The organism is Pseudomonas sp. PA-7-1E (assembly GCF_021605325.1).
Classification (GTDB): domain Bacteria; phylum Pseudomonadota; class Gammaproteobacteria; order Pseudomonadales; family Pseudomonadaceae; genus Aquipseudomonas; species Aquipseudomonas fluorescens_BV.
The window spans coordinates 115,344-170,592 of sequence record NZ_WKFA01000007.1 but is presented as its reverse complement, the minus strand read 5'-3'; the positions used below and the strand labels follow the sequence as shown (position 1 = coordinate 170,592).

General features: G+C 57.2%; 52 protein-coding genes and 4 pseudogenes (1 of these 56 running past the window's edge). 27 read left to right on the top strand and 29 right to left on the bottom strand.

Going from position 1 to position 55,249, the window contains the following annotated elements; genetic code table 11:
- Positions 1-127: 127 nt before the first annotated feature.
- From GIW79_RS07370 to nhaA, 4 genes and pseudogenes are all read left to right on the top strand, one after another.
- Positions 128-343 (top strand): annotated as a pseudogene (locus tag GIW79_RS07370) (CrcB family protein); the annotation flags it as partial.
- A gap of 10 nt (positions 344-353) precedes the next feature.
- Positions 354-707 (top strand): DUF190 domain-containing protein, encoded by a 354-nt coding sequence (locus GIW79_RS07365; RefSeq protein WP_131670595.1) that lies wholly within the window; start codon positions 354-356, stop codon positions 705-707.
- A 2-nt stretch (positions 708-709) separates the two neighbouring features.
- Positions 710-1,240: an inorganic diphosphatase gene (gene ppa, locus GIW79_RS07360; protein WP_131670594.1), complete on the top strand. Its 531-nt coding sequence runs from the start codon at positions 710-712 to the stop codon at positions 1,238-1,240.
- Positions 1,241-1,550: 310 nt separating this feature from the next.
- A complete protein-coding gene (gene nhaA, locus GIW79_RS07355) occupies positions 1,551-2,753 on the top strand; it encodes a Na+/H+ antiporter NhaA (RefSeq protein WP_106115699.1) in 1,203 nt (400 codons plus the stop codon).
- Between the two features lie 112 nt (positions 2,754-2,865).
- Here nhaA and GIW79_RS07350 read toward each other — a convergent pair.
- The 3 genes and pseudogenes from GIW79_RS07350 to GIW79_RS07340 form a co-directional block, all read right to left on the bottom strand.
- A pseudogene (locus GIW79_RS07350) lies at positions 2,866-3,399 on the bottom strand (NUDIX hydrolase).
- A 92-nt stretch (positions 3,400-3,491) separates the two neighbouring features.
- Positions 3,492-4,343, bottom strand: a complete 852-nt coding sequence (locus GIW79_RS07345) for a universal stress protein (RefSeq protein WP_131670593.1) — start codon at positions 4,341-4,343, stop codon at positions 3,492-3,494.
- An 11-nt stretch (positions 4,344-4,354) separates the two neighbouring features.
- Positions 4,355-5,842 (bottom strand): SulP family inorganic anion transporter, encoded by a 1,488-nt coding sequence (locus GIW79_RS07340; protein ID WP_131670592.1) that lies wholly within the window; start codon positions 5,840-5,842, stop codon positions 4,355-4,357.
- A gap of 591 nt (positions 5,843-6,433) precedes the next feature.
- On the opposite strand from GIW79_RS07340, the gene chrA reads away from it, so the two are divergent.
- Positions 6,434-7,654, top strand: coding sequence for a chromate efflux transporter (gene chrA, locus GIW79_RS07335; protein WP_372242223.1), 1,221 nt, complete (start codon positions 6,434-6,436; stop codon positions 7,652-7,654).
- A 323-nt stretch (positions 7,655-7,977) separates the two neighbouring features.
- Here chrA and GIW79_RS29770 read toward each other — a convergent pair whose 3' ends face one another.
- Both GIW79_RS29770 and GIW79_RS29765 read right to left on the bottom strand, forming a co-directional pair.
- Positions 7,978-8,706, bottom strand: a complete 729-nt coding sequence (locus tag GIW79_RS29770; RefSeq protein WP_442968582.1) for a methyl-accepting chemotaxis protein — start codon at positions 8,704-8,706, stop codon at positions 7,978-7,980.
- A gap of 129 nt (positions 8,707-8,835) precedes the next feature.
- Positions 8,836-9,606: pseudogene (locus tag GIW79_RS29765) on the bottom strand (MCP four helix bundle domain-containing protein); the annotation flags it as partial.
- An 808-nt stretch (positions 9,607-10,414) separates the two neighbouring features.
- Here GIW79_RS29765 and GIW79_RS07325 point away from each other — a divergent pair.
- Complete coding sequence (locus tag GIW79_RS07325; protein ID WP_131670590.1) at positions 10,415-10,966, top strand: arsinothricin resistance N-acetyltransferase ArsN1 family B; 552 nt, start codon at positions 10,415-10,417, stop codon at positions 10,964-10,966.
- 26 nt (positions 10,967-10,992) lie between these two features.
- Here the strand turns inward: GIW79_RS07325 and GIW79_RS07320 are convergent, their stop codons facing one another.
- The 7 genes from GIW79_RS07320 to GIW79_RS07290 are packed head-to-tail and all read right to left on the bottom strand — an operon-like array spanning position 10,993 to position 15,878.
- Positions 10,993-12,066 carry an ArsO family NAD(P)H-dependent flavin-containing monooxygenase gene (locus GIW79_RS07320; protein ID WP_131670589.1) on the bottom strand — a complete coding sequence of 358 codons (1,074 nt, stop codon included), beginning with the start codon at positions 12,064-12,066 and terminating at the stop codon, positions 10,993-10,995.
- 37 nt (positions 12,067-12,103) lie between these two features.
- The gene (gene arsC / locus GIW79_RS07315) at positions 12,104-12,526 is read right to left on the bottom strand and encodes an arsenate reductase (glutaredoxin) (RefSeq protein WP_131670588.1); all 423 of its coding nucleotides are present in this window, start codon (positions 12,524-12,526) and stop codon (positions 12,104-12,106) included.
- A gap of 20 nt (positions 12,527-12,546) precedes the next feature.
- On the bottom strand, positions 12,547-13,260 hold the full coding sequence (gene arsH, locus GIW79_RS07310) for an arsenical resistance protein ArsH (protein WP_131670587.1): 714 nt from the start codon (positions 13,258-13,260) through the stop codon (positions 12,547-12,549).
- 47 nt (positions 13,261-13,307) lie between these two features.
- Positions 13,308-13,778 (bottom strand): arsenate reductase ArsC, encoded by a 471-nt coding sequence (locus tag GIW79_RS07305; RefSeq protein WP_131670586.1) that lies wholly within the window; start codon positions 13,776-13,778, stop codon positions 13,308-13,310.
- A 16-nt stretch (positions 13,779-13,794) separates the two neighbouring features.
- A complete protein-coding gene (locus tag GIW79_RS07300) occupies positions 13,795-15,078 on the bottom strand; it encodes an arsenic transporter (RefSeq protein WP_131670585.1) in 1,284 nt (427 codons plus the stop codon).
- A gap of 24 nt (positions 15,079-15,102) precedes the next feature.
- Positions 15,103-15,447, bottom strand: a complete 345-nt coding sequence (locus tag GIW79_RS07295) for a metalloregulator ArsR/SmtB family transcription factor (protein ID WP_007247283.1) — start codon at positions 15,445-15,447, stop codon at positions 15,103-15,105.
- A gap of 8 nt (positions 15,448-15,455) precedes the next feature.
- A complete protein-coding gene (locus tag GIW79_RS07290) occupies positions 15,456-15,878 on the bottom strand; it encodes an arsenate reductase ArsC (RefSeq protein WP_131670584.1) in 423 nt (140 codons plus the stop codon).
- Between the two features lie 140 nt (positions 15,879-16,018).
- On the opposite strand from GIW79_RS07290, the gene arsN2 reads away from it, so the two are divergent.
- The 5 genes from arsN2 to GIW79_RS07265 all read left to right on the top strand — a co-directional run bounded on the left by arsN2 (position 16,019) and on the right by GIW79_RS07265 (position 19,829).
- Positions 16,019-16,471: an arsenic resistance N-acetyltransferase ArsN2 gene (arsN2, locus tag GIW79_RS07285; RefSeq protein ID WP_131670583.1), complete on the top strand. Its 453-nt coding sequence runs from the start codon at positions 16,019-16,021 to the stop codon at positions 16,469-16,471.
- A 72-nt stretch (positions 16,472-16,543) separates the two neighbouring features.
- Positions 16,544-16,912: a hypothetical protein gene (locus tag GIW79_RS07280; protein ID WP_131670582.1), complete on the top strand. Its 369-nt coding sequence runs from the start codon at positions 16,544-16,546 to the stop codon at positions 16,910-16,912.
- 61 nt (positions 16,913-16,973) lie between these two features.
- Complete coding sequence (locus GIW79_RS07275) at positions 16,974-18,146, top strand: DUF3800 domain-containing protein (RefSeq protein ID WP_131670581.1); 1,173 nt, start codon at positions 16,974-16,976, stop codon at positions 18,144-18,146.
- 75 nt (positions 18,147-18,221) lie between these two features.
- On the top strand, positions 18,222-18,653 hold the full coding sequence (locus GIW79_RS07270) for a hypothetical protein (protein WP_227496826.1): 432 nt from the start codon (positions 18,222-18,224) through the stop codon (positions 18,651-18,653).
- A gap of 423 nt (positions 18,654-19,076) precedes the next feature.
- Positions 19,077-19,829, top strand: coding sequence for a hypothetical protein (locus GIW79_RS07265; protein ID WP_153338151.1), 753 nt, complete (start codon positions 19,077-19,079; stop codon positions 19,827-19,829).
- A 270-nt stretch (positions 19,830-20,099) separates the two neighbouring features.
- On the opposite strand, the gene GIW79_RS07260 is transcribed toward GIW79_RS07265, so the two are convergent.
- Positions 20,100-20,921: a hypothetical protein gene (locus GIW79_RS07260; protein WP_070414817.1), complete on the bottom strand. Its 822-nt coding sequence runs from the start codon at positions 20,919-20,921 to the stop codon at positions 20,100-20,102.
- A 774-nt stretch (positions 20,922-21,695) separates the two neighbouring features.
- Here GIW79_RS07260 and GIW79_RS07255 point away from each other — a divergent pair.
- The 3 genes from GIW79_RS07255 to GIW79_RS07245 all read left to right on the top strand — a co-directional run bounded on the left by GIW79_RS07255 (position 21,696) and on the right by GIW79_RS07245 (position 24,032).
- On the top strand, positions 21,696-21,950 hold the full coding sequence (locus GIW79_RS07255; protein WP_011167585.1) for a hypothetical protein: 255 nt from the start codon (positions 21,696-21,698) through the stop codon (positions 21,948-21,950).
- A 326-nt stretch (positions 21,951-22,276) separates the two neighbouring features.
- A complete protein-coding gene (locus GIW79_RS07250; protein ID WP_095023256.1) occupies positions 22,277-22,921 on the top strand; it encodes a Cap15 family CBASS effector in 645 nt (214 codons plus the stop codon).
- Entirely contained in the window at positions 22,905-24,032 is a 1,128-nt protein-coding gene (locus tag GIW79_RS07245; RefSeq protein WP_095023257.1) for a hypothetical protein, read from the top strand. The genes GIW79_RS07250 and GIW79_RS07245 overlap by 17 nt, the downstream gene beginning before the upstream one ends.
- Positions 24,033-24,185: 153 nt before the next feature.
- On the opposite strand, the pseudogene GIW79_RS07240 reads toward GIW79_RS07245, so the two are convergent.
- Positions 24,186-24,698: pseudogene (locus GIW79_RS07240) on the bottom strand (cation:proton antiporter domain-containing protein); the annotation flags it as partial.
- Positions 24,699-24,801: 103 nt separating this feature from the next.
- Between GIW79_RS07240 and GIW79_RS07235 the strand changes: the two are divergent.
- Positions 24,802-25,635, top strand: coding sequence for an EamA family transporter (locus GIW79_RS07235; protein WP_054899037.1), 834 nt, complete (start codon positions 24,802-24,804; stop codon positions 25,633-25,635).
- 29 nt (positions 25,636-25,664) lie between these two features.
- The gene (locus tag GIW79_RS07230; protein ID WP_034128911.1) at positions 25,665-26,051 is read left to right on the top strand and encodes an MAPEG family protein; all 387 of its coding nucleotides are present in this window, start codon (positions 25,665-25,667) and stop codon (positions 26,049-26,051) included.
- Positions 26,052-26,175: 124 nt separating this feature from the next.
- Here GIW79_RS07230 and mltA read toward each other — a convergent pair whose 3' ends face one another.
- Positions 26,176-27,369 (bottom strand): murein transglycosylase A, encoded by a 1,194-nt coding sequence (mltA, locus tag GIW79_RS07225; RefSeq protein WP_236452418.1) that lies wholly within the window; start codon positions 27,367-27,369, stop codon positions 26,176-26,178.
- A 128-nt stretch (positions 27,370-27,497) separates the two neighbouring features.
- Between mltA and GIW79_RS07220 the strand changes: the two genes are divergently transcribed.
- Positions 27,498-27,947, top strand: a complete 450-nt coding sequence (locus tag GIW79_RS07220) for a c-type cytochrome (RefSeq protein WP_034128909.1) — start codon at positions 27,498-27,500, stop codon at positions 27,945-27,947.
- 6 nt (positions 27,948-27,953) lie between these two features.
- Here GIW79_RS07220 and GIW79_RS07215 read toward each other — a convergent pair whose 3' ends face one another.
- The 5 genes from GIW79_RS07215 to GIW79_RS07195 all read right to left on the bottom strand — a co-directional run bounded on the left by GIW79_RS07215 (position 27,954) and on the right by GIW79_RS07195 (position 32,915).
- Positions 27,954-28,349 (bottom strand): DUF1090 domain-containing protein, encoded by a 396-nt coding sequence (locus GIW79_RS07215; RefSeq protein WP_197900342.1) that lies wholly within the window; start codon positions 28,347-28,349, stop codon positions 27,954-27,956.
- Between the two features lie 37 nt (positions 28,350-28,386).
- The gene (gene ligB / locus GIW79_RS07210) at positions 28,387-30,051 is read right to left on the bottom strand and encodes an NAD-dependent DNA ligase LigB (RefSeq protein ID WP_057976502.1); all 1,665 of its coding nucleotides are present in this window, start codon (positions 30,049-30,051) and stop codon (positions 28,387-28,389) included.
- Between the two features lie 95 nt (positions 30,052-30,146).
- Complete coding sequence (locus GIW79_RS07205; RefSeq protein ID WP_057976504.1) at positions 30,147-30,497, bottom strand: DUF1090 family protein; 351 nt, start codon at positions 30,495-30,497, stop codon at positions 30,147-30,149.
- A 212-nt stretch (positions 30,498-30,709) separates the two neighbouring features.
- Complete coding sequence (metK, locus tag GIW79_RS07200) at positions 30,710-31,900, bottom strand: methionine adenosyltransferase (RefSeq protein WP_003194964.1); 1,191 nt, start codon at positions 31,898-31,900, stop codon at positions 30,710-30,712.
- Between the two features lie 19 nt (positions 31,901-31,919).
- Positions 31,920-32,915, bottom strand: coding sequence for an ArsR/SmtB family transcription factor (locus tag GIW79_RS07195; protein WP_054899040.1), 996 nt, complete (start codon positions 32,913-32,915; stop codon positions 31,920-31,922).
- A 259-nt stretch (positions 32,916-33,174) separates the two neighbouring features.
- Here GIW79_RS07195 and tkt point away from each other — a divergent pair, with 259 nt between their 5' ends.
- From tkt to fba, 6 genes are all read left to right on the top strand, one after another.
- Positions 33,175-35,172 carry a transketolase gene (tkt, locus tag GIW79_RS07190; protein WP_034128906.1) on the top strand — a complete coding sequence of 666 codons (1,998 nt, stop codon included), beginning with the start codon at positions 33,175-33,177 and terminating at the stop codon, positions 35,170-35,172.
- 138 nt (positions 35,173-35,310) lie between these two features.
- The gene (epd, locus tag GIW79_RS07185) at positions 35,311-36,366 is read left to right on the top strand and encodes an erythrose-4-phosphate dehydrogenase (RefSeq protein WP_003194958.1); all 1,056 of its coding nucleotides are present in this window, start codon (positions 35,311-35,313) and stop codon (positions 36,364-36,366) included.
- A gap of 17 nt (positions 36,367-36,383) precedes the next feature.
- Positions 36,384-37,547: a phosphoglycerate kinase gene (locus GIW79_RS07180; protein ID WP_054898179.1), complete on the top strand. Its 1,164-nt coding sequence runs from the start codon at positions 36,384-36,386 to the stop codon at positions 37,545-37,547.
- A 31-nt stretch (positions 37,548-37,578) separates the two neighbouring features.
- Positions 37,579-37,806 carry a hypothetical protein gene (locus GIW79_RS07175; RefSeq protein ID WP_003194953.1) on the top strand — a complete coding sequence of 76 codons (228 nt, stop codon included), beginning with the start codon at positions 37,579-37,581 and terminating at the stop codon, positions 37,804-37,806.
- A 60-nt stretch (positions 37,807-37,866) separates the two neighbouring features.
- The gene (locus tag GIW79_RS07170) at positions 37,867-38,199 is read left to right on the top strand and encodes an MliC family protein (protein ID WP_054898180.1); all 333 of its coding nucleotides are present in this window, start codon (positions 37,867-37,869) and stop codon (positions 38,197-38,199) included.
- A 275-nt stretch (positions 38,200-38,474) separates the two neighbouring features.
- The gene (gene fba, locus GIW79_RS07165) at positions 38,475-39,539 is read left to right on the top strand and encodes a class II fructose-bisphosphate aldolase (protein WP_003177554.1); all 1,065 of its coding nucleotides are present in this window, start codon (positions 38,475-38,477) and stop codon (positions 39,537-39,539) included.
- Between the two features lie 312 nt (positions 39,540-39,851).
- Here fba and GIW79_RS07160 read toward each other — a convergent pair whose 3' ends face one another.
- Positions 39,852-40,517 carry a polysaccharide lyase family 7 protein gene (locus tag GIW79_RS07160; RefSeq protein ID WP_003194947.1) on the bottom strand — a complete coding sequence of 222 codons (666 nt, stop codon included), beginning with the start codon at positions 40,515-40,517 and terminating at the stop codon, positions 39,852-39,854.
- A gap of 312 nt (positions 40,518-40,829) precedes the next feature.
- Here GIW79_RS07160 and GIW79_RS07155 point away from each other — a divergent pair, with 312 nt between their 5' ends.
- The 3 genes from GIW79_RS07155 to GIW79_RS07145 are packed head-to-tail and all read left to right on the top strand — an operon-like array spanning position 40,830 to position 43,792.
- Entirely contained in the window at positions 40,830-42,935 is a 2,106-nt protein-coding gene (locus tag GIW79_RS07155; RefSeq protein WP_054898181.1) for a putative bifunctional diguanylate cyclase/phosphodiesterase, read from the top strand.
- 42 nt (positions 42,936-42,977) lie between these two features.
- Positions 42,978-43,478 carry a M48 metallopeptidase family protein gene (locus GIW79_RS07150; protein ID WP_034128904.1) on the top strand — a complete coding sequence of 167 codons (501 nt, stop codon included), beginning with the start codon at positions 42,978-42,980 and terminating at the stop codon, positions 43,476-43,478.
- 17 nt (positions 43,479-43,495) lie between these two features.
- Entirely contained in the window at positions 43,496-43,792 is a 297-nt protein-coding gene (locus GIW79_RS07145; protein ID WP_014720272.1) for a winged helix-turn-helix domain-containing protein, read from the top strand.
- An 88-nt stretch (positions 43,793-43,880) separates the two neighbouring features.
- Here the strand turns inward: GIW79_RS07145 and GIW79_RS07140 are convergent, their stop codons facing one another.
- Complete coding sequence (locus tag GIW79_RS07140) at positions 43,881-44,333, bottom strand: GNAT family N-acetyltransferase (protein WP_054898182.1); 453 nt, start codon at positions 44,331-44,333, stop codon at positions 43,881-43,883.
- 197 nt (positions 44,334-44,530) lie between these two features.
- Between GIW79_RS07140 and GIW79_RS07135 the strand changes: the two genes are divergently transcribed.
- Positions 44,531-45,268 carry a substrate-binding periplasmic protein gene (locus GIW79_RS07135; RefSeq protein WP_057976512.1) on the top strand — a complete coding sequence of 246 codons (738 nt, stop codon included), beginning with the start codon at positions 44,531-44,533 and terminating at the stop codon, positions 45,266-45,268.
- Between the two features lie 106 nt (positions 45,269-45,374).
- Here the strand turns inward: GIW79_RS07135 and yccS are convergent, their stop codons facing one another.
- The 7 genes from yccS to GIW79_RS07100 form a co-directional block, all read right to left on the bottom strand.
- On the bottom strand, positions 45,375-47,558 hold the full coding sequence (gene yccS / locus GIW79_RS07130; RefSeq protein WP_034128901.1) for a YccS family putative transporter: 2,184 nt from the start codon (positions 47,556-47,558) through the stop codon (positions 45,375-45,377).
- Between the two features lie 207 nt (positions 47,559-47,765).
- A complete protein-coding gene (locus GIW79_RS07125; RefSeq protein ID WP_236452416.1) occupies positions 47,766-48,944 on the bottom strand; it encodes an NAD(P)/FAD-dependent oxidoreductase in 1,179 nt (392 codons plus the stop codon).
- A gap of 145 nt (positions 48,945-49,089) precedes the next feature.
- Positions 49,090-50,427, bottom strand: coding sequence for an ATP-dependent RNA helicase DbpA (gene dbpA / locus GIW79_RS07120; protein ID WP_229999345.1), 1,338 nt, complete (start codon positions 50,425-50,427; stop codon positions 49,090-49,092).
- 197 nt (positions 50,428-50,624) lie between these two features.
- Positions 50,625-52,052, bottom strand: coding sequence for a multidrug transporter subunit MdtD (gene mdtD / locus GIW79_RS07115; RefSeq protein ID WP_034128900.1), 1,428 nt, complete (start codon positions 52,050-52,052; stop codon positions 50,625-50,627).
- Positions 52,053-52,088: 36 nt separating this feature from the next.
- Positions 52,089-52,979, bottom strand: a complete 891-nt coding sequence (locus GIW79_RS07110) for an alpha/beta fold hydrolase (RefSeq protein WP_054898184.1) — start codon at positions 52,977-52,979, stop codon at positions 52,089-52,091.
- Between the two features lie 264 nt (positions 52,980-53,243).
- Positions 53,244-54,560: a TldD/PmbA family protein gene (locus tag GIW79_RS07105; protein ID WP_200583497.1), complete on the bottom strand. Its 1,317-nt coding sequence runs from the start codon at positions 54,558-54,560 to the stop codon at positions 53,244-53,246.
- Positions 54,560-55,249 carry the 3' portion of a TldD/PmbA family protein gene (locus GIW79_RS07100; protein WP_236452414.1) on the bottom strand. It continues 753 nt past the right edge of the window, so 690 of the gene's 1,443 nt are visible here — the last part of the coding sequence; its start codon lies off the right edge, out of view — the gene reads right to left on this strand; the stop codon is at positions 54,560-54,562. Before GIW79_RS07100 ends, GIW79_RS07105 begins: the two co-directional genes overlap by 1 nt.

Here is a 55,249-nt window from a genome sequence, read left to right as displayed (position 1 = left end):
ATAGGAACCGAGTGTTGGCTGCATGAAATACCCGTTTAAAAGGCTAGATCTGGTGCTCACTTAAATTTGAGTGCACACGATGTCTTGGCTTTGCGGGGCTGGGTAGATGACATGGCCGGACGGTTACGCTTCCCCTACCCTTAGTCCAGAGTGGCGTCTCCTGATCATCACGGGCTTCTGTGGTGGGCTTACTACCTTCTCTACATTTTCAGCCGAAACGGTTGCCTTGATTCAGGAGGGCAGACTGGTATGGGCGCTTGGCTCAATTTCGTTGCACGTTGCAGGCTCGTTAGCGATGACCGCTGCCGGGCTTCTGTCCTACCAAATGATTGGTACTCGCTGAGGAGATAGAAATGAAAGGCTATATGGTCGTTTTCTTCACCCAACAAAACCGTCGTTATCAGGGAAAGATGCTAGGCGAATGGATCGTCGACGTGGCTAAAGAAATGGGGTTGCGAGGCGCCACGCTCTGCACCGGAATCGAAGGGTTTGGGCACACAGGAAAACTGCATTCATCGCACTTTTTTGAGCTGGCGGATCAACCCACGGAGATTCGCTTTGCAATCACGGAAGATGAGGCAAAACGATTGTTCAAACGATTGGACTCTGAGGAAATATCGGTGTTTTTCACGAAGACGCCAATCGAGATGGGCACCCTTGGAAAAACACCTTCCAGCTCAACACCCTCCACAACTTCGGAGCTATGAACATGAGCTACGCGGACATCCCAGCTGGCAACGCCATCCCCGATGACTTTTTCACCGTTATCGAGATTCCTGCAAACCACTTGCCGATTAAGTACGAAGTGGACAAGCCGAGCGGACAAATTTTTGTTGACCGCTTCCTCAGCACGCCGATGTTCTACCCGGCCAACTACGGGTTTATCCCGAACACGCTGAGCGACGATGGCGATCCGCTGGACGTCCTGGTGGTTTGCCTATATCCCGTCTCACCTGGAGTTGTCATCCGCAGTCGCCCGGTTGGTGTGATCTACATGACGGATGAAGCTGGTGCGGATGCCAAGGTGATCGCAGTGCCTCATGAAAAACTTAGTTCAATGTACACCGACGTGAAAGAGTGCTCAGACCTCCCTGCGTTACTCCTCGCACAGATCCAGCACTTCTTCGAAAACTACAAAGCATTGGAGCCGGGTAAGTGGGTGAAGATGGGGCGTTGGGGGAGCGCGGATGAGGCGCGGGAAGAGATTCGCAAGTCGGTAGCGGCGTATATCCCCAAATAGGCTTACTCCAGATTCAAATGCCACTGTCGTAGGATCGCGCTGAGGTGCGTGCATTTATGCTGGGCCTCAGTTGCTTCAATCATCAAATATCCGAGGAGCCACACGCCTGTAAAGAAGGATCGATGCTCGCTCGCCTAGTGAGGCTATGTGCTTGGAGCGCGCTCCTACGTTTCATGAGCGAGCCCGTGCCTGGGAACACACTGAAGGCTGATTAAGGCTCGGTGTAAATCGTTACAGGCTATGTGCCCTGCCGCGCTGGTAAACCTCGGATGTTAAAATAATCGCTTTGGATCAAAGCGCAAGGACACTGATGACTCATAGTAGAGCTCCCGCAGAAACCCCTAGAGCAGCCGCGATTCTGGCTCGCTTCCTATCGTCGGAATCCGCTGGCGGTCTTGTACTGATGGGCGCAGCACTCGCGGCCCTAATCGTGGCGAACTCGCCTCTCTCGCAAGGTTATTTTGCCGCCTTGCACAGTGTCTGGTTGGGCATGTCTGTGGAGCATTGGGTCAATGATGGCCTCATGGCCATCTTCTTCCTGATGGTCGGCCTAGAGATCAAAAGAGAGGTTCTGGCAGGTGGGCTTTCTACTTGGGGCCAGCGCGCCCTGCCGGGGTTTGGTGCTTTAGGTGGCATGGTTGTGCCTGCGCTGATCTACATCGCAATCAACTGGGGTAATTCTGAGACTTTGAAGGGGTGGGCTATCCCAGCCGCTACCGACATCGCATTCGCCTTGGGCGTCTTGTCGTTGCTGGGGAGGCGAGTCCCTACGTCGCTGAAGGTCTTCCTCGCCGCCTTGGCGATCATTGACGACCTGGGTGCTGTAGTCATCATTGCCTTTTTCTACACCTCTGGTCTTTCCATGCCGATGTTGCTGGCATCGCTTGCAACCTTGGCCATTCTGATCGCAATGAATCGATTGGGCGTCAGACGATTGTTCCCGTATCTGCTGGTAGGTGGTGTGCTGTGGTTCTTCGTGCTGCAATCGGGAGTGCACGCCACCCTTGCGGGTGTCGCTGTAGCGCTGTGCGTTCCAATGGGTAAGCCTGAAGAGGAAGCCCGGTCTCCACTGCTGTTCCTAGAAGAAAAGCTGCATATGTGGGTAGCGTTCGCTGTGGTGCCGATTTTTGGCTTCGCCAATGCGGGTGTTTCATTGGCCGGTATTTCGATGGAAAACCTAGTCGATCCGGTTCCGCTGGGTGTTGCGCTCGGCTTGTTGGTGGGCAAGCAGATTGGCATCTTCCTATTGGCTGCTCTGGCCATTCGTATGGGCTTGGCCAAACTGCCGGAAGGCAGCAATTGGGCACAGCTTTACGGCGTTGCGCTCTTGTGTGGCATCGGCTTCACCATGAGCCTGTTCATCGGAAACCTGGCGTTTGCTGGATCAGCTCACCTGATCGATGAGGTAAAAGTCGGCGTGTTGATTGGTTCGACCCTGGCTGCAATCGGTGGAGTCCTGATTTTGCGACGCAGCGCTGCGCCCGCCATTGTCGCCGCCACGGTTTCTAAATAAGCGTAAGCGAGCCGGCCACGGAGTTTCTCCCTGACAGAAATCCTGTGGCCGGAACATCGTCTCGCGAAGCGAGGTCATCGTGCTTTACGCCACAAGTTGCTGAAATATCCCCTCAAAGGCTGATTGGCGGCATCAACTCGGACGCGATTTTTTTCAGCATGAACGTTTCGCGCTGAATGAACTGCCCCATCGATGACTCCTGACGCTGCATCACGGCTTCATTATGCGTTATGGCTTCATGCAGGTTGATCTAGACAGGCCGCATACCATTAGCGATTTCGTGGCTTTCCATTCTTACGGGCGCTAGCTGGGGCGCGACTTCGCATTGATAAAAATGCGAGGTCATGTGCATCAGATCGTACTGTGGCTTCCAATAGGGCCGGTACTCCTCGATGTAACCGTAGTGCTGGAGCACCTGTATTTCACGGGCACCAGTCTCTTCCTCAAGCTCACGCTTCAAGCCTGTGACAATGCTCTCGTCACCATCAAGACCGCCTCCAGGAAAGCTGAAGTCGTTATAGCGCTCGGTGAACAGCAACAGGATCTGTTCATCCCGCATCACGATGCCGCGTGCTGCATGTCGACGGAATACTCTGCCCTGTTTGGATTTCAGCTCGGGGTGAACAATTTCAGTTATGAGTTGCATGTAGTTTCGTTACCGCAAGATCAGTTAGTCATCGTCCAGGGTGGCCACGGCATTTCCGCAATTCTGGAAATACTGTGGCCAGTGGCACTGGCTCAGCGAAGCAGCAATACGGGTAAAGTGGATGTCCGCAGCATCGTCGTGGTCGTGCTGCCTACAAGAAACTGCCTGATGCGTGAGTGCCCGTACGCACCCATGACCAGGAGGTCAATGCCATGCTCTGCCTGATACGCATGCAGTACCGACTCTACTTCGCCTGGGTGGATCTCGGCATGCACTAGCAGGCCAGAAGAGGCAAGTGTGGCTCGTGCTTTCTCCAGCTCGTTTTGATTTTCTTCAGAGTCCGTACCAACCATGACGATATGAATTGGCAGGCCCTCGCATAGCGGGCTTGAAGCAAGCATCTGTACGGTCTTGTGGCCTGCAGCGCTGCCGTCAAATGCCACCATGACCGTTTCAGGTTTTCTGAAATGGCTGGTTGTAATCAGGATGGGGCGGTGGATAGTTCGGACTACCGCTTCAATCTGGCTGCCAAGACTTTGGGCACTGCGCGCGCTGTCCTCACCGACTCTTCCAATCACCAGCAATCGAATGTCGTCTTGGAGATCGCTCAGGCTCTCGACGAGATGGCCGTGGCGCTGCTTCAGATCAGGTGACATGGCGCCAGAGATGACTGTTCGCTCGCGAGCTTTTTCAAGCATGTGCTGCCCATGCTCCAAGGCCAGTTTTGCACGCTGCGCATCCAGCGTGGCCAACTCCTCCAGTAGATGTTCTCTGCTACCGAGACCGATATTGCCGCTGAGGTCAGTGGATGCAGGATATTTCTCCTTATCCAGCACATGAAGCAAGGTCAGGGGAGCGCTGAGTCGTTGCGAGGCCCATGCTGCGTAATCGCAGACCGCCAGTGAGGATTGTGAGTTATCAATGCACGCCATTACGTGGGTCATTGTTGTTCTCCTTAGTGGCTCATGAGCTTGTCGATGGCACCGGGTTTGTCATGAACGCCGAAGCGGTCAACGATTGTTGCGCTGGCATCATTGAGACCTAGCACTTCAACCTCAGCCCCTTCACGTCGGAACTTGATCACGACCTTATCTAGGGCTGCGACGGCGGTGATATCCCAGAAATGCGCCTGTGTGAGATCGATGGTGACTTTGTTGAGAGCTTCCTTGAAGTCAAAAACTTCAGTGAACTTGTCCGCAGAGCTAAAGAACACCTGGCCCACGACGTGGTAAGTCCGATGCGATTCCGTCTCTTCCAGAGTGCTCTTGATATCCAGGTAGTGCCCAACCTTATTGGCAAAAAACAGCGAAGCTAGCAGCACACCTACCAGTACGCCGTAGGCCAGGTTGTGAGTAGCCACGACGACCACGACGGTCGCCACCATGACAAGGTTGGTCGACAGCGGATGCTCTTTCAGATTACGCAAAGAATCCCAGCTAAAGGTGCCGATGGACACCATGATCATCACAGCCACGAGTGCCGCCATAGGGATTTTGGAGAGCCATTCGCCAAGAAATACCACCATCAGCAGCAGGAAAACGCCGGCACACAATGTCGAGAGACGGGTGCGGCCACCAGATTTCACGTTGATGATCGACTGGCCGATCATGGCGCAACCTGCCATGCCGCCAAGCATGCCGGCAGCGATGTTGGCCACACCCTGGCCTTTGCACTCGCGGTTTTTGTTGCTGGTGGTATCGGTAAGGTCGTCGACGATGGTCGCGGTCATCATTGACTCGAGTAGACCCACTACGGCCAAGGCAGCCGAGTACGGGAAAATGATGCGCAGGGTTTCAAAGTTCAGCGGCACTTCGGGCCAAAGGAAAATCGGCAACGTATCCGGCAGTTGGCCCATGTCACCGACGGTGCGGATATCCAAACCGAGGTAAATGACGACGGCAGTCAGCGTCAGGATGCACACCAACGGTGACGGAATCAGCTTGCCGATCTTCGGTACGTATGGGAACAGGTAGATGATCCCGAGGCCCGCTGCCGTCATGGCGTAGACGCGCCAGGTGACATTCGTAAGTTCCGGCAACTGCGCCATGAAAATCAGGATCGCCAATGCGTTTACGAAACCGGTGACTACCGACCGTGAAACGAACCGCATCAACGAGCCAAGCTTCAGGTAGCCGGCAAGGATTTGAAGTACGCCACATAGAAGGGTCGCGGCCAGCAAATACTGAAGTCCGTGCTCTTTAACCAACGTAACCATGAGCAGTGCCATGGCGCCGGTAGCCGCCGAGATCATTCCGGGGCGCCCACCGACAAAGGCGATGACAGCACAGATACAGAATGAGGCGTAGAGACCGACTTTGGGGTCTACACCGGCGATGATGGAAAAGGCAATTGCTTCAGGGATAAGCGCGAGTGCGACCACTAACCCCGCGAGCACGTCGCCACGGACATTGGAAAACCACGTTTGTCTAAGTTTTTGCAGCATAGAAAATATCCAAGGCAAAGCATCGCGCACGCCAAGGGAACGGCGAGCGAATCGATACAAATTCAAATTTTGAGGATTTTTTGCTGTGTGCTTAAGGTGTAAAACCAGGCGTACAGCAGTGCGCACCCGCGAGCGAGGCTAGCGGAAGCAGGATGTTGCGAGGGGGCGTAGCGCTAAGGCGGCGTAGGCTGCCAGTAGATCGTTTGGAGTACAGTCATGCGAGTGTTCCTGTAGCTCAAGGGTATGCAGAGCAGGCAGTATACAGTAAATCCACCCTTGATCGCGACCCAGTGTCAAGCTCCACGAACATTTAATGCTAAAAGAGAGGTAGCTGAAGAGTTGGTTTTTGAGCAACGTCTAATTTGCAAGTATGGCTCTGTTACGGGTGGCAACGGTGAAAGCGGTAAGCATCTCGCGAGACCCGCTTAGAGCTCGAACTGGTTTTCGCTGAGTTGGTACATCATTATGAAACCAAGTTCTGATCCACTCGCAGGGCTAGCCGCGTATGCCTAAGGAAGGCCATCGGTTAGCCTATATACCGTTGGCTCCAAAGTATTTGGTTTTGTGCAGCAGTCATTTTGGGAGGGATGGATATTGGCAGCCGAAGATAGTGTAAAGGCCGTCACGACTGACTCCCCTTGGGCGGTTTTTCTGGTGTTTCTGCGCCTAGGGCTCACCTCCTTCGGAGGCCCGATTGCACATCTAGCTTACTTTCGCGAAGAATTTGTCGCTCGACGCCAATGGCTGAGCGAGCGTAGTTATGGGGATTTGATTGCTCTGTGCCAGTTCTTACCGGGGCCCGCCAGTAGCCAGGTTGGAATAGGTTTAGGACTATCTCGTGCCGGGGTTCCTGGAGCAGTAGCTGCGTGGGCAGGCTTCACATTGCCTTCGGCAACAATCCTGGTTTTATTCGCTCAGGGCATGTCCTCGTGGGGACGGGCTCTTCCGAGCGGTCTTTTACATGGTCTTAAAATTGTTGCAGTGGCTGTCGTTGCTCAAGCCGTCTGGGGAATGGGCCGTAGTCTTTGCACTGATGCCCCTCGAATAGCCGTCGCCGTGTTTGCTGCTTATGCTGCACTGCTTTGGCCGCATGCTTGGGGGCAGATTGGCGTGATTTTCTTCGGTGCCGTCATAGGATTGATGCTCTTCAAAACCCATCAGAGCCAAACTACGGAGTCTTTGCCGATATCGGTGAGCAGGAAAGTCGGTGCGGTGTTATTGCTGCTGTTCTTCGGCCTGTTAGCTGGCTTGCCATTACTGGTTCAAGTGTGGCCCTCTCAAGCGTTAGCTGTGGTAAACGTCTTTTTCCGTACTGGGTCATTAGTTTTCGGAGGTGGGCACGTTGTGCTGCCGTTGCTTCAGTCAGCTACCGTACCGAACGGATGGGTAGCCAATGACACGTTTCTTGCCGGATATGGTTTAGCACAGGCCGTACCAGGCCCGCTTTTTACATTCGCAGCATTTCTTGGCGCGTCCATGAATGCCCAACCTTCTGGTTGGCTCGGGGCTACCGCGTGCGTCGTTGCAATTTTTGCTCCTTCGTTCTTGCTCGTAATCGGCGTGTTGCCATTTTGGGAGCAACTGCGGAAAAGCTTACGCACCCAAGCCGCACTTTCAGGCGTAAACGCAGCAGTTGTAGGTCTTCTCCTGGCAGCCTTGTATAATCCAGTCTGGACGAGCGCCATATTGACTCCTACAGACTTTGGCTTGGCGCTGATAGCGCTTGTGGCTTTGATGTTCTGGAAGGTTCCTCCATGGTTGGTCGTCCTGGTGGGAGGTCTTCTCGGATGGTTACTCAGCATAGAGTTTTGAGGTCGGTTAAACAGATATGTGCTTGCCTCGAATTTTGGGTAGTCGCTGTGCCCACAATTTTTGCGACCGCGCTCAAGCAGACGTTGACTGCAACACACTGTTAAGCTCAGCGTGAGTGACTCCAGCGATCCTCCAACTCAGCCTGCTCATCAATCCCAGATACGTTCTACTTCTACAGGATGGCAATCCCACGGCGGATATCAAAGAGTCGAGCTACCGGTGCTCCGCAGGCCCGGAGCACCTAAACCCCACTTGAAAGTTGCGAACTACCTGATAAAAATTGATAGTTTATGCACGTAACGCTCCAGTAAAGAGGGCTATAACTACATTTGAAACTGCTTTACCAGCCTGTTCAACTCGACCGCTAGTTTTGTGAGTTCGGACGTTGCAATAGCTGTCTGACTTGAGCCCTCTGCCGCTTGATTTGAAAGATCACGGATACTCACCAGGCTGCGATCTACCTCCCTTGCAACCTGAGCCTGCTCCTCCGATGCGGTCGCAATCAAAACGTTGCGCTCAGTAATATTGTCGATAGATTCGGTAATCTCCACCAACGCGGAACCAGCGCCTTGAGCAGTGTCCAGTGTTTTCTGGGCTTGGGTGTTTGTGTGAGTCATTGCAGACACAGCAGACCCAGTGCCTTTTTGAATTGAGCTGATCATCTGCTCAATTTCACTGGTTGATTGCTGAGTACGATGAGCTAAAGCTCGGACTTCATCAGCGACTACTGCGAAGCCTCGACCCGCCTCACCCGCACGAGCGGCTTCGATAGCCGCATTCAACGCAAGAAGATTGGTTTGTTCGGCGATAGCGCGTATCACATCCAAAACCTTGCTGATGTCGGTGGCCATTACGGCGAGCCCTTGTACCTCTTGGGATGCGTCTTCAACATTTGCGACCATCAGGCTGATGGCCTGCACGGTTTCATCGACGCGTGCACGACCAGCCAACGCGGCGGAGTTGGATCGATTGGCTGCTTCAGAGGCTTGCGAGGCATTTCTAGCTACCTCTTCTACCGCTGCACTCATCTCAGTGACGGCAGTGGCTGCCATTTCAACTTCGTTATTTTGACGCAGCATGCCTTTATTTGCGTCTTCGGTGACAGCATGCATTTCTTCAGACGTCGAAGCCAACTGGTTGGAGGAATCAGATATCAAAGAAAGGGTATTTCGTAGACCATGCTGCATTACACTTAAAGCTCGCATAAGTCTAGCCACCTCATCGTGTCCTTGAGCTTCGATAACTCCGGTGAGATCGTTTTTAGCAATGCGCTCGGCAATAGCTAGTAATTGGCTGATCGGGCTGGTAATACTCCGGGTGTACATCAAGGCCAGTGCAATAGCTGCCAAGGTACTTATCAATATAAATGCCCCAACGATTAACTTAGCTTGCTCATAAGTTTGACTCGCCTCCTCCCCGGCTCGTTTAGCTTTGTTATTATTAACGTCTATCATTTCTTCGATATGGCCTTCAACAGCATCAGCAGATTGTTTCATCGACTCGCTGGAAAGCTTGACTGCCTCATCTAAACTTCCTGAGGAAATTAGAGATAAGTATTGATCTTGAACAGTTTGATAGCTGGCAAGGCTTTTTGAAAGCTCATCAATTTTCTGCTTGCCTATCGGGGTTACGATTAGAGGTTGCAAATTCGTCAGCGAATTCTGGATATTAACTCTAGCCTTATTTAATTCCTCTAGAGCTTGAGTTTTGCGACTTGCGGGCTCTACAGGGTTGCGCAACCGTGCGTTGCTACCTCTGATGCTTACAAACTCCCTGTCAATTATCCCAAGTATGGATATGCTGGGAACAACATTCGTTTCAACGAAACTTTCAGAATCCTTCAAACTTGACGTCTGCTTAAGGGCGATGATCCCAAGTGCAATAATCATAAGGCAAAAGAAACCAAAGCATAGAGCCGAGCGCGGAGCAAGGTTGAGTTTGCGCAGTATCATAATTAGAGCCTCGTGTGAATTATCAGCAATGTCGTCAATCGCCACGCGAGCTTGAGCACCGTTCGTCGGGCAATTCAATGTAGCTCGAGAAGGCTGGCCTTCTATTTTAGATATTATGTTTCTGAATGTGAGCATTGAGGATTTATGCGGAGGCGTCGACCGAAATAGGATTTAGGGCATGCTTCATTTGAACATATAGAAATTTTAAATTAGCGCTTACCAAGTAATAACCTAGTAAATCATTTATAGGGTATTCGCATTGCATATGAGTGCTTTCGCCATCACCCAGTGAGGTATTTTCACTTGCTTCACTATATTCAGAGCGGCGAGTGTTAATTCGATCAATGTAGACCAGGCAAGCTCCGCCCAATCTCCATAAGCCACCATTCACAGATCAAATGAGGCGACACTTCGAATTTCATACACGACGACTTTGGCGTCATTACCAGCGATTCGTAGATTGCCCAGATGATGGAGCGTTGGAGCAAACCCAGTAAACAATATGATGGTATCGAAAAGCGTCTCGTAGTTCGATGTGCACTCTCCGGTTGGGGATGGGTTTGAGGGGAAATTATTGAGTTGATTCACTAGGCTGATACGTTGATCTCGTTGATTGCTGGGCAAGCGGCTCTAAAGGCTACTAAGAAGAAATGCAAGTATGTGGACGTAGTTCCGACCAAATCGTTGCAGACGCCCCATCTGCCCTACTTAGGCGAATGGCAGCGCCCGTAACATTTCTCTATCTCGAGCATGTCCAAGGCTGATCTAAAAAGGGTAATGTTCAGCTTTCGAATCAGGGACGACATACATGGCTTTGAAAATCCGTACGGCGGCGGTAGCAGATGCTGTAGCCATACAGCGCATTTACGCCCCCATCGTTTCTAAAACAGCGATCTCCTTCGAAGAGATTCCGCCAAGCGCTGAGGAAATCGCTCAGCGAATAGCTACAACGCTTCAGACATATCCCTACCTTGTGGCCGAAGACGGTGGGGAGATCAAGGGCTACGCCTATGCCAGCCAGCACCGCGCACGTCCGGCCTACAGGTGGGCGGTGGACGTGACGGTATACATAGCTGAATCGGCTCGCCGACAGCGCGTTGGCCGTAAGCTTTATGAGACTTTGCTTCCTATACTTGAAAAACAGAGATTTCGCGCAGCTTACGCTGGAATTGCTCAGCCCAATGAAGGCAGTGTGGGTCTGCACGAGTCGCTGGGATTCGTCCATATCGGTACATATCCGGAGGTTGGCTTCAAGCTTGGGAAATGGCACGACGTCGGCTACTGGCGGCTCGGACTGTGCCAGGCAACTCCGCCACTGGAGCCTATTCTCTTCCCCCAGCTGGAAGTCGCATTACAGTAGGCTCACTCGATTTGCGTTGCGAGCCACTAGGATTCGCTTATGAGATAGCTTTGCACTTGCTTGACTACATCTCGAGCGGTGCGGGTTACTCCGATCAATGTCGCAGAGGCGAGCCCCGTCCAATCGCCGTAACCCACCAGCCACAGATTGGGTGAAGCAACACTCCGGTTTTCGTTCACAGCCACTTTGCCATCCTGGCCTACAATGCCCAAGCTGTTTAGGTGGTCGAGCGCTGGGGAAAACCCAGTGCACCAGATGACGACATCCGCCGTTGTTTCGCCTCCTGATGACCAGACAACGCCTGTTGAAGTGAAGTGCGTGAATGGCCGTACTGCGCTCAATACACCGCGTTCACGAGCGTCCTTCACCGATGGCACCATTACGATGTCGCCCAGCCCCCCAGCGGGTTGTTCAGGCTCCACACCTTCCTGTTGCGCCTTCAATCGAGCAGTAGCTCGTTCGAACAGGACGCGCCCATCAACCTCATCAGGTAGAAACTTTGGAGCCTCTTGAGTCACCCAGGTTGCCTGAGCCACTTTAGATACCTCGGCGTAAATCTGGGCTCCCGAGTTGCCGCCACCCACGACAAGGACGGTTTTCCCCTCAAACTCATCCGGCCCAACGTAATGAGCGGAATGAAGCTGCTGCCCTACGAACAACTCCTGTCCGGGATAGCTTGGGGTAAATGGGCGGCTCCAGGTGCCTGTTGCACTGATAACTGCTTTGGCATCCCAGTATCTATCCCCGGAGACAACCCGTAATCCTTCTTCGATTTTCTCGACACGGGTCACCCTGGTGGATCGGATGATGGGGAAGTCATATCGACGCTCGTACAGAGTCAGATAGTCGATAACATCATCACGTTGAGGCGTTTCTTCTGATACGGCAGGCATCGGCCAGCCCGCAATCGAGCTCCACGCCGATGGAGAGAAGAGTCGCAGCGAGTCCCAGCCATGCCGCCAGGCTCCTCCTGGTGCCGACTCCGCATCGAGCAGCACGTAAGACAAGCCTGACCGCTTCAAAAAATAGGCGACTGTGAGCGCTGATTGACCACCGCCAATGACCACAACATCAAGTTTCGAATTCTGACTCACCAGCATCCTCCAGGCTCAATCGCGGCACCTCACCGTCGTCGTATCAGACTCTGCGACCGTGCTCATCAATGACCACTTGGCCGTCCTCTTTGGCGAAACTCCCATGCTGCTCTTGCGGTAACAAATCGAGCACAGCTTCTGACGGACGACACAAACGCGTCCCCAAAGGCGTCACGACGATGGGGCGATTGATCAGGATAGGGTGAGCCATCATGGCATCGATGAGCTGTTCGTCCGTCAGCGAAGCTTCACCCAATCCCAGCTCTTCGTACGGAGTTCCTTTGATACGCAAAAGAGCCCGCACCCCGATACCCATATCCCCGATGAGCCTTGCAAGTGTGGTGCGATCAGGCGGGGTCTTCAGGTACTCGATAACCGTCGGTTCTTCCCCGCTGTTACGGATCAACTCCAAGGTGTTGCGAGAGGTGCCGCATTCTGGGTTGTGGTAGATCGTGATCTGGCTCATATCGCTTCCTCGTAATGACGTTAGATGGAGCGCTGGTTGACGCGTTTGGAAAGCTCTTCGGCGGACTCTTTACGCTCGGAGTACCGATCAACCAAATAATCCTGGCGATCCCGCAAAAGCAGGGTGAACTTCATCAGCTCTTCCATCACGTCCACGAGACGGTCGTAGTACGAGGACGGCTTCATACGACCTGCCTCGTCGAACTCGGTAAATGCCTTGGCAACCGAAGATTGGTTTGGGATGGTGAACATCCGCATCCATCGGCCCAGTACGCGCAGCTGATTAACCACGTTGAAAGATTGCGAGCCACCGCATACCTGCATCACTGCAAGGGTCTTTCCTTGCGTAGGTCGTACAGCACCTATCGCCAGCGGAACCCAGTCAATTTGGGCTTTGAATACTGCACTCATGGAGCCGTGACGCTCAGGGGAGCACCATACCTGCCCCTCAGACCATTGCATCAGCTCGCGCAGCTCAGCGACCTTGGGATGTGTGTCGGGAGCGTCATCCGGCAGCGGCAGACCCGCTGGGTCAAAGATCTTGGTTTCAGCACCAAACTCATTCAGCAGGCGTGCCGCCTCTTGCGTGACTAATCGGCTAAATGAGCGTTCTCGCGTTGATCCATACAGCAGAAGAATGCGAGGTTTATGGAGCGAAGGCGTGCGAGGCGACAGTTGCTCCAGCGACGGAATGTCGATCAGGTCGGCGTGTACGTTCGGCAATGTGTCTTGCATATAAACTCCTAAGGCGGCGCCTGGTTGGGTGCCGCCTCGGTTGATCTTTAAAGCGAACCGATGCGGTTCAGTTCAGCTTTCAACTGTTCAGCGCTGATGGTCTTCAGTGGCAGCGCAAGAAACGCGCTCACGCGCTCGTGAATTTTGGCGAGTGTGGTTTCAAACGCTGCGGTGATCTCGGCTTGCGAACCGCTAGCGTCAGACGGGTCGGCCAGACCCCAATGCGCCTTCAAAGCTGGCCCAAAGAAGATTGGGCATGCCTCACCCGCTGCCCGGTCACAGACAGTGATCACGATGTCTGGAGGTGAGCCTTCAAAAGCATCCGAAGCCTTGCTGCTCAAGCCCGCCGTGGAGATACCCGCCGCCTCCAGCGTTTGCAATGCCCGTTGATTCACCCGGCCACTGGGAAAGCTTCCTGAGCTGACTGCTTCTACACCCTCGGGCGCCAAGTGGTTGAAAAGCGCCTCGGACAGAATGCTGCGGCAGCTGTTGTGGGTGCACATGAACAAGACTTTCATCAGACGATTCCTTGATTCAGAAACTGAGGCGCAGTGCCAGGGCGGACAATGTGGCGACGAGGATGGGTACGGTCAGCACGATCCCAGTCTTGAAGTAGTAACCCCAACTGATCGTTATGTTTTTCCGGGCGAGCACGTGCAGCCACAACAGAGTTGCCAAGCTCCCAATTGGAGTGATCTTCGGGCCCAAATCGCAGCCGATGATGTTGGCGTAAACCATCGCTTGCTGGACTACACCATCGACTTCAGCGGCATGAATGGATAAGGCACCTACCAGAACGGTGGGCATGTTGTTCATGATCGAAGACAGCAACGCTGTTAGCAGCCCTGTACCAAGGGACGCGCCCCAAACGCCATAACCGGCGAACACGTTCAGGATCTGTGCAATGTGGTCGGTCAGACCGGCGTTCTTCAGACCATAAACAACCAGGTACATACCCAAAGAAAAGATCACTACCTGCCATGGCGCCTCTTTGAGTACCTTGCTTGTATTGATGGCGTGACCACGAGCCGCGATGATGTAAAGAATGAATGCACAGACTGCTGCAATGGCGCTGATTGGCACCCCCAGTGGCTCAATGACAAAGAAGCCGATCAGGAGTAGTGCCAACACCCACCAGCCAGCTACGAAAGTGGCCCGGTCGTGGATTGCCTCGTCCGGATTGTCCAGTTGGTTGAGGTCATACGTCTTTGGTAAATCCTTGCGGAAAAACCATAACAGCATGGCTAATGTCGCCGCCACGCTGACGATGTTTACCGGCACCATGATCGAAGCATATTCGTTGAAGCCGATATCGAAGTAGTCGGCAGAGACGATGTTGACCAGGTTGGAAACCACCAGCGGTAAGCTCGCCGTATCGGCGATAAAACCAGCTGCCATGACGAATGCCAAAGTGGCCGCAGGAGAAAAACGCAACGCCAGCAACATCGCGATCACAATGGGTGTGAGGATCAATGCTGCTCCGTCATTGGCGAACAGGGCCGACACCGCTGCGCCCAGCAGGACGATAAATGCGAACAGCTTGCGGGTGCTCCCGCCTCCCCATCGGGCCACATGCAGCGCAGCCCACTTGAAAAAACCTGCCTCATCAAGCAGCAGACTAATGATGATGACCGCGATGAAAGTCCCAGTGGCATTCCAGACAATGCGCCAAACCTCTGGTATGTCGGCAAGGGTAACGACACCTGCCAGCAACGCCACGATGGCACCGAACATCGCACTCCAGCCCACCCCAAGCCCCTTGGGCTGCCAGATGACAAGGACGATGGTGGCGATAAAGATCAATACGGCAATCAGCATTTCATTAATCCGGTTGGGCGTGAATCAGCTACACACGGCTTGGTTGATCGGACGGTCGTTCATGCCGCAGAGGCGCTTAGCCTCGGTTTCCAGCCATTGCTGATTGGCGTCTACCACTTCCTTCAAAACTGCAGTCACCCACGTGGGCAAATCAGGATTCAGCCGGTAGTACACCCATTGGCCTTGGCGACGATCCAACAGCAAACCGGCAGAGCGCAGCAGCGCCAAATGACGAGAAATCTTTGGCTGACTCAGGTCGAGTGCTGCCGTTAGCTCGCAAACACACAGCTCACCTTCACTCACGACAAGCAGCGAAATTTTTGCTCGGGTGTCATCCGCCAGGCACTTGAATAAGGTGGTGGGGTTCATAGGTTCTGTCACAGATCCTCCAGGTGTTTGGTCTTGACCAAAACGAAGAGCTTGATGCGCTCGTGGATGTCGTGGAGCGTGTGGCGAAATGCGCCAGGATCATCGCTGGTTACTGGGTCAGGAAAATCCCAGGCAATGATTTCACCTGCATTAGGCATTGGTAGGCACTCGCTTGCGGATTTATCACAAAGAGTGATTACGTAATCGAATCGATCAGCTTGAAACTCGCTGAGGGACTTGCTGCGCAGGCCCGTTGCATCGGCTCCAACTGCCTCCAATGCCTGAGTCGTGCGCGGATCAACCTCAGACGGTTCAGACCCTGCGCTGAAGGCCTCGAAGCGCGGGTCGGTGTGCCGCAGCAAAGCCTCTGCAAGCAAGGAGCGGGCTGAGTTGGCAACGCACACGAAAAGCACTTTGATAGCAGGGCTCATTGTGGAACTCGACGCATATGGAAAATCGAATATACGCTTTGGCGAATATTCGGTAAAGCGAATATGATGTCTGCTGTTTCGGCATGTGCTCTAACGTTCCATGCGTGTCGGCATAACGGTGATCAGAGGAGGGAGGGGGTATGATGATCCAGGCAACGGAAATAGCCGGAGGGCAGTCGCAGCGCTTTCGCGATGCACTGAAATCTGCTGACCTTCCAGCAGGCGATATTGATCTTCCAGGCCGAACCTTTTTTGAGTTCACACTGGATAGCGAGACGGTCGCATGGGGAGGATTCGAAACGCATGGTACGGACGGGTTGTTGCGTTCTCTGGTCGTAGTGTCGACATTCAGATCGAAGGGGGTCGGTGTCGCGGTGCTTCGGGTCATTGAAGCGAAAGCCGCCGAGCAGGGAATCGCTCGATTTCATTTGCTGACAACAACTGCTTCAGGCTTTTTTAAGCAGCAGGGCTATGCAGTAAATCAACAAGGCTCTGCGCCACCTCTTATTTCTCAGACGGAGCAGTTCAGGGGGCTTTGCCCTGGCTCGGCTTGCTACATGTGCAAAGCATTATCTGCGAATGCACGAAAGTAGCTGATCACCTTGGTGATGGCTTTTAGCCTCGATGCCAGCTAGATTTAAAGCTTTCTACGATCAAGGAAGGATATGAAAAAGCTCATCGCAGTAATGGGTGTGTGTGTCGCGCTCGGCGGTTGCGCTACGTCCCACTACACCGCAGGACGAGACTTTCCGTCGGCCAGTGTAGCTAGCATCACCAAAGGCAAAACGACGACTACCGAGTTGAAGTCCCTGTTTGGTGAGCCCTACGCCAAGAGCGCAGTCAGCGAGACTGACGAAAAGTGGATCTACACCTACACCAATGGCTCAGCCCATGCTCAAAGCTACGTGGTCACCATGAAGGTGACGACTAGGGGCACCCAGAAAACTCTCGACGTCTTGATCCGAAATGACGTGGTCATCAACTACACGTTCAGCGAAGGCCCCGCTCCAGGCAGTACCACTGCGACGAACTAAGTTCGCCACCTTGCCATTGGGCGACCCACCGCACTCAGTACGTTGTTGATGGAGCAAGCTCATGGACAGAACGTATGCATTCGTGGATGAGTCCGGGAATTCCGACCTTGATACGTCAAAGGGAGGAAGCTCGGGCTTCTTCATCGTGTGCTCCATTCTGGTGGCAGAGAAAGATCTGGAAGCTGCTTATGCCCAAGCTGAAGCACTCCGCATGCGTCATTTTCAAACAGGCGAGATCAAATCTAGCAATCTGAAGCCCAAAGATTCAGATCGCCGTGCCCGAATCCTCAACGAGCTAGCTGAGCTGCCATTCAAGCTCTATTTCACCGTCGTTGATAAGTCTCGAATTCACAAAGACGGCGGCCTCCGTATCAAGACCTCGTTCATAAAATACGTGAACGGGTTGCTCTATGAACGTTTGTTCCGCGCATACCCTGACCTCCAGATGGTCGTAGACGAACATGGTGGCCAGGAATTTCAGGAGAGCCTCAAAAGCTACGTTGCAGAACGATTCGTGGACGATCTATTTGGCGATAAGGATGCCTTCCAGACGATGGCCAGTAAGGACAACGTCTTGGTTCAGGTTGCAGATTTTTTTGCTGGCTCAGTCGCTCAGATCTACGAAGAGAAAGCATCGGAAGAAGCAGTTCTTGCCTACAAAAAGATTCTACGAAGCCTGACCCTTGGAATGCTTGAGTGGCCATCCAAGTACCAGTCTCTTCTGCCGCCGCCGGCGGATGAATCTGGGTATGCAGACTACCAGGTACACCAAGAAGCTCTCCGCCAGGCTGACCTTTTTAGCGAACGGGCTGGTGAGCACCCTAATGAGGATGAGCGCCTGCAGCTGAGCATCTTGCGGTTCCTGAGATTCCAAAGCGAATTCGTCACCAAAGACTACGTGCCAACCGCAGAAATAGTCGGCCACCTAAAAGATAGCGGCTTCGGAGATATCAACGACCAGAGGATCCGCTCCAGCGGCATCGCCAAGCTTCGCGATTCGGACGTGATTATCACAAGCGCGGCCAAAGGCTACAAAATTCCTCAGACACGGGCTGACATCAACGAGTTTCTGGAAAGGGCGTCAGGCATAGTCGTCCCTCTGCTGGAACGTGTCAAAAAGGCTCGAGAGGTGTATCGGCTGAGTAGTCGAGGAGAATATGACATCGTGACTGCAGCCAACCTGACTGAGCTTGCCAAGCTGCTCACTGCGCTCGAGGCGTTTGCAGATGACTGAGCTCAGTCATGGCAACGAACCTCAGCAGGCTGCATTGATCCAGGATGAAATCCTAGAGATCTTGAAAGAGGCCAGGTGCTCGCGCGTAGATTCTATCGCCTGACCGGCAAGCCGCTGGGCGTGACAGGCGAGATCGCAGAGTACGAAGCTGCCACTAGACTCGGCCTGTTACTACATCCTGCAAGGCAGGCAGGTTACGACGCTACAGAGACGCTGGAAGTTGGCGTCGCGAGAATCAAGATCAAGGGGCGCTGTATCCTGAACCCGCAAAAGATTACGGGCCGTATGGGTGCAATTGATCTACGACAACCCTTTGATACTGTGCTCTTGGTACTGCTTGATTCTGAGTTCAACGCATTTGCAATGTACGAAGCAAGTCGTGCCAAGGTAGAGGCAGCGCTGACCGTGCCTGGGTCGAAAGCCAGAAATGAACGTGGTGCGTTGGCTATTAGGCAATTCATGTCGATAGCTACGTTGCGCTGGGCTCGCCATGAGCCTAGCGACTAAGAGTATTAACCGCCGTCTGGACGCAGAATGCTGTGGATATGCCCCGTGTGACGAGCCAGGCTAATGTCCCTAATACGGCACATTAACCACAATTTTTAGGCTTAATGACCCTATTTGGGCACATTAAGCTGAGCGACGGAATGCAGACTACGATGAGAGGAAGGCTTCACATCCCTCACCAGCTGCGACCTGCACCATGACTGCTCAGCTGGCATCTCACCTAACCAAACAACACCAGACCGAAGCCTGATTTCAAGGTGCGCGGTTAGATAGCTTGCATCCAATCCAATGTGCTTCGGGAAACGGGATGCTCTTGATCAATCATCTCCGGTTGCCAGCTACGGATAACTTTGGGAGCCCAGGAGGGCCGGTTACTGACTGCTTTTTTTGCTAGCATCTGGATCTCAAGTTTGGGGGGATCTGATGCAAATGCAAGGTGATTGGGAAGTGTTGCTCAACGGCGACCCGCAGGAGATCAGGCAGCTTTGCACATGGGGGCACAGCATCAATTACTTCAGGCTCTGGGGGGGAGTAGATGACTGGAACGACTGCCCTAACGACGACTTCCGATTTAATTCAAATCTGTTCGAGGGTCAAACTCAGGAAGGAGTCTGGCAGATCACCTATGAGCTTTTGAGTCTTTTCAATGGTGCATCGACGCTGTTGGAGCGCGAACCATACAAGCTGAGTATCTACAAGATCCTGCTTGAGGGGGGCGAGCTCGCTAGGCAAGAAAAAAGGAACATTCCGGGGATGCTTACCAAGCCTGCTGTCTCCAGCCAAGCTTGGGCCGATGATCTCAGGAAGGCTCTTGGCACATCACAGAAAATCAGCCTTATGATGCTGGCCGCTGAGCATGAGGATATTTACCTCTTCCTCAAATTTCTCGACCAAGACAGCAGTTGGATCACCTACTACAAGATACTGGACACTCTTGAGACATGGGAAAGGCGGAAGGGTCTAAAGGCTTTTAGAAGCAAGCGAAAAGAGAAGAAATTCACCTGTTCAGCCAACAATTTCAGTTTGAACGGGTTCGATGCTAGGCACGGCTTTCAAGAAATGATGCAACAGCCCGCGCAGGTATCAATGACGATTGATGAAGGCCATCAGTTCATCACGGGTCTTGTCAAAGACTACCTTCAGCAAGCTCATCCCCAGTTCGTAAAGTTTAGATGACTCAGGAAGCCGGTCTACCGGGCCGGTTTCTTGTTACGACGGGAAGCGTCGATGGTGTCTCCCGTGGACAGGATCGAAGCGCTCACACAGCCCTTCAGCGCATTGGCAGAATCTGCTGCGTGGAACGCTCACGAAAGGTCGATCACTATCTGCTGGCTGTCGGCCAGAAGATAGGTAAATCCGGTAAAGAGGGGCCATTTTTTGTGAGCAGAGATGTGAGTGAGGTTGTTTTGAATGGCCAGCTTTCAGCTGGCCACTTCCTCATTGATTTCAGAACTCGTGCTCAACATCATCGAAGAAGTTTGGGTCTAACTCGTACTCCAGAGAGCCGAATCGCGCAAGCAGGTCTGCTCTCAGCTCGCCTTCAGCTTCCGGTTCGAGATTGATCCAGTAGCTATATACGAGCCCGTCATCCGATTCGTTAGTCGTGATCTCTGCTCCGGACAAAAGCTCGGCGTCATCGACAGATATCCCCAGCTCAATAGCAAGCGCTTGAGCCATGGACATCCGGTTACTACTCCGGGCTTCTTCCACGGTTGCCCAATACTCCTGCTCAGATCTACGGTCGCGGTCAGCATCAGATTCACCGCTGGAGATGACCACACCTTTCTCAGCAAGCAGCCATATACCATCACGGCGTAGCAATTCGACCGTGGCTTTGAGATAGAACGCTGCACCGTGATACATCCTCTCCTGATCTTGCTGCCCCTGGTAGGTCAGGGAAACCTCTAAAGAAAGCTTCCCGGTTGCGTCGCTGTAGTCAGCGGTTTCAACTTCAAGAGCATCAATAGTGAATCCACTCGCATTGGTATCCGCAATCGCGCCGGAGAGCTGATCCTCCAATTCTAGATCCAGGTTGGCGTAGACATCATCCTCATGGATCGCTTGGGAAAAGTCTTTGATCCCAAAAACGGCCAACATCAGACGCGGATCCTTGAGGTTCCGTTGGGCGACGACAGAAAACTCATGGTAATCAGCGAAGCCCGCTTTTTGCACAAGGGTTTCTTGAGCGACAGAAAGCTTCAGGCCCTGATCACGAGCAAGCTGTTTAGCTTGGGATTTAAAGATGTTTAGCGGGGAAAAATCAGACATGGCAATGGTTCCTAAATCTACGACGCTTAGGTGTCCGATTGCCTGTTCACCGGGCAGCGTCTGGTTAGGGACATGCCGATGTAAAACTGAAGGGTGTCACAGATGGGCTATTGCTTCGCGAAACAGGCGCCAGGCGACCATCACCGCCTATTGGGATCATAGGTCAGAGGAAATAGCCCCGCAATACCCCGCCCGAATGTTTTCAATGGACGGTTTTTTAGCGTCACCTACTGGCAGTGGAAAGAGTTCAAGAACAGCAACTGATGGTAAAACCAAACTAGATTTAACGAAGAAATGACGCCACTAGATTGTCACTTTTAAACGCTGAGGGGCACTGTTCGAGAGTGAACAGAGACATGCGAAATGAGTGTGTTTCAAAATATTTCAAGAACGAAACGTCGTAGCCCGCGATTTAGAAGGGCTGGGCATGCATACAGGGGCAAAGTGGATCCAACCACTGATTTGCGCACAAGTTATCCACAGGCTTGTTGCCTTGCAATGTCATTTTGACCCCATTATCTTGTAGGTCATCTCGACAACAACACTACATGTTGTGTTTTTGGCGAGAGGCTGAGGTTTCAGTGAACACAGCGGGTATGCGTGCAAAGTTTGGACGCCGAGCACACATACCCGCCAATCCCTGAGCCAATGCGGACATTGGTGGGACGCGCATTAGAGAAAAACCGACTTTGGATGTCAACCATTCAGCTCGGCTTTCCGCTCAAGGGTTGCTCCTGCCTACTCGATTTTTTCTAGATACAGGAGCACCTAATCGTGCCGAAAAATCCTAAACAAACTTCGTCTCACGTGGCCAGCTTGGCCTCCAAAATCCTGCGTAGTGATAGCTCCTCGGCCATCCAGAAGGAATTGGCAGGGTCGGCCATGGCTCAAGCTTCGACCGGCAAGCAAACCGGTGCCGATATGGAGACTAAAGCCAGTCATGTCCTCGACAGCAACAAGTACAACGCCACCACCAAGACCCTAGCGGCCTCGGTACTCGCCCAATCGAACAAAGAGCGGGGTGAGTAAAAATGGCTCAGTATTTCGTGAACCGTAATGCACAGACCAATGGTGACCACGAGGTGCATACCAGTACGTGCATCTATTTGCCGGCACTCCATAACCGCCTTGATCTTGGCTATCACACCACCTGTGTGACCGCTGTTCGCCAGGCTCGCAACACCTACCAGCAGTCGAACGGTTGCCGGACGTGTTCCTCGGTATGCCATACCCAGTAATTTTTGAAGTCTCATCGGAAGCTCTGGGCGGCTTTGCTGCTGCCCATCTTCTGCAGGTTAATGGGCTTCCGGGACATTAAGTCTATTCAAAGTTGCGTCTGATGAAGGTTGCGTCTAATGATTCACGATCATGAATACAGCCTATTGGGCGGGGTAAATCGAGCTCTGATTGGCCGGTACTTGACACTACTGGCAAGCGCGATTTCCGGCATTGCGGTTTTTTTGCTGCTGTCAGCTGAAGATTTGGCTAAAAAGTATGACCTGCCTGTAAATCTTCCACCGACAGCCCTGTCACTAATTGGCGCAGGTATAGTTTTTGCCCTGCTGTACGCACTATTCAATAAGACAGTTTGGAAATGGCGCTGGGCAGTTAAATATCTAAAAGTTCCTGATCTTTCGGGAGAGTGGCAGTGCACTGGAACAACACTGGACACCGAAGGAAATCCGATTCGTTCTTGGCAAGCCGATGTATATATTTGTCAAACTTGGGACAAGATTAGAGTGCGATTGAAGACACATCAATCAGGCTCCAACAGTATCACTGCGGCATTGGTTCACGATGAAGCTGACGGATACCGCCTTCTTTATAACTACCAGAATGATCCTAACCCCGGCGAACCTGAGCTTCGGGGACATGTTGGCAGCGCAAACCTTTTGTTTGCTAAATCACTAGATTGCGCAAAGGGTGACTATTTTAACGGTTACGGTCGGCCCACCTATGGGCGAATGGAGCTTAGGAGAAAAAATGAACACACCAATTAACGAACGAATCAATCGTCTGCGCTCCAGACGCTCGGGCCTTGATAGATCCGCTGTAATCGCGATGGATGCGAAGGATTTCATCGTGAACCGAAGCCTTACAAAAGAGGCGTGGGAACATAGGGTTAAAGACAAGCCGAATACAACATTTGCTTTAGGCGCTATGCAAGAGGTAGACCCTACCTACACACGCATCAGCATCGAAACCGCAGAACGGGTTAGCAACCAGTTGTCGAAGAGGACAAGCGGCAATCTTGAATTCGAGCTACAGGGTTCAGTACCGCTTAATGTCCATATTCGAGGGGTCAGTGATGTCGACCTTTTAGCGATAGAAGCTGACTTTCATACCTATGATGCGCGTGGGTACATGAGTACATCGGGTCAGTATCGTTCACCGACCTCACGCACCTCAGTTGGCGTGTTGACTGCTCGCAGGGGGGAAATTAGTAAAGCTCTTCGCGATGCGTTTCCCGCAGCGACAATTGACACCTCTGGCTCCAAGGCCATTAAATTGCAAGGAGGGTCGTTAGCGCGTCCAGTTGATGTCGTGCCTTCCCACTGGCATGACACTATTAGTTATCAAGCATCTGGTCAGAAACACGACCGTGCTGTCACCATCCTAGATTCGCATAAAAACACCACGATTGAAAACTGGCCTTTCCTGCACATCAAAAAAATACGAGAACGATGTGAAACCACGAGTGGCGGGCTCCGCAAATCAATAAGATTATGTAAAAACATAAAGGCAGATCTCGAGGCGGAAGGAAAAGCTGTAACGATCTCCAGCTTTGATATTGCCTCAATAATGTACCACGCCAACATGCATAGTCTCTCCGTTGGCGCCTACTATGAATTAGCGATATTAGCTGAGACCCAAAGATATTTGGATTACTTGTGGAACAACAAGGAAGAAGCGAGGCGACTGATAGTGCCAGATGGATCTCGCTTTATATTTAACACGGAAGACAAGTTTAACGGCTTGATGCATCTCTCCGTGGCCATGGACAGTCTCCTTCGGGAGGTCGCTAAAGAGCAAAGCTTCCTGCTGAGCTTATCCGAGAAACCACTCTTGGATGCCAGTAGGGCAGCGGTGACCAACGCGCTAATTTTTTAAAGGCAGTCAGTGGGGAATTGAGGAAGCATGCACGCAACCTTGAGACAACGACGGGTGTCCATAGAAACCAAATATCGTATGGACAGTGCCTATTTAGACGCAGGCCAATGAAAACGGGACGTTCAGGTGTCTGTCCATACGGCCATATGGGGGGAAGAGTGCTTCGCCGACGATGGTGGTTTTCAGCGGTTTGGAGGCATTGGCGGTCCGTAGCACGCCGAGCACCGCAATGGGATCGGTAGGGGATATCAGGGCACCGAACAGCAGGCAGTAAAGGAAACTCACGTGCCAGCCAAACAGGGCGAAGATGTAGTACGCCAGGCTGCCGATGACCACGGTGGCGATCAATACGCCAAAGGTTGCCAGCAGGCCGATGGGCCAGCGGTAGCTGCGCAAGTCGTTCAAGTTGACGTGCAAGGCGCCGGCGAACAGCAGGAACGACAGCATCCAGTTCATCAGCAAATCGCCGAAGTCGATCTGGCCGATCAACTGCTGGATACGTTCTTCCAGGCCTGGGTAGCCGAGCACGCTCAGGCCTTGCAGGATCAGCGAGAACAACAGTGCGGTGACCATCACGCCAATGGTGGGCGGCAGGCCGATGAAGCGGAAGTTCACATAAGTGAGCAGGGTGGTGAGGCAGATGAAGGCGGCGACAAGTTCAAGCATCCGGGGTCCTTGGAGCAGGGAAATATAGGCGCACGGGGTGCGTCGAATCGGTAGTTAGTATAAACAGGTGCTGTTACATGACGTATCAATTAAGGAGGTTCTGGTGGTAGCGACAGCCCTGGTGCTGGTAGCGGCGCTGTTGCATGCGACGTGGAACACCTTGATCAAGTTCAGTGGCGAGCGCCTTTTAGTCATTGCCTGCATGGACAGTGTGGCACTGCTGTTCGTGGTATTCGCGGTGGGCTTCGTGTCCTGGCCGCCGCTGGACATCTGGCCGTGGATCATTGCTTCTGCGTTGTTTGAGTTGCTCTATCGCTATTTGTTGATCCAGGCCTATCGGGTGGGTGACCTGGGCCTGGTGTATCCGTTGATGCGCGGTTTGTCGCCGCTGGTGGTGCTGGTGCTGACCCTGGTGTTTGCCGGCGAAGTATTGAATACCCAGCAGATTCTGGGGATTCTGCTGATTCCGTTCGGCATGGTGTGCCTGCTGTGGCAGGGCGGCGGCGGTGACCGGTTGCCCTGGTCGATGCTACCGGTGGTGGTATTGATTGGTCTGTGCATCGGCTGCTACACCTTTCTGGACGGGCAGGCGCTGCGGCGCTGGTCGCATCCGCTGGATTATCTGGTGTGGCTGACGCTGATCAGCGCCTGGCCGTTTCCGTTGCTGGCGCTGGTGCGCAAGCGTGCGGCCTTCAGCCTGTTCTGGCGCACCCAGTGGCGGTTGGGCTTGAGCGTGGGGCTGTGCGTGTTGTTGAGCTACGCTTTGGTACTTTGGGCCATGCAGTTGGGCTCGATTGCCGAAGCCGCCGCGCTGCGCGAAGTCAGTGTGATTCTGGTGGTGCTGTTCGGCATGCGTTACTTGAAAGAACCTTTTGGCCGTCCACGGCTCATAGCCTGTGGGTTGGTGTTGATTGGCATGTTGGTGATGAAACTCTAACCGTCGGATAAAACTAAAAGGAATCGGTGATGACAGTCGCTTTATGGTGTGTATTGATCGCAATCTTTCTGCCGTACATTTGCACCGGTGTGGCCAAATTCAGCACAGGCAAGTTCGGGCCACGGGATAACCACGACCCGCGTGCCTTCCTCGATAGCCTGGAAGGCGTCGCCAAGCGTGCTCATAGCGCGCAACTCAACAGTTTCGAAGTGACCCCGGCGTTTGCCGCTGCAGTCATCATTGCGCACCTGGCCGGCAACGCCGAACTGGTGACGATCAACGTGCTGGCAGTGCTGTTTATCACCAGCCGCCTGCTGTACATCATTTGCTACCTGGCGGACTGGGCGATCTTGCGTTCGCTGGTGTGGGCCGTGGGTATGGCGTTGATTGCGAGTTTCTTCTTCGTTTCGATGTAAGGGGTGTTGTAGGAACGAGCTTGCTCGCGAAGAACGTCAACGATAACGCGTGCTTCCTGAGTAAGCGCGGCGCCTGTGCGTTTTTCGCGAGCAAGCTCGCTCCTACAAAAAGCGCCAGCGATTGTCAGGTTCCGGCAGGCGCATCCGGCACCTGGGGCAACGCTGCGCCTTTGGGCCACAGCATCCAGATCTGCCCTTGCTGTTTCATATTCCCCGCCAACTCGCCTGCGGCATTGCCTGTGCCCCAGAACAGATCTGCGCGTACTTCTCCGGTGATTGCGCCGCCGGTATCCTGCGCGGCGACAGGGCGTGCCAGTGGCGTGCCGTCTGGTTTGGTGGTCGACAACCACAACAGGCTGCCCAGCGGAATCACCTTGCGATCCACTGCCACACTGTAGCCGGCGGTCAATGGCACGTTCAGCGAACCGCGTGGGCCTTCGTTGCTGTCGGGGCGGGCGCTGAAGAATACGTAGCTGGGGTTGCTCGCCAGCAGTTCTGGAATGCGCTGCGGATGGGCCTTGGCCCAGGCGCTGATGGCGCCCATGGTCACGTCTTCTTTTTTCAGTTCGCCTTGTTCCACCAGCCAACGGCCAATAGGGTGGTATGGGTAGCCGTTCTGGTCGCCGTAACCCACACGCAGTTGACGCCCGCCGGCCAGTTGAATACGCCCCGAGCCCTGGATTTGCAGGAACTGCAGGTCCATCGGGTCGGTCAGCCAGGCGATCGGCTTGGCGGTAGAGCCTTGGCTGTTGAGAGTGCTGGCGTCGTCATACGGCTTGAGCACACGGCCTTCCAGGCGCCCGCGCAGGCGCTTGCCCTTGAGCTCCGGGTAGATGCTGTCGAGGTTGACGACAATCAGGTCGTCCGGCACGCCGTATACCGGCACGTGGGCGGTGGTGGTCTTGGTCAGGCTGCCGGGGTAGACCGGCTCGTAATAACCCGTGATCAAGCCGTTTGGCGTGTTGTTGGCCGAACGCAGGCCGAAGACATCCAGGTGTTCCTTGAGAAAGCTACGAACCGCTACGGCATCGCCCGGTACGCTAGCCGCTGTCGCGCAGGTCGGGCCCCAGATCGGGTCGGCCTTGAGGCGCTGGCAGGCGCTGCGCCAGGATTCAAACCCGGCGAGCAAGTCGCTGTCGGAAACGCTCGGCAGGGCTTCCCACGGTGCGCTCACATAGGTGGCAACGGCGTGAGGTTTTGTTGGCTCCTGGGCAACTTCTTTATCGGTGTCTTTACCGGCATCGCAGCCGGCCAGTAGCGCGAACATTGGCAGAGCCCAAGCCAGGCGGCGGCCCCAGGGTTTGAAGGTGACATTCATGCAAGCAATTCCTGAAACGATTGCCCGCGCTTCACTGCATCCGGGCAACCTTATTATTAATAGGGCTATTGGTCTTTGTGGGCGGTGCGAGGATACTGGCCGCCGTTTCCCGTGACCTTGAAGCCATGATGATGTTAAAAAAACTGACCGTTGTATTGCTGGCCTGCCTGGCTTTGTCTGCCTGTGGCGGTGTTGATCCCAATTCCCCCCTGGGCCAGCGCAAGGCGATCTTCAAGCAGATGCTCAAGACCGGTGAAGACCTGGGCGGCATGCTGCGCGGACGTATCCCATTTGATGGCGCCAAGTTCGCCGAGGGTGCGGTCAAGCTGGATGCGTTGTCCCATGAACCGTGGAAACATTTCCCGAGCGTACGCGAAGAAGACCACACCAGTGCCAAAGATGATGTGTGGCAAAAACAGGCGCAGTTCCAGCAACTGGCCCGCGAACTTGAGGCGGCCACCGGTGAATTGGTGATCGCTAGCCAGGTGCAACCTTATAAAGCCAGTAGCCTTCAACCTGCGGTGCAAAAAGTTGAAGATGCCTGTAGCGCCTGCCATAAACAGTTCCGCGATCATTGATCGGTTTTACTGGTCGAGTTCTTCCACTGCGTCCTGCAGCTCTTTACGCGAGTCGGCCAGTTTCTCCTTACGCTTGTTGATCTTGTCCGGGTCGCCTTTTTTCATGGCTTTGTCGAGGTCGGCCTGACGGCGGCTGACTTCGTGCTTGGCGTCGAGCACCTTGTTTTCACGTTCTTTCTTCAAGCCGGCATCGGTGCAGTGGGCGGTAACTTCGGCCAGGGCTTTTTCCAGGCCAGCCTGTTGCGCGCTGTTGCCGTGGGCCTTGGCTTGTTCGATCTGGCTGCTGATGGCCTGGCGCTTGGCGGCGCAGCCGGTGAGGGGTTGTGCGTCTTCGGCGGCCAACAGCGGCGTGGACGTGAAGCTCGCGAAGGTCAGCAAGGCAAAGGGGGCGAGAAATTTCATATAAGGCTCCAAGTTCGCAATCAGGTGGCGGAGGGGATCAAAACCCATCTATCCCGGCTCCGCGTAATGTTTCAGCCAAGGCTTGTACCTGCGGGTCGCGAAAAAAAGCGCTGAGTTGCGCCGCGCGTCCCGGGCCGATGCCATCTGAGGCCAGCCAGGCTTGAGTGTCTTTGGCGACCAGCGTCTGCCAGTCTCCTTCCAGGTTGTTGCGCGCCGCCGGCGGCACGCCCAAGGCCTTGAGCCATAGTGAAAAAGGGCGTTGCCGGGCGCTTTGAATACTGTCGAGCACCCGCGCACGGGTACGCTCGCCTAAGCCCTCAATGGTAGCAAGCTCGGCCGCATCAAGTGTCAACCAATCGAGAAAGCCTGCGATTAGACCGGCCTGGATCAATACGTTCCAGGTTTCGCGCCCCATGTGGGGCAAGGCCAGGCCGTGTTTACCGCTCAGCCAGGTGAGGCGGGCGAGCAGTTGGTCTTCGCAGCCAGGGTCCAGTTGCCAGCAGCTCAAGGCGTGGAAATCTTGAGCGTTGGGTACCTGCACGTCCACGCGTGTCTCGTTGCGCAGGATCACCTCGTCCAGTCGCGGTATGACCTGGCCCGCCAGGCTGATCGACACGTGATCGCCGGGGCGGATATCCAGGGCTTGCCAGCGTTTCAGGGAGCCGACGCTCACTCGGCTGATCTGCCGATCATCCAGCCGTACGGGCTCCAATTCGAGGATAGGTGTAATACGCCCGGTACGTCCCACCCTGAACTCGACCTTGCGCACCAGGGCCAGTGCCTTGATAGCCGGGTACTTCCAGGCAACCGACCAGTAGGGCGCACTGGCTTGCCAGCGCTCGGCGGGCGCTCGCGCAGCCTGGTGCAGCACCACGCCGTCGCTGGCGAAGGGTAATGGCGCGTTGTACCAATGCGTGCGCCAATGCGCAGCTTCGCTGATGGTGCTGACGGGTTGGCTGTACTGTTGGCTATCGGTGAAGCCCCAGCGCGCCAAGGTGGCAAGGTGTTCGGTGAAGTCCGTCGGGCCGTCTGGCCACGCCCAGACGAACAGGCCGATCCCGGCAGCCTCGGCATCGCTCAACCGACGACGGTTCATCAGGCCAGCCACTTTGCTGCGTGCATTGAGCCCGCCCTTGAGCGATTGCACATGGTGGTTGAGGCGCCAATAGAGTTCGCCTTGCAGCACCACATCAACGGCGTCGGGCAACTGTTGGACAATGCCGGGGATCTTGACGGCGGAGGCTGACCAATCGTGGCCAAGCAGGCCGTCGCCCCGACTGATGAGCTGATGCAAGCGGCCCTGGCGATACACCAGTGTCACCGCAACGCCATCGACCTTGGGTTGGACCCAGACATCCTGTCGAGTGCTGAGCCAGTCACTGACGGCCGGCTCGCTCGGCAGCTTTTGCAGGCCAGTGTGTGCGGCCGGGTGAGGTAAGGTACCGCGCGCACTGGCCAGCGGGTTATCAGGCTTGGGTGTCTGCTCGCGAGTGCATTCTTGCCAATGCGCCAGGCGTCTGCGGGCCTGGTCGTAGAGCTCATCGCTGATCAGGGCTTGGCCCTGTCGATGGTAGCTGTCGTCCCACTGCTGGATTTGCCTGGACAGGGTTTCCAGCTGTGAGTGAACGTCATCGGGGCAGGTTTCGGCCCAGGCCCAGGCGGGTGCGGCGCTTATGAGAACAGCCAGTAATACGTGCATCATGAGCATCCTTGCTCGAAAAGGGGGGCCAGCCTAAGTGATCCGCGCGCCCACAAAAAAGCCCCGACCGAGCGGGGCTTTTTACCGGGTGTTTCTGTTTACTTGAACAGGCCGCCCAAGGCCTTCACAGCATCATTGTTTTCAGCCTTGGCCTGCTGCTTCTGCTGCTTGGCGTCGACTTTTGCCTGGCTGTCGGCGAGTTTGTTGCAAGCTTTGTTGACCTGCTCCAACGCAGTCTCATACGCCCGCACTTTCAGCAGATCGTTCTTGGCATTGGCCGCGTCGATCTTGGCTTGCAGGTCTTTGGGTTGCTGCTGGCAGTCGCCGGCATTGCCGCCACCGAGCTGGGCGCTCAGGGCGCCGCTCAAAGCGTTCAGGTCAGCGGCCTGGGCCGACAGGGTGAACAGGCTGAGCAGAAGGGCGGCAGGGGCGAGCGTGGAAATGCGCATGAAAACCTCAATGTTCGATTGCCTGCGCGCTTATCCATCCCGGGCGGGCGCAGTGCAATATCCAAATAAGGTGAAGGGCCCGAGAGGGCGCGGATTCTAGTGGGCCATCATTTGGCCTGCAAGCCTTGGATCCAAAAAAGCCCGAAGTGGTCCTGCAGGCAACAAAAAGCCCCGCCAGGCAGACCTGGCGGGGCTCTATTTGCCGCGAACGATTACAGGCCGGCGGCGGTACGCAGGTCGTTGGCGCGGTCGGTTTTTTCCCAGGTGAAGGTGCTGAAGGTGTCATCACCTACAGTCTTCTGCGCAGGGGTGCGGCCGAAGTGGCCGTAGGCTGCGGTTTCCTGGTACATCGGGTGCAGCAGGTCGAGCATGGTGGTGATTGCGTAAGGGCGCAGGTCGAAGATCTCACGCACCAGCTTGACGATCTTGTCATCGCTGATCTTGCCGGTGCCGAAGGTGTTCAGCGAGATCGACGTAGGCTGGGCCACGCCAATGGCGTAGGAAACCTGGATTTCGCAGCGCTCGGCCAGGCCGGCAGCCACGATGTTCTTGGCCACATAACGACCGGCGTAAGCCGCAGAGCGGTCAACCTTGGAAGGGTCCTTGCCGGAGAATGCACCACCGCCGTGACGGGCCATGCCGCCGTAGCTGTCGACGATGATCTTGCGGCCGGTCAGGCCGCAGTCGCCCACGGGGCCACCGATGATGAACTGGCCGGTCGGGTTGATGTGGAACTGGGTGTCCTTGGTCAGCAGTTCGGCAGGCAACACATGCTTGACGATCAGTTCCATCACGCCTTCACGCAGGTCGGCGTAGGACACGTCCGGGTTGTGCTGGGTCGACAGTACGACGGCGTCGATGCCCACGACTTTGCCGCCTTCGTAGCGGCAGGTCACCTGGGACTTGGCGTCAGGGCGCAGCCATGGCAGTACGCCGGATTTACGCGCCTCGGCCTGGCGTTGTACCAGCTGGTGCGAGAAGGTGATCGGCGCGGGCATCAGTACGTCGGTTTCGTTGCTGGCGTAGCCGAACATCAGGCCCTGGTCGCCGGCGCCCTGGTCTTCAGGCTTGGCCCGGTCAACGCCCTGGTTGATGTCCGGGGACTGCTTGCCGATGATGTTCATCACACCGCAGGTTGCGCCGTCAAAGCCGACGTCGGAGCTGTTGTAGCCAATGTCGGTGATCACGTCACGCACGATCTGCTCCAGGTCGACCCAGGCAGTGGTGGTAACTTCGCCGGCGATGATCGCCACGCCCGTTTTCACCAGCGTCTCGCACGCCACACGGGCGAACTTGTCTTCAGCGATGATAGCGTCCAGCACCGCGTCAGAAATCTGGTCGGCGATTTTGTCCGGATGCCCTTCAGACACGGACTCGGAGGTGAAAAGGGAGTATTCGCTCATCTCGATGTTTTCCTGATATTTACCGATGGTGAGTGTCGCCAGCCGGTCGCTGAAAATGGCGGACCTGAATCTGGAAACCATTACGTAAACCTACATAGAGGCTTTCCCCGGGAACGAGTCCCGCAGCGGTGGCCCAACGGGCCAGATCGTCCTGTTCAAAACCCAGCCAGAGATCACCGCAGGCCTCCTTGGCCCAATTCTGGTTGTGGCTGCATAAATCCGTAACCAGCAGGCTACCGCCGGGGTGCAGCAACCCGGCCATTTGCTTGAGAGCTTCTGCCGGTGCGGCGAAATGGTGCAAGACCATGTTCAGCACCACGCAATCGGCTCGCAGGCCGGTGTCACTCAGGGCGTCGGCCAGCTGCAGGCGCACATTGCCCAAGGCTTCGCGCTCACAGAGTTGACGCGCCAGTTCAAGCATCGCCGGGCTGTTATCCAGCGCGGTGACCTGCTCGAAGCGACGCGCCAGTTCGGGCAGGAACCCGCCGTCGCCAGGGCCGACTTCCAAGGCCGTGGCCTCTTCACTGAAGCTCAGCTTGTCCAGCAGCGCCAGTACGCTTTCGCGATACTGGGCCAAGCCGGCGATCAGATCCTGCTGGGCGCGAAACTTATCGGCCACCCGTGAGAAAAAATCCTGGCTGGCGGCGGCGCGTTGCCCGTGCACCTGGCCGATACGCGATTGCACATCGCCGGGCAGGCACAAGTTATCCACTTCTTCGAGCAGGGCAGCGTGCAATTTGCCGCCAAGCAGTTCGGTATGGGGCAGTGCACGCCGGTAGAAAATCGCATTGCCTTCGCGACGGGTGGCCACCAGGTCGGCCTGGGCCAGCACCTTCAAATGGTGGCTCATGCCGGACTGGCCGATGGCGAAGATCTGCGCCAGCTCCAGTACTCCGAAAGAATCGTTGGCCAGTGCGCGCAGTACGTTCAAGCGCAACGGATCGCCAGCGGCCTTGCACAAGGCAGCCAGTTCATCGCCGTCGTCAGGACGCAGGGAGGGCACGGGTAGGTTCATAAGGCCAGCAGTCTAGTGACGGGTGTAGATCCTCGCAAGGCCAATATCAAAAAGTTTTGATATTGAACGATAAGTGGCGGTTATAAGCTGTCGCTATAACCTTTAGACGAACCGGTTAAAGGTTTCTGCAAGGGATTGATGCCCAAAGCACAGGAAAAACGCCCTCAAGTGACTATCTGTCATTGCCCGCAGGCGGTGGCTGAGGGAAAATGCCGGTCCTTTTTTCCGTTTCTTTTCAGCAAACTCCAGGAGATCAGCGATGCCCAGCCGTCGTGAGCGTGCCAACGCCATTCGTGCCCTCAGCATGGATGCCGTGCAAAAAGCCAACAGCGGCCATCCCGGTGCCCCGATGGGCATGGCGGATATCGCCGAGGTACTTTGGCGTGACTACCTGAAACACAACCCGAGCAACCCGTCGTTCGCCGACCGTGACCGCTTCGTGCTGTCCAACGGCCACGGCTCGATGCTGATTTATTCGCTGCTGCACCTGACCGGCTACGACGTCACCATCGACGACCTCAAGAGCTTCCGTCAGCTGCACAGCCGCACCCCGGGCCACCCGGAATTCGGCTACACCCCGGGCGTCGAGACCACCACCGGTCCCCTGGGCCAAGGCCTGGCCAATGCGGTTGGTTTCGCCCTGGCGGAAAAAGTCCTGGGCGCGCAGTTCAACCGCCCCGGCCACGACATCGTTGACCACCACACCTACGTATTCCTGGGTGATGGCTGCATGATGGAAGGCATCTCCCACGAAGTCGCTTCCCTGGCCGGTACCCTGGGCCTGGGCAAGCTGATTGCCTTCTACGATGACAACGGCATCTCCATCGACGGTGAAGTCGAAGGCTGGTTCACCGACGACACGCCAAAGCGTTTCGAAGCCTACAACTGGCAGGTGATCCGCAACGTCGACGGCCACGATCCGGAAGAAATCAAGATCGCCATCGACACCGCTCGCAAGAGCGCGCAGCCAACCCTGATCTGCTGCAAGACCACCATCGGTTTCGGCTCGCCGAACAAGCAAGGTAAAGAAGATTGCCACGGCGCCCCGCTGGGTGACGCGGAAATCGCCCTGACCCGCGAAGCACTGAAGTGGAACCACGGCCCGTTCGAAATCCCGGCCGACATCTATGCCGAATGGGATGCCAAGGAAAAAGGCCTGGCGGCTGAATCCGAGTGGGACCAGCGTTTCGCTGCGTACTCCGCCGAATTCCCTGAATTGGCCAACGAGCTGGTACGCCGCCTGGCCGGTGACCTGCCTGCCGACTTCTCGGAAAAGGCCTCGGCCTACATCGCTGAAGTCGCGGCCAAGGGCGAGACTATCGCCAGCCGTAAAGCCAGCCAGAACACCCTGAACGCTTTTGGCCCGCTACTGCCTGAGTTCCTCGGCGGTTCTGCTGACCTGGCCGGTTCCAACCTGACCCTGTGGAAGGGGTGCAAAGGTGTCTCGGCCGAAGACGCCAGCGGCAACTACATGTACTACGGCGTGCGCGAGTTCGGCATGAGCGCCATCATGAACGGCGTGTCCCTGCACGGCGGCCTGGTGCCATACGGCGCGACCTTCCTGATGTTCATGGAATACGCACGTAACGCCGTACGTATGGCGGCACTGATGAAGAAGCGCGTGATCCACGTCTACACCCACGACTCCATCGGCCTGGGCGAAGACGGCCCGACGCACCAGCCGGTCGAGCAACTGACCAGCCTGCGCACCACGCCGAACCTGGATTGCTGGCGCCCAGCCGATGCGGTGGAATCCGCCGTGGCCTGGAAGCACGCCATCGAGCGCAAGGATGGCCCTTCGGCGCTGATCTTCTCGCGTCAGAACCTGCAGCACCAGGTGCGTACCGACGCGCAGATCGCCGACATCAGCCGTGGCGGTTATGTGCTCAAGGACTGCATCGGCGAGCCGGAGCTGATCCTGATCTCCACCGGTTCCGAAGTGGGCCTGACCGTTCAGGCGTACGACAAGCTGACCGAGCAAGGCCGCAACGTTCGCGTTGTGTCCATGCCATGCACCAGCGTGTTCGAAGCCCAGGACGCCGGCTACAAGCAATCGGTGTTGCCGTTGCAGGTCAGTGCGCGTATCGCCATCGAGGCGGCTCACGCCGACTACTGGTACAAGTATGTGGGCCTGGAAGGCCGCGTGATCGGCATGACCACCTACGGTGAGTCGGCGCCGGCGCCAGCGTTGTTCGAAGAGTTCGGTTTCACCCTGGAAAACATCCTGGGTCAGGCTGAAGAGTTGCTGGAAGACTAAGTCAGTCTGCGTTGTCTGTACTGGCGCCATCGCGGGCAAGCCCGCTCCCACATTTGGATCACGGTCCACTGTGGGAGCGGGCTTGCCCGCGATGGCGCCAGTACATTCATCACTGAACTAACCTTGATCGAGAACCCCATGCCCCAACCGCGTCCCTACAAAGTTGCACTCAACGGCTACGGCCGCATTGGTCGTTGCGTCTTGCGTGCTCTGTTCGAGCGAGGGGCGGCGGCCGGGTTTGAAATTGTCGCGATCAATGATTTGGCCGACATGGCCAGCATCGAATACCTGACACGCTTTGACTCCACCCACGGCCGCTTCCCTGGCGAAGTGCGGGTTGAAGGCGATTGTCTGCATATCAATGGCAACTGCGTGCAAGTGTTGCGCAGTGCCACCCCCGAAGGCATCGACTGGAAAGCACTGGGCGTCGACCTGGTGCTGGAATGCTCCGGTGTCTATCACACCCGTGCCGATGGCCAGCGTTTTCTCGACGCCGGCGCACCGCGTGTGCTGTTTTCCCAGCCGATGGCCAGCGAGGCGGATGTCGACGCCACCATCGTCTACGGCATCAACCAGGATTGCCTGACCGGCGATGAGCTGCTGGTGTCCAACGCGTCGTGTACCACCAACTGCAGCGTGCCGTTGTTACGCCTGCTGGACCAGGCGATCGGCCTGGATTACGTGTCGATCACCACGATTCACTCGGCGATGAACGACCAGCCGGTCATCGACGCCTATCACCACGAAGACCTGCGCCGCACGCGTTCGGCGTTTCAGTCAGTGATTCCGGTGTCCACCGGCCTGGCGCGCGGCATCGAGCGACTGCTGCCGGAACTTGCCGGGCGAATCCAGGCCAAAGCCGTACGGGTGCCGACGGTGAATGTGTCTTGCCTGGATATCACCATGCAAACCGTCAGTGACACTGACGCGGCCGAGGTCAACCGAATCCTGCGCGACGCCGCCACCAGCGGCCCGCTCAAAGGTCTGTTGGCCTACACCGAGTTGCCCCACGCCAGTTGCGATTTCAACCATGACCCGCATTCGGCGATTGTCGATGCCAGCCAGACCCGCGTTTCCGGCCCCAGGCTGGTGAACATCCTGGCCTGGTTCGACAACGAATGGGGCTTTGCCAACCGCATGCTGGATGTTGCCGAACACTATCTGCACATCGCTTCTAAACAACCTCAACAGTAATTCAGGAACTGCGACCCATGACCGTGTTGAAGATGACCGACCTCGATCTGCAAGGTAAGCGCGTACTGATCCGCGAAGACCTCAACGTCCCCGTCAAGGACGGTGTTGTCACCAGCGATGCGCGAATCCTGGCCTCGCTGCCGACCATCAAGCTGGCCCTGGAAAAAGGCGCGGCCGTGATGGTCTGCTCCCACCTGGGTCGCCCGACCGAAGGTGAGTTCTCCGCCGAAAACAGCCTCAAGCCGGTCGCCGAGTACCTGAGCAAGGCCCTGGGCCGTGACGTGCCATTGGTCGCAGACTACCTGGGCGGCGTGGACGTGAAAGCCGGCGATATCGTGTTGTTCGAAAACGTGCGCTTCAACAAGGGCGAGAAAAAGAACAGCGACGAACTGGCCCAGCAATACGCCGCCCTGTGCGACGTGTTTGTGATGGACGCGTTCGGCACCGCCCACCGCGCCGAAGGTTCGACCCACGGCGTGGCCAAGTTCGCCAAGGTCGCCGCGGCGGGCCCGTTGTTGGCTGCCGAGCTGGATGCGCTGGGCAAGGCCCTGGGCGCTCCGGCCCAACCGATGGCGGCCATTGTTGCCGGCTCCAAGGTATCCACCAAACTGGACGTGCTCAACAGCCTGAGCCAGATCTGCAACCAACTGATCGTCGGCGGCGGCATTGCCAATACCTTCCTGGCCGCTGCCGGCCACCCGGTGGGCAAGTCCCTGTACGAGCCAGACCTGCTCGACACCGCCCGCGCCATCGCCGCAAAGGTCAGCGTGCCGTTGCCGGTGGACGTGGTGGTTGCCAAGGAATTCGCGGAAAGCGCCGCGGCGACCGTCAAGCTTATCGCTGACGTGGCCGACGACGACATGATCCTGGACATCGGCCCACAAACGGCGGCCAACTTCGCCGAGCTGCTCAAGGCATCCCAGACTATCCTGTGGAATGGCCCGGTGGGCGTATTCGAGTTCGAGCAATTTGGCAACGGCACCAAAGTGCTGGCTAAAGCGATCGCTGAAAGCTCGGCGTTCTCCATCGCTGGCGGTGGCGATACCCTGGCGGCTATCGATAAATATGGTGTGGCTGATCAGATCTCCTACATTTCTACCGGTGGCGGCGCTTTCCTCGAGTTCGTCGAGGGCAAGGTGTTGCCAGCCGTGGAAGTGCTGGAAACCCGAGCCAAAGGTTAAGGCTCGCGTGATCAGGAAAAGGAGCGTTCCCATGATCAAGTCGTTGGCACTGGTGATCGCAGCGGGCCTGTTGGCCGGCTGCGGCAGCACACCCAGCGCGGCGCCGGAGGCGGATAACGCCAAGGCACCGTTGAGAAAAAGCTGTTACCAGGCTGACTGGCAAGCCGAGACCATGCCGGTGATCAACAAGCGCATCGGCAACGAACGGCTGGAGAAATACGACTCCGCGCCCAACGGTCAGGAACAGGGTTGCCCATGACGGGTCTGATCCACTAACCGATAGCAACGGTGGCCCCAGGTCGCCCTGCGAGGATTGGCAATGAAAGGCGTTTTCGCCCTGGCAGCCCTGGCCCTGTTGGCCGGCTGCAGCAGCATGAACCTGTTCGACAAGGCAGAGCCAGCCGACAAATGGACCACCTGGACCTGCGACAGCAAAGCCGAGGTCAACTGGCGCTTTGCCAACCAGGCCCGCTCCGAAGTGGATGTTCGCCTCGGCGGTTCGGACCAGGTTTATCGGCTCAAGCAAGAGGTAGCCGCTTCGGGCGTGCTGTACAGCGACGGCCAGTTGGCGTTTCACACCAAAGGTGAGGAAGGCCTGGTTTACTGGGTAGCGACGGATGATTTGATTGGGCGCGGCTGCAAAGCCAACTGAGAATACGATCTGAAGTCCAATGAGATCAAAATGTGGGAGCTGGCTTGCCTGCGATTGCGGTGGGTCAGCAAAGCCAATATCGACTGGTTCTCCGCCATCGCAGGCAAGCCAGCTCCCACATTGACCTGCTTCACAGTGGCACTAGCGCTAAGCCACACCAGCAATAACGATTCAGCAGCTCAAGCTCAACCCCTTGATCTGCAATAACTTGAATAGCAGCCGCCGCTACGGCAGGCTTGCACGATTAACGACCCTCGACCGGGAGAGACAACACAATGGCACTTATCAGCATGCGTCAAATGCTGGACCACGCAGCCGAGTTCGGCTACGGCGTCCCAGCCTTTAACGTCAACAACCTTGAGCAGATGCGCGCCATCATGGAGGCCGCTGACAAGACCGACTCCCCTGTGATCGTCCAGGCTTCGGCCGGTGCGCGCAAATACGCTGGCGCCCCGTTCCTGCGTCACCTGATCCTCGCCGCCATCGAAGAATTCCCGCACATCCCGGTGTGCATGCACCAGGACCACGGCACCAGCCCTGACGTGTGCCAGCGCTCGATCCAACTGGGCTTCAGCTCGGTGATGATGGACGGTTCCCTCGGCGAAGACGGCAAGACCCCAACCGACTACGAGTACAACGTACGCGTCACCCAACAAACCGTGGCCATGGCGCACGCCTGCGGCGTTTCGGTTGAAGGCGAGCTGGGCTGCCTGGGTTCGCTTGAAACTGGCATGGCCGGCGAAGAAGACGGCATCGGCGCCGAAGGCGTGCTGGACCATAGCCAGATGCTGACCGACCCGGAAGAAGCCGCCGATTTCGTCAAGAAGACCCAGGTCGACGCCCTGGCCATCGCCATCGGCACCAGCCACGGCGCCTACAAGTTCACCAAGCCACCTACCGGCGACGTGTTGGCCATCGACCGCATCAAGGAAATCCACAAGCGCATCCCCAACACCCACCTGGTGATGCACGGTTCTTCCTCGGTACCGCAAGAGTGGCTGGCGATCATCAACCAGTACGGCGGCGACATCAAAGAAACCTACGGCGTACCGGTTGAAGAAATTGTCGAAGGCATCAAGTACGGCGTGCGCAAGGTCAACATCGACACCGACCTGCGCCTGGCATCCACCGGTGCGATGCGTCGCCTGATGGCCACCAACCCGAGCGAGTTCGACCCACGTAAATTCTTCGGCGCCACTGTGACGGCGATGCGTGATGTGTGTATTGCGCGTTATGAAGCCTTTGGTACTGCGGGTAATGCTTCGAAGATCAAGCCGATCTCGTTGGAAGCGATGTACCAGCGGTATTTGAAAGGTGAGTTGAACGCTAAGGTGAACTAAGCCTCAAGTGTTAATAAAAGCCCGCAGCGATGCGGGCTTTTTTATGGACACCATTTAATCAACTTGCAGATGAAGCGCCGAAACCACGGCGTTCTTTGGCTTGTCGCAACGGTGCTGTAGCACCCACACCGGACCTTTAGCCGACGCACGGTCAATGTGGGAGCCGGGCTTGCCCGCGATGGCAGTGTGTCAGGCGCCGAGGATATTGGCTGATACGCCGCCATCGCGGGCAAGCCCGGCTCCCACAGGGTGCAACGGTGTGTTTAAGACTTTGGGTTTATCTGGGAAAAATCCTGTGTCTCACGGGACGATTCACTCGTGATCAATATCCAATTTCGCAAACGTCACCCGCGCACCCTCATTGGTGTCGCCCGTATTGTCCTGCACATACACCCCCGCCTTGAAGTACAACGGCTTGTCGCCCCATGCCGCGCCAATCCGTTCATTCCACTCACTGTCAGCGGCATACACGCTCAGCAGCCCGGCTTTGTTGAGGTTGATCACGTAGGTGAAGCTCTTCTGCAGTGGCACATTGGAGGCGACGATGATCACCTGGCTTTCGGCCTCGTCCGGGCGCATGCGCACTTTGGCGACGATGTTGCCGGTCTGGGTTTTCTCCTTGAATTGGTACTCCAGCTTGATCAGCGGTTTCTGGCTGTCGTAGGCATGGATCTGGCCGATCACGATCTTGCCGGAGGAGGGCACCTGGTTGACGGTGAGGGTGGCGCGCAGGAAGTTGTCGGCCTCGGGGTAGGTCCAGTTACGCAGGCGGCCGTCGGCGTAGGTTTCGCGCAGTTCGCTGCGTGGGTAGATGGCGTTTTCGGTGCGCGAGCCCGTCACAGGTGTCCAGAACTGCACGTCGCTGCCTTCGGCCTGGAAGTATTGATCGTTGAAGCCGCTCAGCAGCCTTGGCGTTTCAATGGTCGTGGGTGGGGAGCCGACCGGAATGCTCAGGTTCCAGGTGGAAAGGTCGATCATGGTGTTGGCCTTTTTACAGAGGGTGTAGGCATTGGCCCAAAGGGCCTTCCAGGTTCTTTATAGGCCGTGCTGGTGAGATTGTTAAACAATTGCTGGCAATTTATTGGCGTCAGCTAAATGTCAAAAAGCCATGTCGCCCGTGAACCGCGGGCTACAGGGCCTTACCGTTAGTCGGCTTCCTGGCCTTTGGCACAATGAGGGCACCCACGTCACTTCTGCTTTTTTGGCCGCGCGGCTAGAGTGAGCCCTCAGTGTTTATCCGGCCTTGGTAGCAAAAGTGACCGGTGCAGCTCCCTAAGGAAGAGACGTAGCATGGATGGCGCTCCACAACACGACGATGCAATTTCGGTTCTGTTGGTGGTCGATGACTACCCGGAAAACCTCGTCAGCATGCGTGCGCTGTTGCAGCGTGACGACTGGCGGGTGATAACCGCCGCGTCTGGCCTGGAAGCCTTGGAGTTACTGCTGGCCCACGAGGTCGACCTGGTGCTGCTGGACGTGCGCATGCCGGGCATGGACGGTTTCGAGGTGGCGCGCCTGATGCGTGGCAGCCAGCGTACGCGCATGACGCCGATTATCTTTCTGACGGCCACCGCCCATTCGCCCGACGCGGTGCTGGAAGGCTACGCCAGTGGTGCGATCGACTACCTGTTCAAGCCCTTTGACCCGCACATCCTCAAGCCCAAGGTGCAGGCCTTGCTCGAGCACCAGCGCAATCGCCGTGCCTTGCAGCGCCTGAGCCATGACCTGGAATTGGCCCGCGCTTTTAATGCCTCGGTGCTGGATAACGCCGCCGAGGGCATTCTGGTGGTGAGCGAAAACAGTGTGATCGAGTATGCCAACCCGGCCATTTCCCGGCTGTTGAATGCAACGATGGCTGAGTTGCAGGGCGAAAGTTTCCTCAGTTTCCTGCAAAAGCCCCATGTGCCAGCCTGGTTGGGCTTTCCCATGTACGAGGCATATCGCCGGGGCGAGACGTGGCGCCAACACGATGCCATTTTGCGCACCGGTCGGGGCCAGCAAGTGCCGGTAGCGTTGTCCTGCGCGCCTTTGCCTGCGGAGCAGAAGGCAATGGTGGTGACGGTGCTGGACATGTCTGAAGTGCGTCACCTGCATCAGCAACTGGAATTCCAGGCCGTGACCGACCCGCTGACCGGGCTGCTGAACCGGCGCGGTTTCCATCAGGCGATGGAGAATACGTTGCTGCGCAGCGAACGTAGCGAGCAGGCGCTGGTATTGCTGTACCTGGACCTGGATGGCTTCAAGCGGGTCAACGATACGTTGGGCCATGACGCCGGGGATCGCGTGCTGCGTTGGGTTTCGGAGCAGATGCAAGCATGCCTGCGTTCCTACGACATTCTCGGGCGCATGGGTGGGGATGAATTCACCGCGTTGCTGGAGCTGGAGTTTCCCGAGCAGGCCGCGAAGATCGCGGAAAAGCTCATCGAGCGGGTATCGGTGTGCCAGCAGGTCGATGGTCTGGAGGTGATGCTTGGGGTCAGTATTGGCATCGCGACGTTCCCGGATTGCGGCTCGGACTTGAGCGGCCTGCTACGGGCCGCGGACATTGCCATGTACGAAGCCAAGCGCGCCGGCCGTCAGCAGTATCGTTACTACGACCAGGAAATGAACGGCCGCGCCCGCTCGCGGTTGATGCTGGAAGACAGTGTACGTACCGCCATCGCCAACAAGGATTTCACCTTGGTGTACCAGCCTCAGGTCTCTCTGGAAGACGGGCGTTTGCGCGGCGTCGAAGCGCTGTTGCGCTGGCAGCATCCCAGCGTCGGCGATGTGCCGCCGGGCCTGTTCTTGCCACTGCTGGAAGAGGCGCGGTTGATCAACCAGTTGAGTGCCTGGATCTACCAGCAAGTCGCCGCCCAGCGCCAGGCCTGGCAAGCCACCTTCGACCCCGAACTGGTGTTGAGCGTGAGCCTGAGCAGCAGCCAGTTCAACATGCCCAACCTGGCCAACCAACTGCAGCAGATGCTGGAGCGACATGGGTTACAGGCGCGACAACTGGAGGTGGAAATCGGCGAAGACTGCTTGATGAGCAATCTCGCCGAGTCCACCAAGCAACTCCAGTTACTGCGCCGGATAGGGGTGCGGATTGCCCTGGACGATTTTGGCTGCGGCCAGTGCTCCCTGGCCCATTTGCGCGACTTGGCGTTCGACACCCTCAAGCTTGACCCTCAACTGGTGGCGCGCCTGCCTGGCTCGGTGCGGGATGCGGCGATGGCGCGCAGCATCATCCAACTGTGTGAGCATTTTGGTGTGCTGGTGATCGCCGAAGGCGTGGAGACCCTTGAGCAAACCCAGTGGCTCAAGGCCAATGGCTGCGCCCATATCCAGGGGCCGTGGGCTGCGCTGCCGTTGATGGCCGAGGACGTTGCCGGCTGGTCGTACCCTCGCGCGCTTTGAATTCGCTACACTGGCGCCCGTCCCAATTGCGTTGCAGAGCCCATGACCGCGTTGAAATACCTCCAGGCATACCCCGCCGCGCTCCAGGAGCAAGTGCGCCAACTGATCGCCAAGGACCAGTTAGGGGCTTACCTGGACCAGCGTTACCCCGAACGCCATGCGGTGCAGAGCGACAAGGCCCTGTACGCCTACGCCCTGGCCTTGAAGCAGGAGCACCTGCGCAACGCGCCGTCTATCGACAAAGTGCTGTTCGACAACCGCCTGGACCTGACCCATCGTGCCTTGGGTTTGCACACCACGATTTCTCGGGTGCAGGGCGGTAATCTCAAGTCCAAGAAAGAGATCCGCATCGCTTCGCTGTTCAAGGAGGCGGCCCCGGAGTTTCTGCGCATGATCGTGGTGCACGAGCTGGCGCACTTCAAGGAATCGGACCACAACAAGGCGTTCTATAAACTCTGCCAATACATGATGCCGGGCTACCATCAGGTGGAATTCGACCTGCGTGTGTACCTCACCTGGCGCGATTTGCAGGGCAAGCCCTAACCCCAAGGCGACTGACCATGGATGTGAGCAAGACCAAAAGCAGCTTCTACCGCCGCCTGTACGTGGCGTACTTGATCGACAGCCAACTGGCCAGCAGCGTCCCGGCGCTGACCGAGGCCACCGGTATGCCTCGGCGTACCGCCCAGGACACCATTGCGGCGTTGGCCGACCTGGATATTGTGTGTGAGTTCGAGCAGGAGGACGGTGCGCGTCACCATGCCGGGCGCTATCGGATTCGGGACTGGGGGGCGATTGATCGGGGGTGGATCGAGGCTAATCTGGCGTCGATCAAGCAGGTGTTGGGCTATCCCTGAAGGTCGGCTTAGGCAGGACTGACGCTATCGCGGGCAAGCCCGGCTCCCACAGTCCAGTGTGGGAGCTGGCTTGCCTGCGATGGCGCCCTCAGATGCGCCGCATACCAATATGTGGAATATCATCTTCCAGGTATTCCTCACCCGCCACCACAAACCCATATCGCCCGTAATACCCCTGCAAATGCGCCTGGGCCGAGAGAAAAATCGGCGTTTGCGGCCAGATATCCTCAATGCGCTCAAGCGCCTCCTCCATCATGTGATGCCCCAGCCCGGTGCCCCGTGCCGCTGGCGAAACGATGACGCGACCAATCACCACATCGCCGCCCTGGGACTCCGGGTCCAGCAGGCGCAGGTAAGCCAATAGCTCATTATCTTGCCAGGCCATCAGGTGATGGGTGTCACCCGCCAGGTCCTGCCCGTCGATGTCCTGATACGCGCATTTCTGCTCGACGACGAATACCTCGCTGCGCAAGCGCAGGACGGCATACAGCTGGTCCTTGCCCAAGTCGTCGTGATGTTTGCAAATCCAATCAACCGTCATGATGTGTGCTCTTGTAAAGACGTGCCTGGATAGTAAGCGCGGCGGGCGCTGCTGTCTAAAATTGGCAAATGTGTGAATGGCGTCAATTTGCCATCATTGAGTGCGTGCGCTGCTGGCTGCTTTGTGTAATCTGCAATGCAGGCTCATTGATGAGCTACTGTTATCAGGCCACCGCCTGCCCGCCAAGGACTTTGAGCATGCCGAGATTGACTCGTGCCGTTGCTTTGATCGCAGTGCTGCTGCTGGCCCAGCCGGTGCTGGCACAGCGTCTGCGTCTGGTGGCGGATGGCTGGCCGCCCTTCACCGATGCCACCTTGATCAATGGCGGTTTGGCCACCGATATCGTCAGCACGGCCCTGGCCCGTGCGGGGTACGCCAGTGACTTTGAGCAGGTGCCCTGGGCCCGTGCGCTCAAGGGCGTGGGCGATGGGCGCTACGATGTGCTGATCAACGCCTGGTACGACGAGGCCCGCACGCAGTTTGGCCAGTTTTCTGCTGAGTACCTGCTTAACCGTGTGCGCTTTCTCAAGCGCAGCGACGATGACATTGTTTATCACAGCCTGGCCCGACTGCGCGACGAGACCATCGCCGTGGTACGCGGTTACGCTTACTCGGCGGCGTTCGATCAAGACTCCCAGCTACAGAAAGTACCCGTGCACAACTTCGCCATGGCGGTGCGCATGCTCGCTGCGCGGCGTGTGCGGTTGACGCTGGAGGACGAATACGTAGCGCGTTATTACCTGGCTCGGGAGTCGCCGCGGGTGCGCAATGCGGTGGCGTTTGTGGGCAAGCCGTTGAGCGAGAACAGCCTGCACATTCTGGTCAGTTTGAAGAACCCCGAGCACGCGCAGATTGTCGCCAGCTTTGATCGGGAGATTGTCAGGATGAAGGCTGATGGCAGTTATGCGCGCTTGATGAAGGCGCATGGGATGTAGCGTGCTTGCGGGCCTCATCGCGGGCAAGCCGGGCTCCCACATTTTGCCCGCATTCTTATGTTGGAACTCGGTCAAATGTGGGAACTGGCTTGCCTGCGATAGGGGTCTAAGCCGCACCGGTATCCTTGATCAGATGCGCCGCCAACGTACGCAACGGCCCCAACTGCCGGCAGATCAACGCCAACTGCGTCTGCACCAACCGCTGCGCCTCATCGATCTCATCGGGCATTTGCTCCAGCTCGGCTGCCAACCCCTCCTCGGCATCACTCTGGATCGCAATCGACTGTTTGTTGGCCAGGCCCGTAGCAATCTCATCGATACTCGCCGCCAGGCTGTTGCCCGCGCCTTCGATCAAGTGCTCGCGCACGTCGGCCGGTAACTGAGTATCGCGGTGCGCACCCAACCCCGACAAATAGCTGAGCAAGGTGTGAGACAGCACCAGGAACCGAAAACCCACGTCGGCTTCCTTACGAAAGTGCCCCGGCTCCATCAGCATATTGGCCAGGGTGGTGGACAACGCGGCGTCGGCGTTGTGCGCGTTGCGGCGGGCCAGGCGGTAAGCCAGGTCGTCGCTCTTGCCGGCGGCGTATTGCTGCATGATCTGGCGCAGGTAGATGCTGTTGCAGGTCAGGGTGTTGGCCAGCACTTTGTTCAAGCGCCGGCCTTGCCAGTCCGGCAGGAACAGGAATACCGCCAGGCCAGCGATCAGGCTGCCGAGCAAGGTATCGAACAGGCGTGGCAGGAACAGCCCGTAGCCATCGCCCACCTGGTTGAAGCAGAACAGCACCATCAGCGTGATCGCCGCCGTCGCCAGGGTGTAGCGGGTGGTGCGGTTGATAAAGAACACCAGGCCCGCGGCGATAGCGAACATCGACTGCACCACCGGGTTGGGGAACAGATCGAACAGCGCCCAGGCCACGGTGAGGCCGATGGCGGTGCCGATAATCCGCTGGCCGAGCTTGCGCCGGGTGGCGCCGTAGCTCGGTTGGCAGACGAACAGGGTGGTGAGGATGATCCAGTAACCCTGGGACGCGTGGATAGCGTGCAGGGTGGCGTAGCCGACGGTCAACGCCAGGGACAGGCGCAGGGCATGGCGAAACAGCAGCGAGGTGGGTGTGAGTTGGGTGCGCAGGCGCGTCCACATTTCCTTGAGGTTGCGCGGGGCGCGGTCCAACAGGTTACTGTCGGTGGCGTCCGCCAGGGCATCGGGATTGCTGGCGTCGCCCAGCAGGCGGTCGAGTGTGGACAGGTTGGCCGCCAAGGCGCGCAATGAACGCAGCAGGCCGCGCCAGGCCGGGTTGCTCTGGATGCGCAGGTGCTCAAGGGACGCGTTGAGGTCGCCCAGGGCCTGGGCAAAACTGTCGTCATAGATGAACGGTTGGCGCAGTTGGATCGACTCGGCCAGGGTCTGGCAGGCCTTGCCTTGCTGGCGCAGCAAGCGCTGGCAGCGAAACAGCACATCGCTATGGAAGAAGGCTTCAGTGAGGGCGTTGTAGGGGTAGTGGGAGGAACTGGCGCGCTCGTGGATGTCCTGGGCCAGGAAGTAAAGTTTCAGGTAGCGGCTGACCTTCGAGCCCGGTCGCCCATTGCCGACGCGGTGCAGGATGATTTCCTTCGCGGCATTCAGCGCAGCCACTACCCGGCCATTTTGCTGGGCCAACTCCAGGCGCCGCGCTTCCACGTCCAGCTGCCGGATCGGTTCGAACAACGATGACTTGAGCTTGAGGTAACGCCCCAGCTCGCGGAACAATCGCGCCAGGCTCTGCTGCACCGGCTGGTTGGAAAACAGCGCCTGCCATAGTACGGACAACACACCGTACCAGGCGGCACCGGCCACCAGCAGCAGCGGCTCATGCCAGAAATCCGTGACGGCGCCACCGCGCTGGTCCACGCCGATCATGGTGTAGACCGACAGAATCAAGGTGGCCGAAGCAATCGCGCCATAGCGTTCGCCCAGTGCGCCGAGCATGGTCAGGCCGAAACTGGCCAGGGCCAGGGCGATGGCAAATATCCAGGGGTAAGGGAACAGCAGCTCCACCGACAGCGCGGCAATGCTGAAACACACCAGTGTCACCGCCAGCGCGTTGAGGCGGCCTTGCCAGCTGTCATCGGTCTCGGCCAGGGCGCTGGCGATAATCCCCAGGAAGAGCGGGATCAGCAGCGTCATTTCATCCTGGTACCAACACAACGCCATGCTGCCGGTGAGGGCGATGAACACCCGTACGCTGTAGCTGAATTTATCCAGCGCCCACAGGCGCCGCATGGACTGCTTGAACGAGGTCGATGACATGAAGTCTGGAGTCTTCCGGGACGTTGTCGCTAAATTGAGCCAGTAATGACGCCACGGCAAGCGTAGCGATCACATCGGGCAGCAAAATTTTCAGTATCACTGCAAAACCAATGTGGGAGCGGGCTTGCCTGCGATTGCGGTGTTGGATTCACTGCCGCTATCGCAGGCAAGCCAGCTCCCACAGGGGGTTGCATCTCAAGGTGCACGTCAGGCGTATTGCGCGGCCGCGTAGCCGGAGGCCCAGGCCCACTGGAAATTGAACCCGCCCAGGTGGCCGGTCACGTCCAGCACTTCGCCGATAAAGTACAGGCCGGGGCTTTTCAGCGATTCCATGGTCTTGGAGGACACTTCCCGCGTATCCACCCCGCCCAATGTTACCTCGGCCGTGCGATAACCCTCGGTGCCGGCCGGTACCAGTTGCCAGCTCCCCAGCTTTTGCGCGATATCGGCAATTTCAGCGTGGGTGTACTGCTTCATAGGCTTGGATTCGAACCAGCTTTGGGCCAGCAGGTTGGCCATCTTCTTGGTGAAGATCTCACCCAACAGGGTTTTCAATTCGCTGTTGGGGTGTTCGGCCTGTTGCTGTTGCAGCCAGGCATGGGCGTCGTGGTCGGGCAGCAGGTTGATTTCTACCGTGTCGCCGGAGTGCCAATACGAGGAAATCTGCAAAATCGCCGGCCCGCTCAGGCCGCGATGGGTGAACAGGATATTCTCGCGAAAGCTCTGGCCGTTGCAGCTCACCAGGCAGTCGACCGAGGTGCCGGACAACTCGCCGCACAGCTCCTTGAGCTGGTCGGTGATGGTGAACGGCACCAGCCCGGCGCGGGTCGGCAGCAGTTCATGGCCGAATTGCCTGGCCACTTGGTAGCCGAAACCGGTGGCGCCCAGCGTCGGGATTGACAAGCCGCCAGTGGCGATCACCAGGGATTCACAGCGCAGCTCACCCAGGGTGGTTTGCAGTTGATAGCCGCTTTCGAGCTTGGCGATTGCCTCGGTGGAGGTGTCCAGGTGCAGGCTCACGCCGGTCTGGATGCACTCGTCGAGCAGCATGCCGAGGATGTCGCTGGACTTGTTGTCGCAGAACAGCTGGCCGAGTTTCTTCTCGTGGTATGGCACGCCGTGCTTGGCCACCAACCCGATGAAGTCCCACTGGGTATAGCGGGCCAGGGCGGATTTGCAGAAGTGCGCGTTGTGCGAGAGGAAGTTGGCCGGCTCGGTGTACATGTTGGTGAAGTTGCAGCGGCCGCCACCGGACATCAGGATTTTCTTGCCGGCCTTGTTGGCGTGGTCGATCAACATCACCTTGCGCCCACGCCCGGCGGCGGTCAGCGCGCACATCAAGCCTGCGGCGCCGGCGCCAATGATCACAACTTCGGTCGAGCGCACAGCCATGTCCTCACAAAACTATTGATTTGAAATGCAATCAACACTGTGGGAGCTGGCTTGCCTGCGATGGCGGTAGTGGATTCACCGTCGCTATCGCAGGCAAGCCAGCTCCCACAGTGATTCGGTCCTTGCAGTCACTATGTTGTTACAGGATCCGCACGCGCAGCGAACGACCTTTGATCTTGCCGTCATTCAAACGCTGCAACGCCTGCTTGGCGATGCCGCGTTCCACGGCCACGAAAGCCTGGAAGTCAAAGATCGCGATCTTGCCGACCTGGGCACCCGGAATGCCGGCTTCACCGGTCAATGCACCGAGGATGTCGCCTGGGCGCACCTTGTCTTTACGCCCGGCGGCGATGCACAGGGTGCTCATCTGCGGCAGCAACGGGCCACCGCTTTGCGGCTTGAGGTTGTCCAGTTGGTCCCAGTTCAGCGGCGACTTCTGCAGTTGCTCGATGGCCTGGGCGCGGTGGGCTTCGGACGGCGCCACCAGGCTGATGGCGATGCCGGTCTCACCGGCACGGCCGGTACGGCCTACACGGTGGATGTGAATTTCCGAGTCGCGGGCCAGTTCGACGTTGATCACCATGTCCAGGGCGTCGATGTCCAGGCCGCGGGCGGCTACGTCGGTGGCCACCAGCACCGAGGTGCTGCGGTTGGCAAACATCGCCAGTACCTGGTCACGGTCGCGCTGTTCCAGGTCACCATGCAGGCCAACAGCGGAAATGCCTTTGGACGTCAGGTGGTCGACGGTTTCCTGCACTTGCTGCTTGGTGAAGCAGAACGCCACGCACGAAGCAGGGCGGAAGTGCGCCAGCACCTTGGTCACGGCGTCCATGCGTTCTTCCGGGGAGATCTCGTAGAAGCGCTGTTCGATCTGATCGTCGGAGTGGAACGCTTCGGCTTTCACTTGCTGAGGCGCACGCATGAACTTGGAGGCCAGTTGCTTGATGCTCACCGGGTAAGTGGCCGAGAACAGCAGGGTCTGGCGGCGCGGTGGGGTCTTGCTGATGATGTCTTCGATGGCGTCGTAGAAGCCCATGTCGAGCATGCGGTCGGCTTCGTCGAGGATCAGGGTGTTCAAGCCGTCCAGCACCAGTGAACCTTTACGCAGGTGCTGCTGGATGCGGCCCGGGGTGCCGACGATGACGTGGGCGCCGTGCTCCAGGGAGGCAATCTGTGGGCCGAGGGACACGCCGCCGCACAGGGTCAGTACCTTGATGTTGTCTTCGGCACGGGCCAGGCGACGGATTTCCTTGGCGACCTGGTCGGCCAGTTCGCGGGTCGGGCACATCACCAGCGCCTGGCACCCGAAGTAGCGCGGGTTGATCGGGTTCAGCAGGCCGATGCCGAATGCGGCAGTCTTGCCGCTGCCGGTCTTGGCCTGGGCAATCAGGTCCAGCCCTTTGAGGATCACCGGCAAGCTTTGCGCCTGGATCTGCGTCATCTCGACGTAACCCAGCGAGTCGAGGTTAGCCAGCATGGCGGCGGACAGGGGCAAAGTATTAAAAGCGGTGGCGATGGTAGTCACGGGACTGGCTCTGCAAAACAAAATGTCGCGCAGTGTAACAGGCCCCCTTGGGTTTCTTTGTATGTTCTCGACGAGGAGTAGGGGGGCGCGGCAAGTTATCAGCTGCAAGCCGCAAGCTTGAGGCTTACAACTTGAAGCTTGCAGCTGCTTCAATGCTCGATATCGTGCTCGCGGCTGACCACCCGTTTGCCGTCCTTGGGCGACAGCTGCAGGAAGATCGCCGCTGCCAGCATCGCCATGAGGCCCACGGTGAGGAAGGTCAGTTGGAAGGCGCCCAGCACGGTATTGACCCCGTCATTGCCGGCTTCGGCGGTAAAGCCGCCGAGCAATGCACCGGCACAGGCCACGCCCAGGCTCAGGGACAATTGCGCCACTACCGACAGCAAGCTGTTGCCACTGCTGGCCTGGGCGTCGTCGAGGTCGATCAGGGTGACGGTGTTCATGGCGGTAAATTGCAGGGAGTTGATGGCCCCCAGTACCGCCAGCATGGCCAACAGCAGCGGGTAGGGCGTTTGTTCGCTGACCAGGCCCATGCTCGCCAGCATCAGGCCCAGGGCCAGGGTGTTGCCGGTCAGGACGATGCGGTAGCCGAGGCGCTCGATAAGCGGGCGTGCGATGGACTTGGCGAACATCGCCGCCGCCGCCAGTGGCAACATGCTCATGCCGGCTTCCGACGGCGAATAGCCCAGCGCCACCTGCAGCAGCAGCGGTACCAGGAACGGCAATGCGCCGCTGCCCAGGCGCGCAAACAGATTGCCCAGGATCCCCACGGCAAAGGTGCGCGTCTTGAACAGCACCGGCGAGAACAGCGGGTTATCGATATGCCCGGCGCGCAGCCAGTACGCCGCCAGGCAGGCGAACCCGCCGAACAGCAGCAATATCACGCGCAGATGCGGCAGGTGCAGTTCGCCCAGGCCTTCCATGGCGATGGTGATCAGCACCATCGCCGCGCCGAACAGCAGAAAGCCCAGGCCGTCGAAGCGCGTGCGCTCGCTGCCGCGCAGGTCGGGGATGAATTTCCACACGGCGTAGCAACCGATCATGCCCACCGGCAGGTTGATCAGGAAGATCCAGTGCCAGGTCAGGTATTGCACCATCCAGCCGCCCATTGTCGGGCCAAGCAAGGGGCCGAGCAGGCCTGGAATAGTGATGAAGCCCATGATCCGCACCAGCTCGGAGCGTGGATAAGCCCGTAGTACCACCAGTCGCCCGACCGGCAGCATCAGCGCACCGCCCAGGCCCTGGATCACCCGTGCGCCCACCAGCATGCTCAAGCTACTGGACAGCGCACACAGCAGCGACCCGATGCTGAACAGCATGATCGCGCCAAAGAAAATCTTCTTGGTGCCAAAGCGGTCAGCGATCCAGCCCGACGCCGGAATCAGCAAGGCGACGGTGAGCATGTAGGCGATCACCACGCCTTGCATGCGCAGCGGGTTTTCCGCGAGGTCTTGCGCCATGGCTGGTAGCGCGGTGTTGAGAATCGTCCCGTCCAGCGACTGCATGAAGAAGGCAATCGCTACCACCCAGGGGAGCCAGCGGGCGGTCTTGGCATCGAGAGGGGCACGATTCGGCATGGGATCCCTTTTAATTAGCAGGCTATGTGTTGGCGATTATGCGCCATCCGTCGCCGCTTTTCCCACTGGCGGTTCGTCTATATCTGACAATGTCACCTGCTCGCCCACCAGGAAATCCAGCAACGCCCGATGCACTGCCAGCGCGGCTTCGCGGGACTCCAGGTCCAGCAGATGGCCGGTGTGTTCGGCCACCGCAAAGCTGCTGCGGCCTACGTAGTGTTTGAACAGCTGGGCTTCGTCGGCCGGCGTGTATTCGTCCAGCGCGCCGTTGAGAAAGTGCACCGGTGTTTCAATCTGCCGCAGTGCCGGCAAGTAGTTGCCATCGCCCAAGCCCAGCACCTGATGGATATGAAAGCGCGCCTGGCGGTATTCGGTGGTGGCCATGGTCGACAGGTGTCGATGGTTATTGCGCTTGAGGCGCGGCGACAGGTATTTGCCAACCGTTTCGTTGAGCAGATGGCCGACCGCCGACTTGTCATCGGCCTCGATCAGCACACGCACGCGCTCGACATATTCCAGCATCGCCTGGTTGAGGTTGGGCGCCAGGGCCATCACCACCGAGCTTTCGATGGAGGGCGGGTTGTGCGCCAGGGTCAACAGCGTGGAGATGCCGCCCCATGAGGCCGAAACCAGATGGTTGACCGCAAAGCGTGCTACCAAGGCACGCAGGATTTGCACCTCGTCGTCCTTGGTGACTAGGTCGAGTTCGGTGTTGTGCTCGCGTGACAAGCCAGAGAATGGCAAGTCGAACAGCAGCACATTGAAGTGCTCGGCCAGGCATTTGCTGGTGCGGGCAAAGGAGCGTGTGGTGGACAACGCGCCATTGACCATCAGTACGGTTTTTCTATGCGGGTCGTTACCCAGTTGCTCTACGTGAACGTTGTAGTGCTTGTACAGTTTTTCTATGACGAAACTTCCATGGTTCATGTCAACGCTCCAGCTTGCCTTTCCCGGGCAAGGTTATGCTCTCGTGGGCAGGGGTGGCGAGAAGCCATTAACCGTTATAACGAGGAATAAGCAGAGCGACAACATGCCGAACGGCCAAAGTAGGCGGGATAGAAGTTTCGTCGCAGCGCAGGTTATTGAACTGTAGGAGCGAGCTTGCTCGCGAAAAACGACAACGATAACGCAGCGCTGACAGCCAGCCCGCGGTGTCTGTACGTTCTTCGCGAGCAAGCTCGCTCCTACAGTTTATAAAGTCAGCGTCAAACGGTTTACCAAAGCGCCTGGCAACAGGTTGGAAGCGGTGTTGCGCTGGTCATAGGTACTGGCCGACAACAGCAGCTCCCGATCAGCGGTCAGCGCTTCCAATTGCGAACCGAGCAACTGATAGACACTGTCATCAAAGCGCATGGTGCTGACCGGCGCCTTGATCTCGCCGTTTTCCACCCAGAAGGTCGCAAAGCGCGTCATGCCGGTCAGGCGCGCTGCTGGCAGGTCGGAGTAGTTCAGGTACCAGAGGTTGCTGATATACAGACCGGTGCCCAACTGCTTGAGAATATCGGCCTGGGCCAGGCTGCCGGCCGCCATTTGCAGGGCGCTGGGCGACTCGTCGCTGCTGGCGCCGTTGGTGCTCAAGCCGTATTCGGCGGCGCTGCGCGAGTTGACCAACTGGCCCTCGGCTTTGCCTGCGTTGATCAGGGTGACATCCTCACGCGGGTAGCCTTCAGTGGAAAACGCCTGGCTCAGGGAGCCGCTGATCTGCTCATCCACCGTCACCAGCGGGCTCAATGACTGATCACCCGCGTACAGGCGTTGCAACGAACTGCCTTTGCTCGCGATGGCCTGGGCCGAAAAACCACCCCAGGTGATGATGCTGATGATTTCTTCCAGCGCTGCCGGCGCCAGGTAGGCGCGGTACTGGCCGGGCGCCAGGGTGTGGAGCGGGCGACCGAGAAACGCCAGTTGCTCACGGGCCTGTTGGAAACGGGCGGCGAATTCGGCGCTGTTCCAGGTGTGCCCGGCGTAGCTGGCTTTTACCGCTTCGCCATTGGCGTGGAACAGGCTGAAGTCGAAATTGAAGCTGTTAGCCCGGTGCCAGCCGAACGCCCCCGATGAGCTGGCGAAACCACGGCTGATCGGGCCGGCGGCGTAGAAGCCAACCAGGTCCACGCCATCGGCGGCCTGGCTGATGTCGTCCAGCACTTGGGCCAGTTCCGGCAGCGGGCGCAGCTGTTCGTTATGGCTGTGCCAGGCGTCGGGGTTCAGCAGCAGGTACGGGTCAGGCGGCAACAGCGGCAAGGTCTCGCGCAGTTGTTGCAGGCCATTCGCCAGGCGCTGGCGATCCAACTGCGCCTCGCCCGACAGGGTGATACCCAGATCGGCGTGGCGCCCATCGTTGATCAGCTTGAGGTTCAGGCTGGCCTGCTGTACCTGGCCGGCCTGGCGTACCTGCGCATGGTTGAAGCGCACGAACTCGGACGCCTCATCCGCGTAGCCGAGGTGAAATTGTTCTTGATCGGTGACCGCCTGCTTGAGCCAATCCACCAGAGCCTTGAAGTGGTTCATCAGGCATCTCCCCCAAATACATCGACATTGCTGAATACACAGGCCGGCGACGCATGGCCGACACGGATCACCTGGTTGGGTTCGCCCTTGCCGCAGTTCGGCGTGCCCAAGACCTTGAAGGTGCTGGCGTCGCCTACCGCGCTGAGCTTGCGCCAGAACTGCGCGGAAATCGCCCGGTAGTTGGGGTTCTTCACCACGCCCTTGAGTTCGCCGTTTTCGATCAGTTGGCCCCACTCGCAGCCGAACTGGAACTTGTTGCGCGCATCGTCGATGGACCACGAACGGTTGGTCGACATCAGGATGCCGCTCTCAATGCCGCCCACCAGTTGCGCGAGGCTTTTATCCCCAGGCTCGATATTCAGGTTGGCCATGCGGTCGATGGGCGCACGGTTCCAGCTGCAGGCGCGGCTGTTGGCGACGCCTGGCAGGTTGGCGCGAAATTGCGACAAGGCCCCGCCCAAGGGCTTGAGCAGCAGGCCCTCGCGAATCAGAAATTGCTTGCTGGCAGGTGTGCCGTCGTCGTCATGAGCGTAGCTGGCAAGCTGTTCGGGGATGTCCGGGTCGAAGGTGACGTTGAGCAGCGGTGAGCCATATTGCAGGTGGCCGAAGTCGCTGGCTTTCACAAAGCTGGTGCCGGCGTAATTGCGCTCGTCACCAAGGATGCGATCCAGCTCCAGCGGATGGCCGAT

Excerpts from the sequence above, each read along its gene's own strand:
- GIW79_RS07170 (WP_054898180.1), top strand. The coding sequence starts at position 37,867 with ATGAAAGGCGTTTTCGCCCTGGCAGCCCTGGCCCTGTTGGCCGGCTGC.
- GIW79_RS07305 (WP_131670586.1), bottom strand. The coding sequence starts at position 13,778 with ATGAAAGTCTTGTTCATGTGCACCCACAACAGCTGCCGCAGCATTCTG.
- GIW79_RS07300 (WP_131670585.1), bottom strand. The coding sequence starts at position 15,078 with ATGCTGATTGCCGTATTGATCTTTATCGCCACCATCGTCCTTGTCATC.
- GIW79_RS07135 (WP_057976512.1), top strand. The coding sequence starts at position 44,531 with ATGCCGAGATTGACTCGTGCCGTTGCTTTGATCGCAGTGCTGCTGCTG.
- GIW79_RS07250 (WP_095023256.1), top strand. The coding sequence starts at position 22,277 with ATGATTCACGATCATGAATACAGCCTATTGGGCGGGGTAAATCGAGCT.
- GIW79_RS07280 (WP_131670582.1), top strand. The coding sequence starts at position 16,544 with ATGAAAAAGCTCATCGCAGTAATGGGTGTGTGTGTCGCGCTCGGCGGT.
- ligB (WP_057976502.1), bottom strand. The coding sequence starts at position 30,051 with ATGATGCACGTATTACTGGCTGTTCTCATAAGCGCCGCACCCGCCTGG.
- GIW79_RS07245 (WP_095023257.1), top strand. The coding sequence starts at position 22,905 with ATGAACACACCAATTAACGAACGAATCAATCGTCTGCGCTCCAGACGC.
- ppa (WP_131670594.1), top strand. The coding sequence starts at position 710 with ATGAGCTACGCGGACATCCCAGCTGGCAACGCCATCCCCGATGACTTT.
- GIW79_RS07215 (WP_197900342.1), bottom strand. The coding sequence starts at position 28,349 with ATGAAATTTCTCGCCCCCTTTGCCTTGCTGACCTTCGCGAGCTTCACG.
- arsC (WP_131670588.1), bottom strand. The coding sequence starts at position 12,526 with ATGAGCCAGATCACGATCTACCACAACCCAGAATGCGGCACCTCTCGC.
- GIW79_RS07230 (WP_034128911.1), top strand. The coding sequence starts at position 25,665 with ATGACAGTCGCTTTATGGTGTGTATTGATCGCAATCTTTCTGCCGTAC.
- GIW79_RS07175 (WP_003194953.1), top strand. The coding sequence starts at position 37,579 with ATGATCAAGTCGTTGGCACTGGTGATCGCAGCGGGCCTGTTGGCCGGC.
- GIW79_RS07160 (WP_003194947.1), bottom strand. The coding sequence starts at position 40,517 with ATGATCGACCTTTCCACCTGGAACCTGAGCATTCCGGTCGGCTCCCCA.
- GIW79_RS07340 (WP_131670592.1), bottom strand. The coding sequence starts at position 5,842 with ATGCTGCAAAAACTTAGACAAACGTGGTTTTCCAATGTCCGTGGCGAC.
- GIW79_RS07220 (WP_034128909.1), top strand. The coding sequence starts at position 27,498 with ATGATGTTAAAAAAACTGACCGTTGTATTGCTGGCCTGCCTGGCTTTG.
- nhaA (WP_106115699.1), top strand. The coding sequence starts at position 1,551 with ATGACTCATAGTAGAGCTCCCGCAGAAACCCCTAGAGCAGCCGCGATT.
- GIW79_RS07365 (WP_131670595.1), top strand. The coding sequence starts at position 354 with ATGAAAGGCTATATGGTCGTTTTCTTCACCCAACAAAACCGTCGTTAT.
- GIW79_RS29770 (WP_442968582.1), bottom strand. The coding sequence starts at position 8,706 with ATGGCAGCCACTGCCGTCACTGAGATGAGTGCAGCGGTAGAAGAGGTA.
- GIW79_RS07345 (WP_131670593.1), bottom strand. The coding sequence starts at position 4,343 with ATGACCCACGTAATGGCGTGCATTGATAACTCACAATCCTCACTGGCG.
- mdtD (WP_034128900.1), bottom strand. The coding sequence starts at position 52,052 with ATGCCGAATCGTGCCCCTCTCGATGCCAAGACCGCCCGCTGGCTCCCC.
- epd (WP_003194958.1), top strand. The coding sequence starts at position 35,311 with ATGCCCCAACCGCGTCCCTACAAAGTTGCACTCAACGGCTACGGCCGC.
- yccS (WP_034128901.1), bottom strand. The coding sequence starts at position 47,558 with ATGTCATCGACCTCGTTCAAGCAGTCCATGCGGCGCCTGTGGGCGCTG.
- GIW79_RS07320 (WP_131670589.1), bottom strand. The coding sequence starts at position 12,066 with ATGCTGGTGAGTCAGAATTCGAAACTTGATGTTGTGGTCATTGGCGGT.
- GIW79_RS07110 (WP_054898184.1), bottom strand. The coding sequence starts at position 52,979 with ATGAACCATGGAAGTTTCGTCATAGAAAAACTGTACAAGCACTACAAC.
- tkt (WP_034128906.1), top strand. The coding sequence starts at position 33,175 with ATGCCCAGCCGTCGTGAGCGTGCCAACGCCATTCGTGCCCTCAGCATG.
- GIW79_RS07105 (WP_200583497.1), bottom strand. The coding sequence starts at position 54,560 with ATGAACCACTTCAAGGCTCTGGTGGATTGGCTCAAGCAGGCGGTCACC.
- GIW79_RS07290 (WP_131670584.1), bottom strand. The coding sequence starts at position 15,878 with ATGAGCCCTGCTATCAAAGTGCTTTTCGTGTGCGTTGCCAACTCAGCC.
- GIW79_RS07265 (WP_153338151.1), top strand. The coding sequence starts at position 19,077 with ATGCAAATGCAAGGTGATTGGGAAGTGTTGCTCAACGGCGACCCGCAG.
- dbpA (WP_229999345.1), bottom strand. The coding sequence starts at position 50,427 with ATGCTGGCTAACCTCGACTCGCTGGGTTACGTCGAGATGACGCAGATC.
- GIW79_RS07260 (WP_070414817.1), bottom strand. The coding sequence starts at position 20,921 with ATGTCTGATTTTTCCCCGCTAAACATCTTTAAATCCCAAGCTAAACAG.
- GIW79_RS07155 (WP_054898181.1), top strand. The coding sequence starts at position 40,830 with ATGGATGGCGCTCCACAACACGACGATGCAATTTCGGTTCTGTTGGTG.
- fba (WP_003177554.1), top strand. The coding sequence starts at position 38,475 with ATGGCACTTATCAGCATGCGTCAAATGCTGGACCACGCAGCCGAGTTC.
- GIW79_RS07325 (WP_131670590.1), top strand. The coding sequence starts at position 10,415 with ATGGCTTTGAAAATCCGTACGGCGGCGGTAGCAGATGCTGTAGCCATA.
- GIW79_RS07180 (WP_054898179.1), top strand. The coding sequence starts at position 36,384 with ATGACCGTGTTGAAGATGACCGACCTCGATCTGCAAGGTAAGCGCGTA.
- arsH (WP_131670587.1), bottom strand. The coding sequence starts at position 13,260 with ATGCAAGACACATTGCCGAACGTACACGCCGACCTGATCGACATTCCG.
- GIW79_RS07140 (WP_054898182.1), bottom strand. The coding sequence starts at position 44,333 with ATGACGGTTGATTGGATTTGCAAACATCACGACGACTTGGGCAAGGAC.
- mltA (WP_236452418.1), bottom strand. The coding sequence starts at position 27,369 with ATGAATGTCACCTTCAAACCCTGGGGCCGCCGCCTGGCTTGGGCTCTG.
- GIW79_RS07150 (WP_034128904.1), top strand. The coding sequence starts at position 42,978 with ATGACCGCGTTGAAATACCTCCAGGCATACCCCGCCGCGCTCCAGGAG.
- GIW79_RS07295 (WP_007247283.1), bottom strand. The coding sequence starts at position 15,447 with ATGAACCCCACCACCTTATTCAAGTGCCTGGCGGATGACACCCGAGCA.
- GIW79_RS07205 (WP_057976504.1), bottom strand. The coding sequence starts at position 30,497 with ATGCGCATTTCCACGCTCGCCCCTGCCGCCCTTCTGCTCAGCCTGTTC.
- GIW79_RS07275 (WP_131670581.1), top strand. The coding sequence starts at position 16,974 with ATGGACAGAACGTATGCATTCGTGGATGAGTCCGGGAATTCCGACCTT.
- GIW79_RS07195 (WP_054899040.1), bottom strand. The coding sequence starts at position 32,915 with ATGAACCTACCCGTGCCCTCCCTGCGTCCTGACGACGGCGATGAACTG.
- GIW79_RS07145 (WP_014720272.1), top strand. The coding sequence starts at position 43,496 with ATGGATGTGAGCAAGACCAAAAGCAGCTTCTACCGCCGCCTGTACGTG.
- metK (WP_003194964.1), bottom strand. The coding sequence starts at position 31,900 with ATGAGCGAATACTCCCTTTTCACCTCCGAGTCCGTGTCTGAAGGGCAT.
- arsN2 (WP_131670583.1), top strand. The coding sequence starts at position 16,019 with ATGATGATCCAGGCAACGGAAATAGCCGGAGGGCAGTCGCAGCGCTTT.